Source organism: Humibacter sp. (assembly GCF_051954055.1).
GTDB lineage: Bacteria > Actinomycetota > Actinomycetes > Actinomycetales > Microbacteriaceae > Humibacter.
Map to the genome: position 1 here is coordinate 1 of NZ_JBQCIE010000098.1, position 56,565 is coordinate 56,565.

The window sequence follows — 56,565 nt, forward strand, 5'->3', positions numbered from 1 at the left end:
ATAGCGAGACGGACACGGGGATCAACGGGCTCGGAGTGCTTCACTCACCAATCTGACCCGCCGAAGTGTCACCACCAAGACCAGCCGAAGCGTCACCGATGTCCTGACACAGAACTGTCACCGATATTCTGCGACATAACAAGCCGAGACTACGGTAATTGACCGTAGTTCCGGCGGCCGAATCGTAGTCTCGACGCGCAGTCGAGGATTGAGGGCCGCAACGGCGCAACTGCTCTGGAATTCGCCGGAACGGGCATCCCGCTTTCTTCGGTAGACTGTGCGAGGTCATTTCGGCTTGCTGAACGCCTTGGCGCGTGCCCGGCCGGGTCACCTAGCGGGTCCACCACGATCCGGGGCGTAGCTCAGCTTGGCTAGAGCGCCCGCTTTGGGAGCGGGAGGCCGCAGGTTCGAATCCTGTCGCCCCGACAACGTCGACTCTGACCGAACCACTTTCGAACACAGGAGATCTCCCACGTGAAGACCACGGTCGAGAAGCTGAGCCCGACTCGCGCGAAGCTCACCATCGCAGTGACGCCGGAAGAACTGCAGCCCAGCATCAAGCACGCCTACGAGCACATCGCCGGGGAGGTGAGCATCCCTGGCTTCCGCAAGGGCAAGGTTCCGCCGCCGATCATCGACCAGCGCGTCGGCAAGGCAGCAGTTCTCGAGCACGCCGTCAACGAGGGGCTCGAGGGCTTCTACCGCAACGCTGTAGAGGAGAACGATGTCAAGCCGGTCGGTCGGCCCGAGGCCGACATCACGGAGTGGCCCAGCGACAAGGACTACTCGGGTGATCTGATCGTCGCCATCGAGGTCGACGTGCGTCCCGAGATCACGCTTCCGGAGTACGACGGCCTGGAGCTGACGGTCGACGCGGCGGAGGTCACCGACGAGGACGTCGAGGCCGAGCTCGAGCGACTGCGCAGCCGGTTCGGCACGCTCGTCACCGTCGACCGCCCCGCGAAGAAGGGCGACTTCGCCCAGCTCGACCTGGTGGCGACGATCGGCGACGAGCAGGTCGACACCGCGAGCAACGTCTCCTACGAAGTGGGCTCCGGCGAGCTCGTCGAGGGCATCGACGAGGCACTCGACGCACTCTCCGCCGGCGAGACCACCACGTTCACGTCCAAGCTGCTCGGCGGCGACCACGAGGGCGAGGATGCCGAGATCACGGTCACGCTGAACGCCGTCAAGGAGCGCGAGCTCCCGGATGCCGACGACGACTTCGCACAGATCTCCAGCGAGTTCGACACCATCGACGAGCTGCGCGAGAGCCTTCGCGGCGAAGCCGCACGCGGCAAGACGTTCGGACAGGGCAACGAGGCACGCAACCTTCTCGTCGACCGTCTGCTCGAGCTCACCGAGATCCCGGTGCCCGAGGGCCTGGTCGAAGACGAGGTGCACCGCCACCTCGAGGCGGAGAACCGGCTCGAAGACGACGAGCACCGTGCCGAGGTGAAGGAGGCCAGCGAGAAGGCCTTCCGCACCCAGGTGCTGCTCGACGAGATCGCGCAGAAGGAGAACATCCAGGTCGGCCAGGACGAGCTGAGCAACTACCTGGTTCAGGCGGCCGCCCAGTACGGCATGGACCCGAACGAGTTCGTGCAGCTGCTCGGCGAGAACGGCCAGCTTCCGCAGATGTTCGGCGAGGTCGCCCGCAACAAGACGATCGCCGTGCTTCTCGGCCGCGCCGTCGTGAAGGACTCGAACGGACAGCCGGTGGACCTCTCTGAGTTCGCCGCGGTGAATGAGCCGGCCGAGGACGCGGAGACGTCCGACGACGCAGACGCTTCCGGCGCCGAGTCTTCCGAGGACGCCACGGAGGCCGCCGACGAGGCAGCTCCCGAGGCGGAGGAGAAGCCGAAGAAGAAGTCCGGCAAGGCGGCCAAGGCGTAATAGCCGATAGGGTCTTGCCCGGGGGTGGATGCGACGCATCCACCCCCTTCTTCTTGTTCGTCCCTTCTTCTGCGCGGAGGATGCCATGACCGACTGGGACAAGCAGTTCGACGCCGTGTGGGCCGACGAGGAGTTGAGCGACGTCGAACGCATCGAGCGCATCGACCGGTTGGCAGCGGTGTGGGGCGACAATGCCGTCGCGCTCTTCCATCGGGCCGGAGCGCGGGATTCCGCCGGGCGCGAGGAAGAGGCAGAACCGCTCTACCGACGCGCGCTGCAGCTCGGGCTCGACGACGACCACCGGGTGCGTGCGGTCATCCAGCTCGCCAGCACCCTGCGCAATCTCGGGCGCGTGCACGAGGCGGTCTGGATGCTCGGCGACGAGCACGCGAATCACCTCGCATCTCCCTACCGGGATGCTGTCGCGGCGTTCTACGCGCTGGCCCTCGTGAGCAGCGGAGAGGCGAGACGGGCGACATCCATCGCGCTCGGTGCCCTCGCGCCGCACCTGCCGCTCTACACGCGGTCCGTCACCGCGTACGCGAGAGAACTCGCCATCTGAAAGCTCTCGCCTTCACCGTCGGCTCTGCCAACAGCAAGCTGCGCTTGCGGCGACCTCTGCTTAGTAGGTCGCCGTCGGCTCTGCCGACGGCGAACAGGGCCGTGCCCTAGCGACCGCTTCGATAGATTCGAGAGCACGTACGAAAAAGGGAGCACGTTCATGGCCGAACCGACACTGCAACCCAGTGTTTTTGACCGACTGCTGAAGGATCGCATCATCTGGCTCGGCTCGGAGGTGCGCGACGACAATGCCAACGAGATCGCGGCGAAGCTGCTGCTCCTGGCTGCCGAGGACCCCAAGCGCGACATCTACCTGTACATCAACTCGCCCGGTGGCTCGATCACCGCTGGCATGGCCATCTACGACACCATGCAGTTCGTTCCCAACGACATCGTGACGGTCGGAATCGGTATGGCCGCATCCATGGGGCAACTGCTGCTCACCGCAGGCACGAAAGGCAAGCGGTACATCACGCCCAACGCGCGCGTTCTGCTGCACCAACCGCACGGCGGCTTCGGCGGAACGGCCAGCGACATCCAGACGCAGGCGCAGCTCATTCTCGACATGAAGAAGCGCCTCGCGGAGATCACCGCGGCACAGACCGGCAAGACCGTCGAGCAGATCAATGCGGACGGCGACCGCGACCGCTGGTTCACCGCCCAGGAGGCGCTCGACTACGGCTTCGTCGACCACATCCGCGAATCGGCGACCGACGTGGTCGGCGGCGGCGGAACCCAGGAGTAGGCGCAGTACGCGCACGAGACGAAGGACACCACACGTAATGGAAACCCCGAACTTCTCCGGTCTGGTCGGCGGCTCGCGCATCGCCATGCCGAGCTCCCGCTACATCCTGCCCAGCTTCGAGGAGCGCACGGCCTACGGCTACAAGCGTCAGGACCCGTACGCGAAGCTCTTCGAGGACCGCATCATCTTCCTCGGTGTGCAGGTCGACGACGCATCGGCCGACGACATCATGGCGCAGCTCTTGGTTCTGGAGAGCCAGGACCCGGACCGTGACATCGTGATGTACATCAACTCGCCCGGTGGCTCGTTCACGGCCATGACCGCGATCTACGACACGATGCAGTACATCCGCCCGCAGATCCAGACCGTGGTGCTCGGCCAGGCCGCATCCGCCGCCGCCGTGCTCACCGCCGCGGGCACACCTGGCAAGCGTCTCGCGCTGCCGAACGCACGCATCCTGATCCACCAGCCCGCCGTCGGCGAGGCAGGACAGGGGCAGGCATCCGACATCGAGATCCAGGCGAACGAGATCATGCGCATGCGCACGTGGCTCGAGGAGACGCTCGCGCAGCACACCGGCAAGGATGTCGCGCAGGTGAACAAGGACATCGACCGTGACAAGATCCTCTCGGCCGAGGAAGCCCGCGAATACGGGCTGATCGACCAGGTGCTGAGCAGCCGGAAGAGCCTGCCCGCCCTGACGGCGAAGTAGGCCGAGAAGCACGAGAAGCGGCGGAGGGACTGACGAGTCCTCCGCCGCTTTTCGCACTCGGCAGGAGATTGCCACACCCGACAGATGCCTACCCGTCATTGTCTGCACCACAGGTTAGGCTCGTACGAAGCGGCCCAATCGGGAGGTTCCATGGCTCGCATCGGAGAAAGCGCCGACCTGCTCAAGTGCTCGTTCTGTGGAAAGAGCCAGAAGCAGGTCCAGCAGCTCATCGCGGGCCCCGGCGTCTACATCTGCGACGAGTGCGTCGAGCTGTGCAACGAGATCATCGAAGAGCGCATGGCGGAATCCGGTGAAGAGAACACCGGGCAATTCGACCTTCCGAAGCCGAAAGAGATCTTCGCCTTCCTCGAGGAGTACGTCATCGGCCAGGATGCGGCGAAGAAGGCGCTCTCGGTCGCGGTCTACAACCACTACAAGCGGGTGCGCGCCCGCACCACTCTCGGTCCGGCTGAGTCCATGGGTGACGACATCGAGATCTCGAAGTCGAACATCCTGCTCATCGGTCCTACCGGGTGCGGAAAGACCTATCTCGCGCAGACGCTGGCGAAGCGGCTGAACGTGCCGTTCGCGTTCGCCGACGCGACGGCGCTGACCGAGGCGGGCTACGTCGGTGAGGATGTCGAGAACATCCTGCTCAAGCTCATCCAGGCCGCGGACTACGACGTCAAGCGCGCCGAGACCGGCATCATCTACATCGACGAGGTCGACAAGATCGCTCGCAAGGCCGAGAACCCGTCGATCACCCGAGACGTGTCGGGGGAGGGCGTGCAGCAGGCCCTGCTGAAGATCCTGGAGGGCACCGTCGCGTCGGTCCCTCCGCAGGGCGGCCGCAAGCATCCGCACCAGGAGTTCATCCAGATCGACACGACGAACGTGCTGTTCATCGTCGCGGGCGCCTTCGCCGGTCTGGAAGACATCATCTCGTCTCGTGCAGGCAAGAAGGGCATTGGCTTCGGTGCCCCGCTGCACAGCAAGGGCGACGACATCAACCTCTTCAGCGAGGTGCTGCCGGAAGACCTGCATAAGTTCGGACTGATCCCCGAGTTCATCGGCCGCCTGCCCGTGGTAACGACTGTCACGCAGCTGGACCGCGAGGCGCTGATCCAGATTCTCACCGAGCCGAAGAATGCCCTCGTCAAGCAGTACCAGCGCATGTTCGAACTGGATGGCGTGGAGCTCGAGTTCGACTCCGCCGCGCTCGACGCCATCGCCGACCTCGCCGTGCTGCGCCAGACCGGAGCCCGTGGGCTCCGGGCGATCATGGAGGAGGTGCTCGGACCGATCATGTTCGAGGTGCCCTCCAGCGACGAGGTCGCCCGGGTCGTCGTTACCCGTGAGGCAGTGCTCGACAATGCCGCGCCGACCATCGTTCCGCACCGCCGCACGCGTCGCGAAGAGAAGTCGGCCTGACCTCGACGAAGTCGTAGCAGTCCGGCCCACCCGCGCGTAGCATCGCAACCGTCACGATCACGTTACGGGGGCTCCGATGGACACGAAGATGACGGCCGAGATGATGCAGAGCATGTCGATGGATGCGATCGGCATGCCGGCGATGGACACGATGACCATGCAGGAGTGTATGGAGGCGTGTTCGGCGTGTGAGCAGGCCTGCACCATGTGTGCTGACAACGCCATGGCCGACGGCATGATCAAGTGCGCCTCCATGTGCATGGATTGCGCGGATGTCTGCAACACGATGATGCGCATGATGATGCGCCCGAGCGGGTTCGACATGGCCGCTATGCAGGCGATGCTGCAGGCCTGCATGGCGATGTGCTCGGCGTGCTCCGACGAGTGCGGCAATCACGCCGAGATGAGCGAGACGTGCCGCATGTGCGCCATGGCGTGCGACGCCTGCATGAAGGCGTGCCAGGCCATGCTCGACATGATGCGGCAAGCCGAAGCGGTCTGAACGGTCTCAGGCCGCTTCTTCTGCGAATACGTTGAAGCGTCGAGCGCCGGCCCACAGCACGTTGTAGACGGCGTGCAGGGCGACGGGCTCTCCCGCGGTCACCACATCGGCGAGGTCGCCGTGGTTCCACAGCGAGATCCGCCCGCCGTCCAACGTGATGGCGTCGACCCATCCGTCGTCGCGAACATCGACCACGAGGGCGTCCTGCCACTGGGACGGCGTTGCGGCTGCCAGTCGCAGTTGCACGGCGTGCAGTCCGTGGCCCGGCCGGTTGTCCGCGCACATGCCGTCCCGCTCCCACGCGCACGAGGCGGTGGTGTGCTCGTCGGCTCGGACGGACATGGTTCGGCTCCCTGTGCTCATGGATCGGACTGGAGAATCTCGCGATTCGGTCCGTTCAGAGTACGCAGCGCACGCATCCGAGCGCACCCGCAGCCGTCACACTGCGAAATACGGCCCGGCCGTGGTTCTGCATCGGGCTGACCACAGGTGTCGTCGGCACCCTCGTGGTGGTCGTCACCGTCGTCTCACTGAGGCGCTGACGGTTCTCCCGCCGCCGCTAACTCATCCGGCTGCGTCGAGTCCGCGACGCCGCAGCAGCGGCTCGATCTCGGCATCCCGCCCACGGAAGTCGCGGTAGGCCTCGAGCGGATCCTTCGAACCGCCCACGCCGAGCAGTCGGCGACGGAACCGTTCGCCCGCCTCACGGGAGAGCCCGCCGTTCTCCTTGAACCACTCGACGGTGTCGGCGTCGAGCACCTCGCTCCAGATGTAGGAGTAATACCCGGCGTCGTAGCCCCCCGAGAACGTGTGCGCGAAATACGTGCTCGCGTACCGCGGAGGAACCGCCGGCTCGTCCAGACCGGCGTCCTTCAGAGCAGCCGCCTCGAACTCCTCGACGGATTCCACGTGCGTGTCGGCGTCGATGCGGTGCCAGGCCTGGTCGAGCATCGCCGCGGCCAGGTACTCGCTCGTGGCGAAGCCCTGGTTGAATGCTTCGGACGCACGAATGCGCTCCACGAGCGCCGCAGGCATCCGGTCGCCCGTCTCATAATGGCGGGCATAGTTGTCGAGCACGTCGGGCCACAGCAGCCACATCTCGTTGACCTGGCTGGGGAACTCCACGAAGTCACGGAACACGCTCGTTCCGGCGAACTTCGGATAGTTCGTCACCGCGAACAGGCCGTGCAGCGCGTGTCCGAACTCGTGGAACAGCGTTCCCACCTCGTCGTAGGTCAGGAGCGTCGGCTCGCCGGCGGCGGGCTTCGGAACGTTGAGGTTGTTGACGACGATGGTGGACCCGCCGAGCAGGTGCGTGCGCTCGCCCAGTTCGTTCATCCAGGCGCCGCCGCGCTTCGAGTCTCTCGTGTAGAGGTCGTTGATGTAGAGGCCGATGGCGCTGCCGTCCTCGTCGAAGACCTCGAACACGCGGGCATCCGGGTGGTACGCGGTCAGATCGGGGCGCTCCTCGAAACGGATGCCGTACAGCCGGTTCGCCGCATAGAAGACACCGTCGCGCAGCACGCGCTCCGCCTCGAAGTACGGGCGCATCGCCGCGGTGTCCACGTCGTACTTGGCAGCGCGAACCCTCTCGGAGTAGTACGCCCAGTCCCACGGCTCGATGTCATGACCGGCGGATGCTCGCAGGTCCGCCTTCTCCGCGGCGGCGTTCCGCGCTGCCGCGGGAGCGAGCCGGTCCAGCATGCCCGCGACGGCCTCCGGGGTGCGAGCGGTCTGCGACGCCGTGACGTACGCCGCGTGGTTCTCGAACCCGAGGAGACGCGCACGCTCCGCCCGTAGCGCGGTGATGCGCAGCACGAGGTCGCGTGTGTCGTGATCGCCGCCATGGATGCCGCGGGAACGGGATGCGCGCATCACCCGCTCGCGCGCGTCGCGGTCGGTCAGCCGAGCGAGGTAGGGGTGCCCGGTGGGCAGCACCAATGTGATGAGGTATCCATCGAGTTCGCGCTCGTGCGCCGCCTGCTCCGCCGCCGAGATCTCCGCAGGGGAGAGGCCGTCGAGCTGCGACACGTCCTCCACGTGGACCGCGAGTTCGTTCGTGTCGGCGAGGAGGTTCTTCTCGAATCGGGTGGAGAGCGTGGACAGCTCCGCGTTCAACCGCTTGAGGTGTTCCTTCTCGGCATCTCCGAGCCCGGCACCGGCGAGGGTGAACTCCTCGTGGTAGCGCTCGACGAGATAGCGGGACTCGGCATCCAGGTCGAGCTCGTCGAGGCGTGCGTGCACGGCGCTGATGCGCGCGTACAGCTCGGGATCGAGTCGGATCGCGTCTTCGTGCGCGGCGAGTTCGGGCGCAAGCCTCTCCTCGATGGCGCTGATCTCGTCGTTCGAGTCGGCCGAGCTCTTGTTGAAGAACACCTCGGAAACGCGGCGCAGGAGCTGTCCGGAGCGCTCGAGAGGCACGAAGGTGTTCTCGAAGGTGGGCTCTGCGGGGTCGGCGACGATCGTGGCCACCTCGGCGCGGTGGTCGGCCATGGCCTTTTCGAACGCCGGGAGATAGTGCTCGTCGCGGATCTCGGCGAACGGGGGAAGGCCGTGCGGAAGCGTGCTGTCGCTGAGGAGCGGGTTCGTCATGCACCCAGCCTAGGGCGGTGCTTCCGGTGGATCCAAAGGACACGTTGCAAACAAATCAATGCAAAGATTATGTTGCAAAGAGAACTTTGCAAGCGTACGCTGATGACATGAACGACGAACAGTCGACCGGGGAAGCACGGAAGTCGCTCGCGGGCGAAGCACCAGCGAGCGGTGAGCATCAGCTGCGCCCGACGGATCGACACATCGACCTCGCGGCGCTGAAGGTGATGGCCCACCCGCTGCGGGTGCGCATCCTCGACGAGCTGTCGAAGTTCGGTCCGCTGACGGCAAGCGGTCTGGGGGCGCGGCTGGGTGAGTCCAGCGGAGCGACCAGCTACCACCTGAGGCAGCTGGCCAAGCACGACTTCGTTCTCGAGGTGGAGGGGAAGGGAAATGCCAGGGAGCGCTGGTGGCGGCGCGCGCCCGTCGGACTCTCCATGGATCCGACCGAACTCGGCGACACCGCTGCCGGCCGTGAGGCGTACGACCTCGTCAACCGGGAGTTCCGCCGCAACCAGGAGAACGCGCTGAACGACTTCATGGCGCGAGCGGCCGACACGTTCTCGGAGACCTGGCTGAGGGCCAGCACGATCTCGACCTCGAACTTGCGGATGACGGTCGACGAGCTCGCGGAGCTCTCGGCCAAGGTCTACGAGGTTCTCGATGAAGCGATCGTCGCCTTCCGTGAGCGCGAGGTCCCACCGGGTGCGAGGCCCGTGCAGGTGCAATTCAACGCGTTCCCGATCATCGGGGGAGTGGAGAAGGAATCATGAGCGCGATCGGAGCGGTTCCCACCCGCGGATTCGGGCGAGAGCGTGCCGCGATCCGAATCGGCAGGGCGTTGGTCTCCTGGGGCGAGCGGCGCGAGCGGCTCGAGGCGGAGCGCCAGGCGCTCTACCGTCGTCAGGCTGCCGCCGAGGAGCAGACCACGGTGCGGGTGGCTGCGGTACGGGGACAGCTGCTCCCGTGAGCCGCGGCCGGGTCAGTCAGTCGGCGTCGTCGTCCGGCTGAGAAACCGTGGCGGTGTCCTCGTCCGGGTGATACCGGATGACCGTTCCGTCGTCCAGCTCAACCACGGGCTTGCCTTCGAGCCAGGTCAGCGTCCAGCGCCACGTGGAGGCGTCGACGTCGAGCGCCTCGAGCTCGTCCTCGACGGCTCGCACTGCAGACACGACGACGGAGGGCAACCGCTCGGGTGCTGTTCCGCCGACGGGCCAACGGGTGCCGAGCTGCATGGTCAGGCGTCCTGGGGACGCAGTCGGTAGACGACCACCTCTGAGGCGTCTGCGATCTCGTCGTAGAAGCCGCGGGCATCCGAGTCCTCGGGCTTCGCGAGCCACTGCACGACGCGGATGCCCGAGCCGGCACCCAGATCGGCCACGGCTTCGATGAGCGTGCGTCCGTAGCCCTGCTCCCTGTGCTCCTCGAGCACGAACAGGTCGTCGATGTGCAGCGCGCGGTCTCCCTCGAGCGGACGCGGCACATCGTGGAAGTGCACGAGGCCGACCAGGGCGCCTTCGTCGTCGACGGCGACCAGTCCGCGCTCGCTGTGGGCGGCATCCGTCAGCCAGCTCCACACCAGAAGGGCACCCTGGTCGGTGAGCTGGCGTCCGTAGAACGCGGCGTAATCCTCGTAAAGGGCGAGCCAGGAGAAGAAGTCTCCTTCTCCTGGTTCGCGGATCGTGATTCCCATTCAGTCCCCCTCTGGGCGCGCCGTCGCGGTAGGCGCGAGACGTGTCTACAACCTATTGTCAGGAGGAACGGCGCGCATCAACCATTTCTACGCGGCCGACTCGTCCGCGAGCTCGACGTCGACCGTCAACTCGGCGCCCGGGACGAACTCGAGTTCGGCGATCCGTCCGACGGCGCGGATGTCTGCACCGGCCTGCTCGATGGCCCTCAGCTCCTCGTCGGGAGCCGTGATGACCGCGCGGGCGACCGGTGCCTTCTGCGAAGCCTTCGCAGCGGTCTTGGCCCCGCGGATGCCGGTCAGCACGCCCGACGTCGCCTTGAGCACGTGCGGTGTCGCCTCGCTCGCCGCGGCCCGCACCTCGTCGGAGGACGGCCACTGCGCGGCGTGCACCGAGCCGGCCTGGAACCAGGACCAGGCCTCCTCCGTGGCGAACGGGATGAACGGGGCGAACAGCCGAAGCATCGTGGACAGCGCGAGGCGCAGGGCGGCCACGGCCGAACCGGCGCCCGGCCCTTCGCTGTACGCGCGCTCCTTGACGAGCTCCAGGTAGTCGTCGCAGAACGCCCAGAAGAACGACTCGGTCACCTCGAGCGCCTTCGCGTGGTCGTAGTCGTCGAGCGCCTTGGTGGCCTCGGCGACGACGTCGGCGAGCCCGGCGAGCATGCTGCGATCGAGGGACTCCGTCACGGTCGAGTCGCCCTCAGGGAAGCCGAGGATGAACTTCGCCGCGTTCAGCACCTTGATGGCCAGGCGCCTGCCGATCTTGATCTGCGTCGGGTTCTGCGGATCGAAGGCAGAGTCGGTCCCGAGCCGGCTCGACGCGGCCCAGTAGCGCACGGAGTCGGAGCCGTGCTGCTCGAGAATGTCCGCGGGCGTCACCACGTTGCCCTTCGATTTCGACATCTTCTTGCGGTCGGGGTCGACGATGAAGCCGGAGAGAGCGGCGTGCTTCCACGGCGCGACACCCTCCTCCAGCTGCGCGCGCAGCAGGGTGGAGAACAGCCAGGTGCGGATGATGTCCTGGCCCTGAGGACGAAGGTCGTAGGGGAAAACGGACTCGAACAGCTCGGGGTCGCGTTCCCAGCCGCCCACGATCTGGGGCGTGAGCGACGACGTCGCCCACGTGTCGAGGATGTCCACCTCGCCGACGAAGCCGCCGGGCGCGCCGCGCTGCGACTCCTCGAATCCCGGCGCGGTGTCGATCGTCGGGTCGACGGGAAGCTGGTCGCGTGCAGGCAGGATCGGATGGTCGAAGTCGGTCTCGCCATCCTCGTTCACCGGGTACCAGACCGGGATCGGCACGCCGAAGAACCGCTGGCGCGAGACGAGCCAGTCGCCGGAGAGCCCGCCGATCCAGTTCTCGTAGCGCACGCGCATGAAGTCCGGGTGCCAGTCGATCTCGCGCCCGAGTTCGATGAGCCGCTCGGAGAGCCTCTTATCGCGGGCCCCGTTCGTGAGGTACCACTGGCGCGTCGAAACGATCTCGAGCGGCCGGTCGCCCTTCTCGTAGAACTTGACGGAATGCGTGATCGGCTTCGGATCCTCCAGCAGGTCGCCGGATGCCTTGAGCAGTTCGACCATCGCCTGCTTCGCCGAGAAGACGGTCTTGCCCGCCAGCTGGGCATAGGCATCCTTCGCCTGCTGGCTGGAGATCGCCTCCGGCGGGTCGGGGAGCACGCGGCCGTCGAAGCCGATGATCGGGCGCGTCGGCAGGTCGAGTTCACGCCACCACGTGACGTCCGTGATGTCGCCGAAGGTGCAGACCATCGCGATGCCGGTTCCCTTGTCGGGCTCGGCGAGATGGTGGGCGAGCACCGGGACCTCGACGCCGAACACCGGCGTGCGCACCGTCTTGCCGAAGAGCGGCTTGTAGCGCTCGTCGCTCGGATGCGCGACCAGGGCGACGCACGCGGCGATGAGTTCGGGACGCGTGGTCGCGATCACCACGGGGCCGTCGTCGCCGTGGAACGAGATGGTGTGAAACGCGCCGGGCTGGTCGCGGTCCTCGAGCTCTGCCTGGGCGACGGCGCTGCGGAAGGTGATGTCCCAGAGCGTCGGCGCCATCGCCTGGTACGCCTCGCCGCGCTCGACGTTGCGCAGGAAGGCGAGCTGCGAGACGAACATCGACTCGTCGCCGATCGTGCGGTACGTCTGGTTCCAGTCGACGGAGAGACCCAGCTTGCGCCAGACGGCCTCGAAGTGCTTCTCGTCTTCGACGGTGAGCTTCGCGCACAGTTCGATGAAGTTGCGGCGCGAGATCGGCTTCTGGTCGGCTGCCCGCGAACTCTTGTTGTCTCCACCCTCGTACGGCGGCACGAAGTCCGGGTCGTAGGGCAGCGACGGGTCGCAGCGCACCCCGTAGTAGTTCTGCACCCGGCGCTCGGTGGGCAGCCCATTGTCGTCCCAGCCCATCGGGTAGAAGACGTGCTTGCCGAGCATGCGCTGGTACCGAGCAGCGATGTCCGTGTGCGTGTAGCTGAAGACGTGCCCGATGTGCAGCGAGCCGGACGCGGTCGGCGGCGGCGTGTCGACGGAGTAGATCCCGGACCGGCCTGCGGCCAGGGCGGCATCCCGGTCGAAGTGATACGTGCGTGAGGCGCGCCAGCGTTCGTCCCACACCTGCTCGAGGCCCTCGAGCGCCGGCTTGTCGGGGATCCTGCCGAAGGCGGTCGTGGCGGATGCGTCGTGCGCGGCGTCGGTCATGGCGGATCTCCGTGGTCGTTATGTGCGGCACCGTGTCAACTGGTGCCTGAGTGTGGGATTCCCGCCATTCTACTTGTCGGCGCGGTCGACTCCTGAAAGGAGCTAGTGCGCCGCCGGCACCGCGTCCCGTTCGGACTCCAGCACGTCCTCCGCGTCGGCGAGTCCCTCCCGGCGGCGCCGAGCGATGGATGCCGCTGCCACCGCCGCCACTAGGGTGATCGCCGACAGCACGCCGAGCACGATGCCCGGATGCCACCACGCGTTGTGCGTCGCGGCACCCAGTGCCTCGGTCAGGATCGGGATCAGGCCGGAGAGCGCGGCGGCCACGGCGTATGCGATCGACAGCGCGCTGTACCGGATGGACTGGCCGAAGATGTCGGCCATCAGCCCACCGAGCCCTGCCCAGCTCAGCGTCGGGAAGATACCGCCGACGATCATCGTGCCGACCAGGATCGGGAAGGTCGCGAACTGCAGCAGGAAGTACATCGGGAACGCGATGAGGAGCGTGGTGAGCGCGCCGATCCACACCACGCGCGCCGAGCCGATGCGGGTGGCGAGAACGCCGAAGAGCGGGATCGTCACGAGCTGCAGCAGGCTGCCGATCGTGGTGGCGATGAACAACTGGGTGTAATCGAAGTGCAGCGCGGTGACGCCGTAGCTGATGGTGTACGTGTTCATCAGCGAGTACGACCCGATGCCGAGCAGGGCGGCGCCGATGGCGACCACCAGAGCCACGGGCTGGCGCCGGAACACGTCGAGCACGGGCATCCGGGTGCGTCGCTTCTCCTGCACGAGGTGCGAGAAGACCGGGGTCTCGTCGATGGAGAGCCTGAGGTACAGCGAGACCGCCAGCAGCGGGAGCGCGAGCAGGAACGGGATGCGCCAGCCCCAGGCGCCGAGCGCCCCAGGGGACATGTTGAAACTCAGCACGAGGAACAGCACGGCCGTGACGATGGTGCCGATCGGCGAGCCCAGCTGCGGAAGAGCGGCGTAGAAGCCCCGACGTCGCTCGGTGGAATGCTCGACGCCGACCAGGATGGAACCGCCCCACTCGCCGCCGAGCGAGATGCCCTGGATGACCCGCAGCACGACGAGCAGGATCGGTGCCGCGATTCCGATGGTCGCGTAGCCGGGTAGCACGCCGATCAGCGCAGTGGACACGCCCATGATGCCGATCGTCCAGATCAGCGTTGCCCGGCGGCCGAGGCGGTCGCCGAGGTGACCGAAGACGATCGCCCCGATGGGACGGACGAAGTATGAGGTGGCGAGGGTGAGGAACGCCAGCAGGGTTCCGGCGACCTTGTTCTCGGCCGGGAAGAAGACGGCAGCGCTGAACAGAGCACTGAAGTAGCTGAAGACGTAGAAGTCGTACGACTCGAGCGAGGTGCCGACGAGCGAGGCGAGGGTCACCCGCCAGGCGTTGCGGTCGGCGTTGCGTGCTGCGATGGCTGTGGAATCGGTCACGAGCATCCAGCATCCCACGTAGAATGCTTCAACAGGCGTCGATCCGGACATCACCGGGGAGCTCTCGGAAGAACGGCGAAAGCCCACGTGGCTTCGAACCAAGTAGAACCGAGCGGGGCAGGCCCGTCACAGCCGCCGTGAGAGTGGAGCTGGCGCAGCAATGCGCCCGTTCAAGCGGGGTGGTACCGCGGTCCGTGAGGGTCGTCCCGGCGCCGATGATCCTCTCTACCCTGCGAGCATCCATGACCTATCCCCGCGAAACCGCATTCGGCCCCGCTGCCGTCGTCCCTAGCCCTCGCTTTCCGCAGATCGAGGAAGACGTGCTCGCGTTCTGGAAGCGCGACGACACATTCGAGGCATCCATCGACCAGCGCGAGGGCGCACCGGAGTGGGTGTTCTACGACGGACCGCCGTTCGCGAACGGGCTCCCACACTACGGCCACCTGCTCACCGGCTACGCCAAGGATGTCTTCCCGAGGTTCCAGACGATGCGCGGCAAGCAGGTGCACCGCCGGTTCGGCTGGGACACGCATGGCCTGCCGGCCGAGCTGGAAGCCGAACGTCAGCTCGGCATCACCGACAAGAGCCAGATCGAGGAGATGGGCATCGCGGCGTTCAACGCGGCGGCGCGGGCATCCGTTCTGAAGTACACGCGCGAGTGGCGCGAGTACGTCACGCGTCAGGCGCGCTGGGTGGACTTCGACAACGACTACAAGACGCTCGACATCACGTTCATGGAGTCGGTGCTGTGGGCGTTCAAGCAGCTGTACGAGAAAGGGCTCGCCTACGAGGGCTACCGGGTGCTGCCGTACTGCTGGCGCGATCAGACGCCGCTGTCGAACCACGAGCTGCGCATGGACGACGACGTCTACAAGATGCGCCAGGACCAGACCGTCACCGTCACGTTCCCCTTGGTAGGGGAGAAGGCGGAGGCGCTCGGCCTCACCGCCGTGCGAGCCCTCGCGTGGACGACGACGCCGTGGACGCTTCCCACGAACGAGGCGCTCGCGGTGGGGCCGAAGATCGAATACGCGGTCCTTCCCGCCGGACCGAACGGCACACCGGACGCCGAGGTCGAGCGCGAGGGCTCGGCCCAGCGCGGAGACGTCACCGTGCTCGGGGCGGAGTACCTGCTGGCGTTCGACCTGATCGGCTCGTATGCGAAGGACCTCGGCTACGAGAGCGCAGAGGATGCCCGTGCCGCCGTGACGCGCACCGTCACCGGTTCGGAGCTCGCCGGCGTGCAGTACGACCGGCTCTGGGACTACTACGCGGATGCCGAGAAGTACGGCACGCAGAACGCTTGGCAGATCCTCGTCGACGACTACGTCACGACCGAGGAGGGCACCGGCATCGTCCACCAGGCGCCGGCGTACGGCGAGGACGACCAGCGTGTGTGCGCGGCCGCGGGCATCCCCGTCGTCGTCTCCGTCGATGAGGGCGGACGGTTCCTTCCCGAGGTGACCGACGTCGCGGGCCTGCAGGTCTTCGATGCGAACAAGCCGCTCACGCAGGCGCTGAAGGCGATGGGGAGGCTGCTGAGGCAGGCATCCTACGAGCACAGCTACCCGCACTGCTGGCGGTGCCGCAACCCGCTGATCTACAAGGCGGTGTCGAGCTGGTTCGTGCGGGTTCCGGACTTCCGGGATCGCATGGTGGAGCTCAACCAGCAGATCGAGTGGGTCCCGGAGAACGTCAAAGACGGCCAGTTCGGCAAGTGGCTCTCCGGAGCACGAGACTGGTCGGTGAGTCGCAACAGGTACTTCGGTTCGCCCATCCCGGTGTGGAAGAGCGATGACCCCGCGTATCCGCGGATCGACGTCTACGGATCGCTCGCGGACCTGGAGCGCGACTTCGGACGGCTGCCACTGAACGCGGACGGAGAGCCGGACCTTCACCGCCCGTACATCGACGAACTGACCCGACCGAACCCGGACGACCCGACGGGGCGCTCGAGGATGCGCCGCATCCCCGACGTGTTCGACGTGTGGTTCGACTCCGGCTCGATGCCGTACGCGCAGGTGCACTATCCGTTCGAGAACCAGGACTGGTTCCAGGCGCACAACCCTGCGGACTTCATCGTCGAGTACATCGGGCAGACCCGCGGCTGGTTCTACCTGATGCACGTTCTCAGCACTGCGCTGTTCGATCGCCCGGCGTTCAAGCAGGTCGGAAGCCACGGCATCGTGCTCGGCAGCGACGGGCAGAAGATGTCGAAGTCGCTGCGCAACTACCCCGACGTCGCCGAGGTCTTCGACCGCGACGGGTCGGACGCGATGCGCTGGTTCCTCATGTCATCGTCCGTGCTGCGCGGCGGCAATCTCGTCGTGACGGAGGAGGGCATCAGGCAGGGCGTGCGCGAGGCGCTTCTGCCGCTGTGGAGCACCTGGTACTTCTTCTCGCTGTACGCCAACGCCTGTGGCTATGAGGCGAGCTGGCGCACCGACTCGTCCGACGTGCTCGACCGATACCTGCTCGCCAAGACGCGGGAGCTGGTGGATGCCGTCACCCGCGACCTCGAGAACTTCGACTCGACGCTCGCGGCGGCCAAGATCCGCGACTTCGCCGACGTGCTCACGAACTGGTACGTGCGCCGCTCCCGCGACAGGTTCTGGGAGGGTGTGACGCCGGACGGCGGCAACGCCGAGGCGTTCGACACGTTGTACACGGTGCTCGAGGCGCTGACCCGAGTCGCAGCTCCGCTGCTGCCGCTCGTCACCGAGCGGATCTGGAAGGGTCTCACCGGCGGCCGGAGCGTGCACCTCACCGACTGGCCGGAGGCCTCCGCGTTCCCCGCGGATGAGGCACTTGTGACCGCGATGGACCGGGTGCGGCAGGTGAGCTCCGTCGCGCTGTCGCTGCGCAAAGCCGCGGGTCTGCGCGTTCGACTTCCCCTGGCCGAGCTGACCGTCGTGACGGATGCTGCCGGAACGCTCGAGCCGTTCGATGCCATCTTGCGTGATGAGCTCAACGTGAAGCGCGTGCGGCTCGTCGAGCTCACCGAGCACAGCCCTGCGGAGTACGGCGTGAGCAAGCGCCTCACGGTGAACGCGCGTGCGGCGGGCCCGCGGCTCGGCAAGAGTGTGCAGACGGCGATCCGGGCCGCACGGGAGGGCGACTGGACCGAGGACGGCGGTGTCGTCACGGCCGGTGGAATCCCGCTGCAGGACGGCGAGTACGAGCTCGTGCTCGAGACGACGGATGCCGTCGACACGGGCCGCGCTCTCGCGCTGCTTCCCGGCGCGGGGTTCGTGCTGCTCGACACGACGACCGACGAGGCGCTCGAGGCCGAGGGGCTGGCCAGGGATGCCGTGCGCGTCGTCCAGGAGAGCCGCAAGCAGGCGGGTCTCGACGTGAGCGACCGGATCCGGCTGCGGCTCGTGCTCGACGCCGCTGGAGCGGACGCCGTGCGCACGCACGCCGAACTGGTGAGCGCCGAGACGCTCGCACTCGAGCTGGACGTCGACGTGGACGACGCGGTGGCCGAGGCGCCGGGGTCGACCCCGGTCGGCGCGGGGTCCGCGTTGCTGGTGAGCTTGGAGAAGGTTCAGTGACAGATCTCACGGACGACGAGTACCGGGAGGCGGCCGACGCGGTCTACGAGACGCTTCTCAGCCGGCTGGGCGAGGGAAGCCCTCGCCCGCGGCTCGCGCCGACGAGGCGGGCCGTTGAGCTGCTGGGGGATCCGCAGCGTGCCTACCCGATCATCCACATCACGGGAACCAACGGCAAGACGTCGACGAGCCGCATCATCGAGAGCATCCTTCGGGCTTACGGCCTGCGGGTCGGGCTGTTCACCAGCCCGCACCTGCTGCGCTTCAACGAACGGTTCATGATCGACGGCGAGCCGATCAGCGACGAGGCGCTTGCACGCAACTGGGACGACGTCGCGCCGTACGTGCAGATGGCGGACGCCGAGCTGGTCGAACAGGGCGAGCAGCGCCTCACCTTCTTCGAGGTGATCACCGTGCTCGCGTTCGCCTGCTTCGCCGACGCTCCGGTCGACGTCGCGGTGATCGAGGTCGGGATGGGCGGCGAGTGGGACTCGACGAACGTCGGCGACGGTCAGGTGGCAGTGTTCACGCCGATTTCGCTGGACCACACCGACCGGCTCGGTTCGACGATCGCGGAGATCGCCCGCACGAAGAGCGGAATCATCAAGCCGTCGGCGACCGTGGTGAGCGCCGCTCAGGTGGAGGATGCCACGCGCGAGCTGGTGCGTGCCGCCGAGTTGCGCGAGGCATCCATCGCCTTCCAACCGGTCGACTTCGACGTGCAGGACGACGCGGTCGCCGTTGGCGGCCAGCTGGTCACGATCAGGGGTCGCGCCGGCACATACCCCGACCTGTTCCTACCGCTGTACGGCGCGCACCAGGCACAGAATGCAGCGGTGGCGGTGGCCGCGGTCGAGACGTTCCTCGGCGACGGCGGCGAACCTTTGCGCGGCCCGCTGCTCGAGGAGGCGTTCGCCACCGTCACCTCGCCGGGCAGGCTGCAGCTGATCGGCACTGAGCCCACCGTGCTGGTGGATGCCGCCCACAATCCGGCGGGCGCGCTCACCCTGGCGAGAGCGCTGCCGGAGTTCTTCGACTTCGACGAGATCGCGTTCGTGCTGGGCATCCTGCGCGACAAGGATGCTCACGGCATCGTCGACGCGCTCGCCCCGCTCGCCGCGCGGATCTTCGTGACGCAGTCGCACTCGGAGCGCTCCACCTCGTCGTCCGAGCTCGCCGACCATGTCGAGGAGTGGACGCACGAGCACGCCGAGGCGCACCACGACCTCGGCGACGCGATCGAGGCGGCCAGGCAGTGGGCGGCATCCGATCCGCGCCGCGCGGTCGTGGTCACCGGCTCCATCGCCCTGATCGGCGAGGCCCTGGGATTGGCCCAGGAGCGCGACTGGAAGGCCGCATCCGAATGAGCGGCGTCCACGTTCCGCCCACGACGGAGGACAGGCGATGACCGGGAGCACGCCGGCACGCACACGTCGCCCGCGGCGGGAGCGCTCGGCCCAGGAGAGCCTCGGCTCGATCGTGCTCGGCTTCGAGCTGGTCGTGGTCTTTCTCGGCGCGCTCGTCGTCTTCGGCCTGCACGCCCTGCCTCCCGTGCAGGCGCTCGGCGGGGGAGCAGTCTTCATCGTGCTCATGCTCGTGGCGATCCTGCTGCTGAGGTTCCGTGTCGGCTACTGGCTCGGCTGGCTCATCCAGCTCGGGGTCATCGCCTCCGGATTCCTCGTCGGCATGCTCTTCATCGTCGGCGTCATCTTCACCGCCATCTGGGCGTACGCCATGATCGCTGGCGCACGCCTCGATCGGCGCAGCGCGGCGTTCCGCGCATCCCAGTCAGAACAGACCGAACCCACCGAACAGGAGAACGAATGACCACCATCGAAGAGACCCTCGTGCTCGTCAAGCCCGACGGCGTCGCCCGTGGACTGACCGGCGAGATCCTGAGAAGGATCGAAGCGAAGGGTTACGCGCTCGTCGACATCAAACTGGTGGAAGCGGACCGCGAGCTGCTGGCGCAGCACTACGCGGAGCACCACGGCAAGCCGTTCTACGAGCCGCTGGTGGAGTTCATGGAGTCCGGACCGATCGTCGCCATCCGTGTCGCGGGCAACCGGGTGATCGAGGGATTCCGTTCGCTGGCGGGAGCGACCGACCCCACGAGCGCCGCGCCGGGAACGATCCGGGGCGACCTGGCTCGCGACTGGGGCCTCCCGGTGCAGCAGAACCTCGTGCATGGCTCGGATTCCCCGGAGAGCAGCGCTCGCGAGCTCGCTCTTTGGTTCTGAGATCCGAGCCACCGGGAGTACGGAGCCGCAAGACAACTCAGCGGAAGGCGTTCGGGATCCACTGCACCTGGATCTGCGCGAACACCGCGACGATCACGTAGCTGATGAACGTGATGAGCGGAATCCAGGTGTAGGCGGCGGCGAAGAAGTCGCGTACCCGCGCGTTGGTCGGGATGTTCCCCTCTTTGAGGTTGTAGAACGTCACGGCCCAGAACGTAGGGATGGTCACAGTCCACGTGATCATGCAGTACGGGCACAGCACGTACAGGTCGTACAAGCTCGAGTAGATCAGGAAGATCACGAGCACGATCGCACCGAGCACGCCGAGGTTGAAGAGCATCCAGAACCAGCGGCGAAAACGAGCTCCGGCGAGGATGGCGACCCCGACCGCGATCGGTGCCGCCCAGCACGCGACGCCGATGATCGGGTTCGGGAAACCGAGCACAGAACCCTGCCACGAGTCGAGGTTCTTGCCGCACCCGACAAGCGGGTTGATGTTGCAGGTCAGCTGAGCGCTCGGATGTTCCAGCAGCGTGAACTTGTCCAGCGTGAGCGCGAAGGCGGCGAACCACCCGATGACGCCGGCGACGATGAGAAAGATCGCAAGCCCGATGGGCCGCTTGGTTTCGGTGGGGGAGTCGAGCGACACCATCGCATTATGGCAGAGCGACACGCGAGCCCTTCCCGGCCCTGAACGGGGCTCCACGGTCGCCGTGCGATAATGGCAGGCAGCCGTCCGGACGCCGTCCGGGCGGAGATGAAGAAGCTTTTCCGAGCACCGCTGAAAGGTCGGATGCCCGGGGGTCCGGCCGCGCGCGACCGGACGAGAAGACAGTGCAGACCACGTGAGAGACAGGGACGGGCGAACGAAGACGAGTGCAGCGGACAGCGCGCCACGAAGCGCAGCATCCATCGCGCACCCCTTCGCACGCCGAACCGAGGATTGGCGGACGAGCGCCCTAGGTGTCGCCCGCATGAGTACAGCCGTACCCGGCGCGCGCGTGCGCCGTGCGGTCGAGGAGTGCACCAGCGATGGTGGAGAACGATCAGAATGCATGGGATGAGTCGGGAGCACGGAACGCGGAAGGCGGTCAGCAGCGCAGGCGCAGCCGCTTCTTCGGCGGTCGTCGCGTAGGCCGCAAGGCCGAGCAGCCGGCTCCCACGGCCGATTCGGCCGCTCCGGTTCCGACGCCGCCCGACGCGCCTCCGGTGCCCGCGGCCGAGCAGCGGGCGCCTCAGCAGGAGGCGGAGCGGACCGCCGAACAGCAGACCACAGAGGTCGACGAGCAGACGGCGGCGGCACCCGCTTCCGGGGACACGGCGCAGGATGCTCGCGCATCCGAAGCCACCGCGCACGCGGCCCAGGCGCCCGGGCTGCCGAGCACCGCGCTCCTGTTCCAGGCGCCGCCGGTGCTTCCGCCGCTGCCGGCCGCCGAGCAGGACGAGGAGCAGGAGCGCGAGGAGGTCTCGACCTCACGGCGTCGCACCCGCCGCCGCGGAGCATCCGGTGAGGGTGCCGAGGAGGGTGGCAAGCGGCAGCGCGAGCCCGAGCTGATCACCGAGCCGCAGAAGGTGAAGGGATCGACCCGCCTCGAGGCCAAGAAGCAGCGCCGCCGCGACGGCCGCGACGCCGGCCGCCGGCGCCCGGTCATCACCGAGGCCGAGTTCCTCGCGCGTCGGGAGGCCGTCGATCGCCAGATGGTCGTGCGGTCCAAGGGCGGCCGTATCCAGATCGGCGTGCTCGAAGACGGCGTGCTCGTCGAGCACTACGTCGCGCGCTCCCAGGAGGCGTCGCTGATCGGCAACGTCTATTTGGGTCGGGTGCAGAACGTGCTGCCCAGCATGGAGGCGGCGTTCGTCGATATCGGCCGCGGTCGCAACGCCGTGCTGTACTCCGGTGAGGTCGACTGGGACGCCGCAGAGACCGGCAACCAGCCGCGCCGCATCGAACTCGCGCTCAAGCCGGGCGACAAGGTGCTCGTGCAGGTCACGAAGGACCCGGTCGGACACAAGGGCGCCAGGCTGACGAGCCAGGTCAGCCTGCCCGGGCGCTACCTCGTGTACGTACCGAACGGCTCGATGAACGGCATCAGCCGAAAGCTGCCCGACACCGAGCGGGCCAGGCTCAAGAAGATCCTGAAGGAGGTGCTCCCGGAGAACACCGGCGTCATCGTGCGCACGGCCGCCGAGGGTGCCACGCAGGAGCAGCTCACCGTCGACGTCAATCGACTCACGTCGCAGTGGGCGGACATCTCGAAGCAGACCGAGACGGTCCAGGCGCCTGCTCTGCTGCACAGCGAGCCCGACCTGCTGATCAAGATCGTTCGGGATGTTTTCAACGAGGACTTCCAGAAGCTGATCATCGCGGGCGATGACGCGCGTCAGACGATCGAGAACTACCTGCGGCAGGTCGCCCCCGACCTGCTCGACCGCGTCCAGCCCTACGAGGGATCGCGCGACGCGTTCGACGAGTTCCGCATCACCGAGCAGATCGAGAAGGCCCTCGACCGCAAGGTCTGGCTGCCCTCCGGCGGTTCGCTCGTCATCGACCGCACAGAGGCGATGACCGTGATCGACGTTAACACCGGCAAGTTCGTGGGGTCGGGCGGCAACCTCGAAGAGACCGTCACGAAGAACAACCTCGAGGCGGCAGAGGAGATCGTGCGGCAGCTGCGGCTGCGCGACATCGGAGGCATCATCGTCGTCGACTTCATCGACATGGTGCTGGAGTCGAACCGCGACCTCGTGCTGCGCCGCCTCGTCGAATGCCTCAGCAGGGACCGCACGAAGCACCAGGTGGCCGAGGTCACCTCGCTCGGACTCGTGCAGATGACGCGCAAGAAGCTCGGCCTCGGCCTGCTCGAGACGTTCAGCGAACCCTGCGAGGTCTGCGCCGGACGGGGTGTGATCGTGCACCACGACCCGGTCACCAGGCACCGTGCCCCGCAGCCGCCGGAGCGTCGTCGCGGCGGCAAGAACGGTGGCTCGTCGTCGGCTCCGTCGAACGGCAACGGCGGCTCCAACACGCACGTGGGCACCCACGCCATCACCGACGACGCGAAGAACGCGCTCGCTCAGATCGCGGCAAGCACGCTCCACACGCATCAGGACGGATCGACGGATGCTCCGGCCACCGCCACCGAGTCCGCCGCCGTCGTGCTCGCTGCCGTGCAGACCCAGTCGGCCCCGAACCCCGCCGCGCAGGGCGAGGAGGAGCGAGACACCGACGGGCCGAAGCACGCGGCAATGTCGGAGGCATCCGAGTACGGCGACGTGCAGGGGGAGAAGCAGGATGCCCCGCGTGGGCGGCGCGGCAACCGCGGCCGCGGTTCCCGTCGCGGCTCCGACGGTGCAGCATCCGAAGCATCGGCGGAGACGACGCCAGAGGTGACCGCTGAAGCCGAGGCGGAAGGAGCCTTGTCGATCCTGGACATCCCGGTCGCGGCGCACACGGAGCAGAAGCCGCGAGTGGATCGTGTGCAGGCGCAGGAGATCCTGGGTTCCGTGCTCGACGCGCTCCCGGAGCCGAAGCAGCCGGGCCAGGGACGCTCTCGCCGTCGCGTGACGACCGCTGGACTGACCGGCGGCGCTGTGGCACCCAGGAACGACGACTCGCAGGCGAGCTGACCGGGAGGACGCCCGGAGGGAGCACGGTCGGCTCGATCCGGTCAGCGCCGGTGGTGATGCGATCGAGCGCCCCTCCGGCGCTCCGCCTGGGTGACGCGCAGACCGCTGGCTCTGAGGCGAACGACGAGCTCCCGGTTCGATACACGTAACGCCCCGGCGCGCACCAGTTCGGCGTGACGCTCCGCAGGAACGTCGTAGTGATCCAGGTCGAACGCGCGCTCCGGCACGCCGTTCGTTCGGGCGAAGCCGTGCAGTTCGTCCAGCGAGGCGTCGCTGACGAGATGCGACCAGAGTGTGCCGTGATTCGGCCACATCGGAGTGTCGATCAGGATCGCCATGCCGGCGAGTCTACGGCGGCGTCCGGTTTGAGCGGCTTTCCGGCGTCTGGTAAGCTCGACCGTTGGTGCGTGTCGACTTATCGCGGCCAGCACCCTTTCGTTTTCTGGCTCGAACCCTTCTCCCACTTGGGGGCGTGACCAGCGAAAATCAACGTCAGTCTGGGGCTCTATCCGCCCCTCATCAGATAGGTACGAGTAGTGGTTTACGCAGTTGTGCGCGCCGGCGGTCGGCAGGAGAAGGTCGAGGTCGGCACCATCGTGACGATGGACCGCGTCAAGGCAGGCGAGAACGGCACGATCGAGTTGCCGGCAGTTCTCCTCGTCGATGGTGACACGATCACCAGCGATGCCGAGTCGCTGGCCAAGGTGAAGGTCACCGCCGAGGTCCTCGGCGACCTCCGCGGCCCGAAGATCGTGATTCAGAAGTTCAAGAACAAGACCGGTTACAAGAAGCGCCAGGGCCACCGCCAGGAGCTCACGCGCGTCAAGGTCACCGGCATCAAGTAAGCGCGAGGAGAGACACTCATGGCACACAAAAAGGGAGCGAGCTCCACTCGCAACGGCCGCGACTCGAACGCGCAGCGCCTCGGCGTCAAGCGCTTCGGCGGTCAGGTCGTGAACGCGGGCGAGATCATCGTCCGTCAGCGCGGCACGCACTTCCACCCCGGCGCTAACGTCGGCCGCGGAGGGGACGACACGCTCTTCGCCCTCGAGCCGGGCGCTGTCGAGTTCGGCAGCAAGGGTGGCCGCAAGGTCGTCAACGTGGTGGCGGTCGACTGACGACTGAGGTGAGAGCAGAGCGCGCTTGCGAGCTTTGCCGAACCGATGGAGTCAGTTGGAGCGCGAAGCGCGAACACTGACGACGCACCTTCCTGTGACGAACACAGCCGATGGGCGGGCCTCGTGCCCGCCCATCCGTGTTTGCACGGCCCTCCCGTTCGGCGACGAACGGACATCCCACCCCACGAAGGCCCGCATGCGGGCGAGAGGAGCATCATGGCGACGTTCGTCGACACCGTGACGCTGCACTTGCGAGCGGGCCACGGCGGCAACGGCTGCGTCTCGGTGCGCCGGGAGAAGTTCAAGCCGCTCGCCGGCCCCGACGGGGGCAACGGCGGCCACGGCGGCGACATCGCCCTTGTCACCGACCCCGGCGTCACCACGCTGCTCGCGTACCACAGGCATCCTCACCGCTCGTCCGAGAACGGCGGCTTCGGCATGGGGGACAACCGCAGCGGGGCATCCGGCGCCGACCTCGAACTCCCCGTGCCGGTGGGCACCGTGGTCAAGGATGCCTCAGGCGAGCTTCTCGTCGACCTCGACCAGCCGGGCATGCGTTACGTCGTCGCGCCCGGCGGGCTCGGTGGGCTGGGCAACGCCGCCCTCGCCTCGCCCAAGCGCAAGGCACCCGGATTCGCTCTGCTCGGCACTCCCGGGTGGGAGGGCGACGTCGTCCTCGAACTGAAGACGGTCGCAGACGTCGCGCTCGTCGGCTTCCCGTCAGCGGGCAAGTCGAGCCTCGTCGCAGCGCTGTCGGCTGCCAAGCCGAAGATCGCGGACTACCCGTTCACCACATTGCACCCGAACCTCGGTGTCGTGCAGGCGGGCGACGTGCGCTACACGATCGCCGACGTGCCCGGCCTCATCGAGGGCGCGAGCGAAGGCAAGGGCCTCGGTTTGGAGTTCCTGCGGCACGTCGAGCGCTGCAGCGCGCTGCTGCACGTGCTCGACTGCGCCACGCTGGAGCCCGGCCGTGACCCGATCAGCGACCTCGACATCATCCTCAGTGAGCTTGCTGCGTATCCCGTTCCGGACGGGCAGGTTCCACTGCTCGAGCGGCCGCAGCTCATCGCGCTCAACAAGATCGACGTTCCGGATGCCGCCGAGCTCGCCGAGTTCGTGCGTGGCGACCTCGAGGCACGTGGCTATCGCGTGTTCGCGATCTCCACGGTGAGCCACCAGGGCCTGCGGGCGTTGTCGTTCGCCCTCGCGGAGGTGGTCGAGGACGCCAGGAAAGACGCGGCCGCGATCGCCGAGGTCAAGCCGCGCATCGTCATGCGCCCACGCGCCGTCGACGAGGCGGGATTCACGGTGCGCGTCGAGGGCGGTTCGGAGGGACCGGTGTACCGCATCATCGGCGCCAAGCCGGAACGCTGGGTGGCCCAGACCGACTTCGCCAACGATGAGGCCGTCGGATTCCTTGCGGATCGGCTGGCCAAGCTCGGCGTCGAAGACGAGCTCGTGAAGGCAGGAGCGGTCGCGGGCGCCACCGTAGTGATCGGGGCACACAACGGGGTGGTGTTCGACTGGGAGCCCACGCTCACCTCGACCGCCGAGCTGGTGACTTCCCCACGCGGAACGGATGCCCGCCTCGACCCGAACCACCGCCCCACCCGCGGTCAGCGCCGCGAGGAGTACCACGAGCGCATGGATGCGAAGGCCGAGGCCCGCGCGGAGCTGCTGCGCGAACGGGAGGCCGGGCTCTGGCGCGACGACGAGGAGGACGCGTAACCCGATGGTGATCACGGATCGATCGCTGGTGCCCGCCGCGAGGCGCATCGTGGTGAAGGTGGGATCCTCGTCGATCAGCGGCGAGAACGCGCACCAGATCGGTCCGCTCGTCGACGCTCTCGCCGCAGCACATGGTCGAGGAGTCCAGGTCGTGCTGGTGTCGTCCGGCGCGATCGCCACCGGCATCCCGTACCTGGCGCTGAACGGGCGACCGAACGATCTCGCCACGCAACAGGCCGCTGCGGCCGTCGGCCAGAACGTGCTGATCTACCGGTACCAGGACAGCCTGGACCGCTACGACATCGTCGCCGGCCAGGTGCTGCTCACCGCGGGTGATCTGGAGAACCCGACCCACCGCTCGAACGCACGACGCGCGATGGAGCGGCTGCTCGATCTGCGCATTCTGCCCATCGTGAACGAGAACGACACGGTGGCGACGCACGAGATCCGGTTCGGCGACAACGACCGGTTGGCCGCTCTGGTCGCGACCCTGATCGGTGCCGACCTGCTCGTGCTGCTCTCCGACGTCGACGCGCTCTACACGAGGCCCCCGCACGAGCCGGGTGCCGAGCCCATCGGCCACGTGGCGGCCGGAGACGAACTTCAGGGCGTCGAGATCGGGGCGACCGGGCTCGCCGGCGTCGGCACCGGGGGAGCGATCACGAAGGTCTCCGCGGCCCGCCACGCCGCCGAGGCGGGAAGCGCCGTGCTGCTGACGTCGACAAGGCTGGTCTCCGCAGCCCTCTCGGGCGAGCCGGTGGGCACCTGGTTCGCGCCGCATGAGCGCGCCGAGCGGATGTCCGCGGCCGACGCGATCCCGGACTGACGACTGAGCCGAGAGCAAAGCGAGCTCGCTCGCTTTGCCGAGGCGATGGAGTCAGTTGAGCGGCGCAGCCGCGAACACTGACGACCACCGCTGCGCTCCCGTCGGCACCGGCCGCTCAGCGGGTAGCCGCCGGATAAACTTGTGCGATGGCCCCCAGCACACTCGAGTCCGTTCCCGTGTCGACGGATGCGCCCTCCTTCACGCGAAAGCTCGAGGACGCGAAAGCGGCGTCGGTGCCGCTCGCGACGGCCACTACGGCGCAGAAGAACGATGCCCTCGAGCGCATCGCGCGGTCGTTGACCGACAACGAGGCGCGGATCATCGAGGCGAACGCAGAAGACCTCGCGCGAGGTCGCGAGAACGGACTCTCGGATGGCCTCCTCGACCGGTTGAAGCTCGACGAGCGGCGCATCGCCGCCCTTGCCGCCGCGGTGCGTGACGTCGTCGCACTGCCCGATCCCGTCGGCACGTCGGTGCGCGGCAGCCGACTGCCGAACGGGGTCTCCATCCAGCAGGTGCGGGTGCCGTTCGGCGTCGTCGGCGCGATCTACGAGGCACGCCCCAATGTCACGGTCGACATCGCCGCTCTCGCTCTGAAGAGCGGCAACGCGGTGGTTCTGCGTGGCGGGCGTGCGGCCGAGTCCAGCAACCGCGTTCTCGTCGAGCTGATCCAAGAGGCGATCGCCGGCGCAGGCATGCCTTCGCACGCGGTGCAGACCGTCGACGAGTTCGGTCGCGATGGTGGCACCCGGCTGATGCAGGCCAGGGGGCTCGTCGACGTGCTCATCCCGCGCGGCAGTGCAGAGCTGATCCGCACGGTCGTCGAGTCGTCCACGGTGCCCGTCATCGAAACCGGCGCAGGCGTCGTGCACATCGTGCTGGACGAGAGCGCGAACGAGAGCTGGGCTGTCGACATCGTGCGCAACGCGAAGGTGCAGCGACCGAGCGTGTGCAACGCGGTGGAGACCGTACTCGTGCACAGCGGTGCGGCATCCCGTCTGCTCCCTCCTGTTCTTCAAGCGTTGCGCGAGGAGGGTGTGACGGTGCACGCGGATGCCCGTGCCCGCGCCATCTTCCCGGACTCGGTGCCGGTGACCGACGAGGATTGGGCGACCGAGCACATGAGCCTCGACGTCTCGGTCGGCGTCGTGGACTCGCTCGACGAAGCGATCGAGCACATCCGCCGCTACTCCACCCAGCACACGGAGTCGATCATCACCGACGACCTGGCGAACGCCGAGCGGTTCCTCGCCGAGGTGGACTCCGCGGTCGTGATGGTGAACGCATCGACCCGGTTCACCGACGGCGGCGAGTTCGGGTTCGGCGCCGAGGTCGGGATCTCCACCCAGAAGCTGCACGCCCGGGGACCCATGGGCCTGCCAGAGCTGACGAGCACGAAGTGGGTCGTGCGCGGCACCGGCCAGGTGCGCGAGTAAGCAGCGGTGCGAGAGCTAAACTGGGGTTCCGGCATTCGCCACGAGAGGAATGAGTCGCATGTCGTTCGCAGCAGCAGTCGTAGCCGAGGCCAGCAAGCCGCCCGTGTTCGGGATGGAGCCGTGGGTGCTCGGCGTCGTCGTGCTGTGCGTGTTCGCGGCTCTGGCCTTCGTGACCTGGACGTACCGTGACGTCGCCAACCGCCACAGCCACAAGGCCGAAGCGGATGCCGCGCAGCACGCGGGCGCACCCGGTGCGTACCACCATGGGGCCGGGCATCCGTCGTCGCAGGACCACTGACCCGCACATCCATGCGGCCGTCAGCCACCACAACACCGACGGGGGAGCGCCGCCGGCGTGTCGGTGTCATGGGCGGCACGTTCGACCCCATCCACCACGGTCACCTAGTCGCGGCGAGCGAGGTGGCGCAGTCCTTCGATCTCGACGAGGTCGTCTTCGTACCCACCGGTGAGCCATGGCAGAAGGGCCATGTGACCGAGGCGGAGCACCGGTATCTGATGACCGTCATCGCTACGGCGTCCAATCCGCGCTTCACCGTGAGCCGGGTGGACATCGATCGAGGCGGCCCGACCTACACCATCGACACGCTCCGCGACCTGCAGGAGTCCCGGCCGGACAGCGACCTCTACTTCATCACCGGGGCCGATGCGATCGCCCAGATCCTCAGCTGGCGGGACGTCGAAGAGCTGTGGAAACTGGCCCATTTCGTCGCTGTGAGTCGACCGGGACATCTGCTGGAAGTGACGGGTTTACCCAACGGAGACGTAAGCTTGTTGGAGGTTCCGGCATTGGCGATCTCGTCGACCGATTGTAGGGACCGTGTCAGCAGGGGGTTCCCTGTCTGGTACCTCGTACCCGATGGAGTTGTTCAGTACATCTCCAAGCATCACCTTTATCGGAGTGTGGCATGACGTCGTGGCCAGACCAGCCGCCACAGACGCGGCGACAGGCTAGAGAGAGTCAGCGCGCCGCGGAGCGCGAACTCGGTTCGGCTTCACCGGAGCAGCAACCGGTACCCGTCTCTCGTCGCGCCGCCACCGTCACGCCAACGACCGCCGGCGAGGTTCCCGACGTCGCCACGCCGTACTCATTCGCATCCGCGCAGCGCGACTCTTCGTCGCAGCAGAACAGCGGGCCGACGGATGCCCCGCCGCTGCGCCCACGCACCCCGCGTTACGAAGACCTCTCGTTCGACACGCTCCTCGCCGCTTCCCATGCTGGAGGTCCGACGGGCGCTGCGTCGGCGGAGGACCAGGCACCGGCAACGGTCGCGTTCGCCACCGACCCAGCGGGCGCGCCGAACCAGGCGTCCGCAGCTCCATTCTCGGCGCAGCCGGCACCGTTGTCGTACGTCCCGTCGCCTCCGGCCTCTTCGACGGGTGCCGCCGGCGCGTCCGATTCGCAGGAGTCGGCGACGCAGACCGCGTCGTCGTTGCCGACGGTATCGCCCGTCGACGGGCACCCGCTCACGCGTCGCGAACTGCGCGCCATGCTGCAGGCGCAGGCCGCGAACCAGGCCGTGCAGTCCGAGACGGCCGCACAGACCGGGTCGCAAGAGTCCGAGTCGGTTCCCCGGGCCGTGCCATCGATGCCCGCGGCGGAGCCGGCAGACGAGACGACGCACCGCGTGATTCCGCCCGCAGTGCCGCTGCGGCCGGACGACGCCGACCCCCGCACACCGATCAGCGCTGTGTCGACACCTGCCGCCGGCCGAGGCACGTCGCCCGTCTCACCGATCGTGATCCCGGACGCATTCGGCGGACAGCCACCTGCGCAGACCGCCGGCGCTCCGGCATCCTCCGGCGCAGCCATTATCGCAACGGAGCCCGCCACGCAGTCGAGCGGTCCTGCGACGGATCCGCAGCTGCGTGCCCGCGGCGCAGGCCACTGGTCGACCATGGACGACGAGAACGCGACCGGTGGCACGCCGCGTTCTGCCGTGTCGACGGGAAGCGTCACCACGGCGAACGCCCTGATCCTGCCGTCGATCCCGTCCGCAGGGCTCTCGACGTCGCCGCTGACGAGCACCGGCGAGGTGATCGTGACCGGCTCGATCGACCTTCCGAAGTCGCTGGGCGCGACGGGACAGCACCCCGACCACTTCGACTCGTCCGACATCGACAGGCTGTTCGAGGAGTCGGATGCCGCGCCGGCGACATCCGGCGTCGCCCCGGTGCGTGCGAGCAAGGCGGTGGCGACGCACACGTCGACCCGCGGCATGATCACTCCGCCGAAGGCACGCGGGAACAAGCTCCCGGTCGTGCTGGCGGTGACGGCGGCCTTCCTCGCGATCGGCGTCGCGGCTCTCCTCGTCGCCGGCTTCGTCTTCCATGCCTTCTGATCCGAGCACGCTCCATTCGCACGCGCCGGATCCGGCCACGTCTGTACAGTTCTCTGCAGGTCGCCTGATCGGCGATCCGCGCTTCCGATTCCACGAGGTGATATCCGTATGACCGCGTCCGCGCTCTCGCGCGAACTGCTCCAACTGGCGGTGGATGCCGCCGACTCCAAGGCGGCGACCGATCTGGTCGCCCTCGACGTATCGGGTCCGCTGCCCCTCGTCGACGTGTTCCTGCTCGCTTCGGGCAACTCCGAGCGCAACGTTATCGCGATCGCCGCAGAGATCGAGGACCGGCTGAACGAGGCCGGAACGAAGACGCTGCGGCGCGAGGGGCGCTCCGAAGGGCGATGGATCCTGCTCGACTTCGGCGACCTCGTCGTGCACGTCTTCCACCAGGAGGACAGGAGCTTCTACTCCCTCGAACGACTGTGGAAGGACTGCCCGACAGTGCCGTTCCAGCTGCCGGTCGCGCGGGAGGCGTGACGCCATCCGATTCGTTCCCGCCGTCTGCGATGTAGTACTCTAATGAGGTTGCTCCGCACGCCGGAGCGGCGAATCACGGGTCTGTGGCGCAGCTGGTAGCGCACCTGCATGGCATGCAGGGGGTCAGGGGTTCGAGTCCCCTCAGATCCACCGTCATTTCGTCTCGATCGGTTGCTCCGGAAGCACCGTGTAGTGCACCGACTGGAAGACGATCTTCCCGTCGACCACGTGGTAAGAGTCCGCGCCGTTCGTGATGACATTGTGCCCGTCGTCCCCGGTCCATTCCAGGAACCCGTAGTCGCCTTCGATGACGGCACGGTTATACGCGTACGCGCCGCCTTGGATGCCCTCCGCGAGCACCGCGGCGGACTGACGGATGCCGCCGTGCCCGCGGTACGTGCCGAAACCTGACAGTAGAACGACGTCTTCGGAGAAGTTGGCCTTGATATCGCCTTCGAGATCACCGGCGAGTCGTCGTTCGAGGTGGTCGTAGATGACCTCGGTCACGGTGCGCATGTCGTCCTCTCCTTGTCGCGCTCGTGTGTGCAGACATGACTCTGCGACCGATCGCGGGCGGATGCGAGGGGTTGCGTCGTAGCCGCTGCGGCGCCGATCGGCTGACTGCGGAAGCCGCGACAACAGCGCGCAACTAACCGTCGCAGCGCTGTTGCCGCGGTACGAGTCTCATCCCTGACGCACCGGCTGCACGAGATCCGTCACCCACTCCGACTGCGGACGGTCGCCGGGAGTCCAATAGACCTCGCGGCAGATGCCGTCCAGCTCGTAGCCGTGATCGCGGGCCCACTCCATGAGCGCGTTCCACGACTCGCCGATGCCGCTGACCTCGCCGCGGTGCACCGTCACCGCTGCCTGCGCGATGCCGGGCAGCGTGACCACGTCGAGGCCGTCGATCGACTCGGTGTCCTCTGGCACCACGAAGCCGGCGGTCACGAGCGCGCCGGTGCCGTCGCCTGACTCGTCGGCCTCGTAGAGAGCGATCGCCGGCCCGAACTCCTGAATTCCGGCGGACTGGATGAGGTCGGCCGACTCAGGGAACATCGGGCCGATGACGGGCGAGACGTTGGCTGGACCGAACCCTGGCGCCTTGCGGGTGAGAGTGGCGACTCGCTGTGCTCCGATGGATCGCACCTCCGCGGTGATCGTTTGTGAACTGGGCATGACTGTTTCTCCTCTTAGTCGCTTGAGGCTCGCGTCGATGCGCCGCAACCGCGTTTCGGCATCCGCGACCGTGGACCGCAGTTCGGTTCGAGCGGATTCCAGCATCCGCTCGACCTCGCTGTCGTCCACGTCGCCCCAGACCACGTGCGAGACCTGCTCGAGCGTGAGTCCGAGGCCCTTCAGCTCCACGATGCGGCTGAGCAGTGTCAGCTGCGTGGCCGCGTACGCGCGGTAACCCGTGATCGCATCGACCCGTGCGGGACGCAGCAGGCCGATCTGGTCGTAGTGGCGCAGCATCCGCACGGACACCCTGCCGATCGACGCGAACTCCCCAATGGTCAACATGACGCCTCCAACGTTGGAGTCTGACACCGTGTGAGGGTCAACGACAGCGTCGAGGACTCTCAGAATCGGTGCAGGCGAGAGCGACGATGAAGGGGACGATCAGCCGAGCGCAGGCCTGATGTCGCGCACGATCGACTCGAGCACGCGCGCGTTGAAGTCGACGCCAAGCTGATTGGGCACCGTCACGAGGATCGTGTCGGCCTCCTGCACGGCGGCATCCTGTGCCAGCTCCTCGGCGATGACGTCCGGCTCCCCGATGTAGCTGCGGCCGAACCGGGCGAGCTCGTCTCCGATGTAGCCGACCTGGTCGTGAGCATCCGCCTGTGCGCGCAGTCCGAAGTAGCGCCGCGTCTCATCGTCGATGATCGGCAGGATGCTCCGCGATACCGAGACCCGCGGGTCACGTTCGTGTCCGGCCCGCCTCCACGTGTCGCGGAAGAGTCTCACCTGCTCGGCCTGCAGCTCGGACAGCGGAACGCCGGTGTCTTCGGTGAGCAGCGTCGAGCTCATCAGATTCATGCCCTGTTCCGCTGTCCATACGGCCGTGGCGCGGCTGCCGGCGCCCCACCAGATGCGCTCGGGCAACGTCTCCGAGCGTGGCTCGATCGCAAGCGGTACTCGCTGGCCGGTCATCTGCGGATTCGAGTAGACCAATCCAGCTCCGGCGATGGCCGCGCGGAAGAGCTCGGTGTGCGAGCGGGCCATGTCGGCATCCGACTGCTCGTCGCCTGGCACGAAACCGAACGACTCGTAGCCCTTGTCGGCGGTCTCGGGGGAGCCTCGGCTGATACCGAGCTGCAGTCTGCCGCCCGAGATGAGATCGGCCGCCGCCGCGGACTCGGCCGCGTACAGCGGATTCTCGTATCGCATGTCGATCACGGCCGTGCCGAGTTCGATGCGCGAGGTGCGCGCTCCCATGGCCGCGAGAAGCGGAAAGGGCGACGCCAGCTGCGGCGCGAAGTGGTGAACGCGCACGAACGCGCCGTCCGCACCGACCTCCTCGGCGGCCACCGCGAGCTCGATGGTCTGCAACAGCGCGTCCGAAGCGCTGCGCACCACTGATCCTTGGGTCGGCGACCAGTGTCCGAAGGAGAGAAAGCCTATGCGTTTCACTGCATCTTCAGCCGACTGCAGGACCCTGCTATTCCCTGGATCAGTACCAGTGCGGGTTCTGGGACATCTCGTGATCGTAGGCGGCACAGGGTGTGCCGTAGCGGCCCGAGATGTACGAGAGGCCCCACCTGATCTGCGTGTTCCCGTTCGTCATCCAGTCGCCGCCCGATGACGACATCTTGCTGGCCGGAAGCGACTGAGGGATGCCGTACGCACCGCTGGAGGAGTTGTAGGCATTCCACCGCCAACCGGACTCCATGTTCCAGAGACTGGTCAGGCATCCCATCTGGTCCTGACCCCAACCGTAGCTTCCGAGGATGCTGCTGGCGTACGACTGCGCGGCGCCGGGCGAGCACCCGCCTGTGCAGGATGCCGAAAGATCGACGTTGCTGTCGCTCCCACCTCCGGTCGATGCGTTCTGGTTCTGTTGATCGCGCTGGATTCCTGCAGCCCGCTGTTGCGCGAGTGCCGCGGCTTGTGCGTTCAAGGTCGCTGCCTGCGCCTGCAGAACCGCTCCCTGCTGTTCCTGGGCGGCCAGCACCGCATCAGCTGCCGCCTTCGCTGCCTGGGCCGCCTTGTACTTCGCATCGGCGTCCTGCTCAAGGCTCGTGCGGATGTCTTCCGCCTGCTTCGCTTGAGTCTGGAGCGAAGTCACCACGTTCTGCTTCTGCTTCGCGTAATTCTGCAACTGCGACATGTGGTCCGTCAGCTGACTCATCGCACCAAGCTGGTCGAGGAGGTTGTCGTTCCCGTCGGTCGGCTTGCCGACGCCGTTTCCGAGCAGCAGCTTCGCGGTGAGACTTCCCCCGCCCGAGATGTAGAGCTGGGACGCGAGCTTGCCGTACTGCGTCTTCGCCTGCGTCGCGGTCTGCTGCGCGGCGGTCGCCTGTTGATTGATGGAGTCGAGCTTCGCGGTCTGAGTGTCGAGGGCGGTCTTGGCCACGGTGTACTCGAACTCTTTCTTGAGTTCGTCAGCGGCAGCAGCCTGAGCCTGCTGTTGAAGCTGGACGATCAGTCCGGCGATCTTGTTGTACTCCGCCTGTGCAGCGGCGGCGTTGGCCTGCGCGGCCTGCACCTCTGCCCAGCTCGGGTAATCGTCCGCGTGGGCGGGCAGGGCGGTCACGAGCGGGATCGCGACCGCGACCGCGGCACCGAGCGCGGCCAAGCGCACTCGCGCCCCGACACGGCGGCGATCGGTCTCTGTCCGGATTGTGCGCACAGCCACGCGTTCCACCATAGGCAGAGGTTGTGCCGATCCCTAGCTATCCCGCGGCATGCCGCAAGCCCGTTCGAGCGGGTTTTCACTCGCTCGAACGGCGCTCCGGGGTTGGAATGACGGGCATTTCACGCGATCGGCGACGCGCATGACGGGGGTGAGTGCTTGACTGACCCGGGTGAGCTCCTTGCAACGTGCGGTGCTGACCGTGGCGATCCTGGCATCCCTCGTCGCGTTCCTCGACGGATCGGTCGTCAACGTCGCCCTGCCGGCGATCGAACGCGAACTGGGCGGCGGACTCGTGCTGCAGCAATGGGTGGTGGACGCCTACCTCATCACGCTCGGTGCGCTGATCCTGCTCGCCGGTTCGCTCTCCGATGCGTTCGGGCGCAAACGCATCCTGATGATCGGATTGTTCGGCTTCGGCGTCGCCTCCATCGCCTGTGCCCTTGCGCCCGACGGCGTCTCGCTCGTCGTGTTCCGCGCGCTGCAGGGCATCGCGGGGGCCCTCCTCGTCCCCAGCTCGCTCGCGATCATCATCCAGGTGTTCAGCGAAGACGACCAGCCGAAGGCGATCGGCCGCTGGACGGCGTGGACGTCGGCCGCCATGCTCGCGGGCCCGCTGCTCGGCGGGCTCTTCGTCGACACGCTGTCGTGGCGCCTCGTGTTCTGGATCAACCCGGTGCCGATCGCCGTGACCGTGATCATCCTGTGGCGGGTGCAGCTCGATCATGAGCACGCTCACGGCCACGTCGACTACCTCGGCGCCGTTCTCGGCGCGCTCGGGCTGGGGGGAGTGGTCTTCGCCCTCATCGAGCAGGGGCAAGTGGGGTGGTCAAACCTTCTGGTGTGGGGGATCGGCGCCATCGGATGCCTGTCACTCGCCGCGTTCACGATCGTGGAGTTGCACTCCCGGCAGCCGATGCTCCCGTTCGTCCTCTTCCGCATCCGCAACTTCGGCGTCGGCAATCTCGCCACGCTCGTCGTCTACGCCGCCCTGTCGCTGGGCACGCTGATCATCGGCATCTATCTGCAGGAGGTCGCCGGGTACAAGGCGACGCTCGCCGGGCTCGCGCTCATCCCCTCCACCGTCGTGATGCTCCTGCTCTCCGGTCGCTTCGGGGCGCTGTCGGGCAAGGTCGGACCCCGGCTGTTCATGGCGATCGGTCCCGTCATCGCGGCCGGCGGGTATGCGCTCATGCTGACCATGGGAACGCACGTGAACTACTGGCTGGAACTGCTTCCCGGCATCCTGGTCTTCGGCCTCGGGCTGTCCATCACCGTTGCACCGCTCACCGCGGCGATTCTCGGCGCCGTGCCACCCGAGCACGCGGGCATCGGCTCAGCCATCAACAACGCTGTCGCCCGCATAGCGGGCCTGATCGCCGTCGCGTGCGCCGGCTTCATCGTCGCCGGGCCGCTCGCAGAGGGAGGACTCCAGCGCGTTCTGCTCGTCTGCGTCGCCCTGCTGCTGATCGGCGGTGTCGTCTCGGCGATCGGCATCCAGAACAAGCATCGCTCGGCCGACATCGCAGTAGACCCGGCGAAAGCACCGCCCAGCGTCGGTCCAAGCGCGTCGGGAACGACGTCGACACCGCAATCGGGCTCCGTGTCGACCTGAGTCACGCCGACAGCACGGGGCCCGCGGCCACCAGGGCGATGACGTCGACGATCGCCGCGGCCATGATGAGTCGCATCAACCAACGCGAGCGCTCTCCACGCAGAGTGAGCAGCACGCCCGCGGCCGCGATCAGGACGGTGATGGTGCAGCCCACAAGCACCAGAACGCCCGCAGCCCCGCTCAGGTCTCCGATCCCGACCGCGCCGACTGCGACGACAACGCCGACCAGAGCGAGAACACCGAACGCGACCAGCCCGCCCACGCGGGCACCGAGCACGTGCGCGAAGCCGCGAACGCCCGTGAGGCGATCCTGCTCCAGGTCGGGGAGCACGTTCGTGACGTGCGCAGCCACGCCCAGCAGGCATCCGGCCGTCACGACCCACCACGCCGGAAGCGCGTGCTCCGTCGAACCGAGGGTGACGATGGCCGGCAGAAGCCCGAAGCTCACGAGATAGGGAACCACCGAGAACACGGTGCGCTTCAGCCAGGCGTTGTAGCTCCATGCGCTGGCGACCGCGATCGCGTGGGTCACGAGCGCCGGCGCACCGAGCGGCACCGTGAGTGCGAGGGTACTGGCGAGAGCGATCCACGCGGCCGTGCCGACCGTTCGACGAGAGACGAGCCCGACCGCGATGGGTTTGTCGGTGCGACTCACCGACCGATCGCGTTCCGCGTCGATCCAGTCGTTCGACCAGCCCACGGAGAGCTGGTCGGCGAGCATCGCCGCGGCAAGGAGCGCAATCCGTGCAGGGGGATACCCGACGGATGCGCCGAGAACTCCCGCGACCACCGTGACCACCAGTGCAGGCCCCGGGTGACAGGCCAGCGCGAGACCGCGGGCGGCTTTCAGCATGGGGACATGGTATGAGGCGTGGCCGCGGCGTAAGAGCTCGGGCAAAGTCGTACTCTTGCGATGGACTGCAAGCTTTTGCGACAATTGCAAGCATGGCTAAAAGACTGGCCGAGGTCGCTCGCAAGGTGGGTGTCAGCGAGGCGACCGTGAGTCGCGTGCTGAACGAGAAGCCCGGGGTGAGCGAGGCCACGCGACAGGCCGTGCTGACGGCCCTCGACGTTCTCGGCTACGAACGACCGACCAAGCTGCGCGGGGAGCGGGCCCGCCTTGTCGGCCTGGTGCTGCCCGAGCTGTCCAACCCGATCTTCCCCGCCTTCGCCGAGGTTGTGGGTGGCGCTCTCGCCCAGAACGGATACACGCCGGTGCTCTGCACGCAGACGGCTGGCGGCATCTCCGAGGCCGACTATGTCGACCTGCTTTTGGAGCAGCACGTCTCCGGAGTCGTGTTCGCCGGCGGCCTGTACACGCAAGAGCTCGGCGCGCACGATCACTACGAGAAGCTGCGAGAGGTGAAGCTGCCCACGGTCCTCGTGAGCGCTCCGGTCGACGGAATCGGTTTTCCCACCGTCTCGTGCGACGACGGCGTCGCCACACAGCTCGCCGTCCGGCACCTGCACCAGCTCGGTCACACCCGCATCGGCTACGTGCTCGGACCGCAGGACCACGTGCCCTCCAAGCGCAAGTACGAGTCCGCAAAGACGGAGACCGCGCGCACAGGGGCCGACCTCGACGACCGCCTCGTCGTGCGCTCGTTGTACTCGCTCGAGGCCGGCCAGGCGGCGGCCGCCAGGCTGCTCGGAACCGGGGTGACCGCTATCGTCTGTGCGAGCGACCCTCTCGCACTCGGCGTGATCCGCGCTGTACGCAGGGCGGGACTCCGCGTGCCCGAAGATGTCTCCGTCGTCGGATACGACGACTCTGCCCTGATGGGATGCGTGGAGCCGCCGCTGACCACGGTGCGCCAGCCGATCGAGCCGATGGGACGCATGGTCATGGAGCTGCTCACGGCACAGATCAGTGGCGTGCGCCCTTCTGTCGATGAGTTCCTCTTCGAGCCGGAACTCGTGGTACGCGCCTCCACCGGTCCGGCTCCGCGTCCTGCCGGTTGAGTAGGCCGCGCAACGGGCGTATCGCACCGTGGGGCTGTAACGCGGTTTGGTTTCGATACGCGACCTACGGTCGCTGCTCAACCAGCGAGATGGCGGTCGCCCCGTGCAATCACGCGCAATCCGATGCAAGTGAATTACTCGATGTTTAGTTCTTGCGTCATTTTGTCGAGATAGCTACTTTGAGGTCTCAAGCCGGCCGAGGATGCGTCCCGTTCGGTGAAGCAACCCGCTCTCGTGCTCCGGCGGTGCCGCCTTTCCGCGGCGAACGCCGCCTACGAAAGGCCCTTCCTTGAACCTGCCCTCCCTCGCCGATGAGGCGCCCGCCGAGCCCACCGGCACGCCCTCGCCGTCGGACGACGATCCGCTTTGGTGGCGCAGCGCGACGATCTATCAGATCTATCCGCGCAGCTTCGCCGACGGAAGCGGCGACGGCATCGGCGACCTGGCCGGCGTTCGGCGTCGGTTGGGGTATCTGAAGGACCTCGGCGTGGATGCCATCTGGTTCACTCCCTGGTACGCGTCACCACTGGCCGATGGCGGTTACGACGTCGCGGACTACACCTCGATCGACCCGCGCTTCGGAACGCTGGAGGAGGCCGAGGCGCTGATCCGCGACGCGCTGGCCGTGGGCATCCGGACGATCGTCGACATCGTCCCGAACCACATCTCGGACCAGCACCCGTGGTTCCAGGCCGCGTTGGCGGCAGGCCCGGGCTCGCCGGAACGCGGCCGGTTCTGGTTCCATCCCGGCAAGGGCCGGGACGGTGCCGGGATGCCCACACGCTGGGAGTCGAACTTCTCGGGCGAGACCTGGACTCGCACTACGAACGCCGACGGCACGCCAGGGGAGTGGTACCTGCACCTCTTCACGCCGCGGCAACCGGACCTGAATTGGAACCATCCCGACGTTCGCCGCATGCACGAAGACGTGCTGCGGTTCTGGTTCGACAGGGGTGTCGGCGGGGTTCGCATCGACTCTGCCGCGCTCCTGGTGAAAGATGATGCGCTGCCGGAGGTGCCGGAGCAGCCGGGCCCGGGCGAGCATCCTACCCAGGACCGTGACGAGCTGCACGACATCTACCGCGACTGGCGGGCCATCGCGGATTCGTACCCGGGCGCCAGGGTGCTTGTCGGCGAGCTCTGGCTGCCCGACATCGACCGCTTCGCGAAGTACCTGCGCAAGGACGAACTGCACACCGCGTTCAACTTCGACTTTCTCGCGCGTCCCTGGGATGCCGGCCAGTTGCGCCAATCGATCGACGCCACTCTGCGCGCGCACGCCCCGGTCGACGCCCCGTCCACCTGGGTGCTCTCCAACCACGACGTCACCCGACCGGTGACCAGGTACGGGCGGGAGGACAGCTCGTTCGCGTTCGCCAAGAAGCGTGCCGGCACGCCGACAGACCTCGCCGTCGGAACCCGGCGGGCTCGCGCGGCGGCACTGCTCACGGCTGCGCTCCCAGGAGCCCTGTACATCTACCAGGGCGACGAGCTGGGTCTGCCCGAAGTGGAGGACCTCCCCGAGGAACTGCTGGAGGATCCCATGCACTTCCGCTCGGGCGGCGTCGATCCCGGTCGGGACGGATGCCGTGTGCCGCTTCCGTGGAGCGGCGTGCGGCCGCCGTTCGGGTTCAGTCCGGCAGAGGCCGGATCGGAGCCGTGGCTGCCGCAGCCGGCCGACTGGGCTCGTCTTACCGTCCAGGCGCAGCAGGCGGACCCTTCGTCGATGCTGTGGCTCTACAAGCAGGCACTGCGCATTCGCAAGACGCTGAACCGCGCATCCGCCACCGCGTTCTCCTGGCGCGAGTCGGCACCGGACGTTCTCGCGTTCGACCGCGGCGCGCACTTCGTTTCGGTGACCAACCTCTCACCCCACAGCATCGAACTGCCCGACAGCGCGGGCATCCTCCTGGCCAGCAGCCCGCTGGAGAACGGGAAGCTGCCGTCCGACTCCACGGCATGGCTGACCGACACGGCAACGATCTGACGAACCCTGCATTCACCTCCCAACGAAAGGACACGACAATGAAGTCACCAGGAAAGCTCGCGGTGCTCGCCGCGGCAGCACTGGTCGGCGTTGGCATCCTCAGCGGATGCTCGTCGAGCAGCGGAGGAGGCGACGACGGCAAGGTCAACCTCGTCGTCGCCCCCGTTCTGCCCGGCGCGACGGCCGACGCTCTGAAGGCTCTGCATGACCGCGTGCAGCAGTTCGAGAAGAAGTACCCGAACATCAGCGTCAAGGCGATCGAGTACCAGTGGACGGGAACGACGTTCGCGGCCGAGCTCGCCGGCGGAACCCTGCCGGATGTCTTCAATGTGCCGTTCACGGACTCGAAGACGCTCGCGAACAACGGTCAGCTTGCCGACATCACCAAGTACTTCAAGCAGACCTCGACAGCCGACAAGTGGAACAAGAACGTGCTGGATGTCGCGACCGGCAAGGACGGCAAGGTGTACGGCATCCCCTGGGGACCGTATGCTATGGCGCTGTCGTACAACCGCGACATCTTCACCAAGGCCGGGCTCGATCCCGACAAGCCACCGACAACTGTCGATGAGATCGAGCAGGACGCGAAGATCATCTCCCAGAAGGTGCCGGGCGTCGCCGGCTACATGCAGATGACGAAGGACAACACCGGCGGCTGGGAGCTGGCTACCCTGACCCAGTCCCTCGGCGGGAAGCTGGAGAAGGTCGGTTCCGACGGCAAGGTCACTGTCACCGCCGACAACCCGCAGACCAAGCAGGCGCTGGCCTGGCTGAAAAAGCTGCGCTGGGACGACGACTCGATGGGCAGCAACTTCCTATTCGACTGGAGCGGCATCAACCAGGCGTTCGCGTCAGGTCAGGTGGCCATGTACATGAGCGGATCGGATGTCATCGGCTCGCTCATGCAGGCCAACGGCTTCGACCAGAAGAAGTACGGGGTGACCACCTTTCCGCTCTCTTCGAGCCCGAACGCGGGCATCCTCTCCGGCGGCAACGTCGACGTCGTCAATGTGAAGGACAGCCAGGAACAGATCGCGGCAGCGGTGAAGTGGATCGACTTCTACCGAACGCAGCCGACCGTGGACAAGACAGCGGCCGTGAACAACGCGAAGACGCTCGCCAAGGGCGATCAGGCGGTCAACGCGCCGACCCTGCCGGTGTTCGACAAGGCGACCTGGCAAGAGAACCAGGAGTGGATCAAGCCGTACGACAACATCCCGGTCGAGAACCTGAAGCCGTTCAACGACAACATCTTCAACCAGAAGATCTCGCCGGAACCGCCGTCGCACTCCCAGGACCTGTACGGTGCGCTCGACTCCGTGGTGCAGGCCGTACTGACCGACCAGAACGCCGACGTCGACACCATGCTGAGAGGCGTCGACACCAAGGTGCAAGCGCTGGTCGATGCCGACAGCAAGTAGACAGCCGACATGAGTGTCGATGCCTCAACGCCGGTGCGGGTGGCTCGGGCCGCCCGCACGCGGCGTCGCCGCAATCCGGTGACGTGGGTGCAGCGCGGCGGGCTCACAACGCTCGTGTTCCTGCTCCCGCTCCTGATCATTTTCGGCGTCTTCTCCTGGACCCCGATCGTCGAAGCCGTGATCATGAGCTTCCAGAAGACCAACCTCGTCACCGCGCCCGTCTTCGTGGGCTGGGACAACTTCGTCGCGGTCTTCCACGATCCGGTGTTCTGGATCGCCGTGCGCAACACCGGCTTCTTCGCTCTGCTCGCGCTGCTGTTCGGTTACCCGATCCCGCTCGTCGCGGCAGTACTTATGAGCGAGGTGAAGCACATGAAGGGCTTCTACAGCGTGCTGGCGTACCTGCCGGTGGTGATCCCGCCCGTGGTGTCCGTTCTGCTCTGGAAGATCTTCTATGACGCGAGCCCGAACGGTGTGTTCAACACGATCCTCGGCTGGGTCGGCATCCCTCCGCAGCCGTGGATTCAGGATGCCGTCACCGCGATGCCGTCGCTCGTGCTCGAGGCGACGTGGGCCGGCGCCGGCGGAACCATCATCATCTACCTGGCGGCGCTCACCTCGGTGTCGCCGGACCTTTACGACGCGGCAGAGGTGGACGGCGCATCCATCTGGGGCAAGATCTGGCACGTGACGCTGCCGCAGCTGCGGGGCATCCTCTTCATCACGCTGATCCTGCAGATCATCGCCACCGCGCAGGTGTTCTTGCAGCCATTCCTGTTCACCGGCGGCGGCCCGGTGAACTCGACGACGACCATCCTGCTGCTCATCTACCAGTACGCGTTCACCCAGTCTCTCGGCGGTGCCTACGGCCAGGCCACGGCACTGAGCCTGATGCTGGCCGCCTTCCTGGCGATCCTGTCGATCGTGTACTTCCGGCTCACCGCGAGATGGAGCGACAATTGACCACCACCATTCACGCGGACGCCCCGGTGCAGGAGGCCGAGCCTGCAGAGTCTGAACCGGTCCAGCGGGTCGCGCAGAAGCGCAGACGGGTCGTGCAGGAGGCCGCCGACCGGGGCGTCCTCTCCGCGGCGGACCGCAGAAGACCGCACGTGCGCGCGATCGGCGCCGTGCTGAACGTGCTGCTCGGCGTGTGCCTCGTCGTCGTCGGGCTGCTGCCGCTGCTCTGGCTGCTCAAGTCGGCCATCACGCCGACGCAGGACACTCTGGCGCATCCGCTCGCCCTGTTCCCGGGCGGCGCCGACTGGTCCAACCTCGCGAAAGCGTGGAACGACGTGCAGATCGGCGACTTCTTCTTCAACACCATCTGGATGGCCGCCGGCGAGTGGGCCGTGCAGCTTCTGGTGGCCACGACCGGCGGCTTCGCGCTCTCGGTGCTGCGTCCGAAGTACGGAAAGCTGATCAGCGGGCTCGTGCTCGCGACGCTGTTCGTGCCTGCCGTTGTGCTGCTCGTTCCGCTTTATCTGACCGTGCTGCATCCGCCGCTCATCGGACACTCGCTCATCAACACGTTCTGGGCGGTGTGGTTGCCGGCGGGCGCGAGCGCGTTCAACGTGCTGCTCGTCATGCGCTTCTTCGACAGTCTTCCGAAGGAGGTCTTCGAGGCGGCGAAGACCGACGGTGCCGGCACATTCCGGTTGTTCTGGTCGATCGTGCTGCCGATGTCGAAGCCGATCCTCGGAGTGGTCTCGGTCTTCGCGATCAACGCGGCGTGGGCGGACTTCCTGTGGCCGAACCTTGTGTTGAAGGACATCGGCATCCAGCCGTTGTCGGTGCGGCTGCCGCAGATCCAGTCGTCGACCGACCTCGGCGTGTATCTGGCGGCGCTCACGATCGCGACGCTCATCCCCGTGGTGATCTTCCTGATCTTCCAGCGCACGTTCCTGCGCGGCGGCGGGCTGGGAGGAGCCGTCAAGGGATGACGGTCAGTCGCGGGCGCGTCGCTCGGCCCGCGTGCGGCGACCCGGCTCCTTCTTCGCCTCGCGGCGGTCCGCGACGTCGACCACGTTGTTCAGCAGGAAGAGCAGGAAGGCGTACGAGCCGATCCAGATCGACGCGACCGCGACGACCGCCGACATGATCCCGGCGACGAGGGCGTTGCGTCGCGAGAGGCCTCGATAGCGGTCGGAGAGGTGCGGGGCGAGGTCCCGCGTCGGCGATGAGGCGTACCACCACTGCCAGAGCCCGATGGTGACGACATAGAAGAAGTTGAGCGGCAGGAGGAACCGGCCCGGGACCGTGTTGCTGAACTCGTCTGTGAGCGTGGTCGTGAACGGCACGAGCACCACGCCGAGCAGGCGGAACGTGTTGAGCGTGAGCACGACCTGGTCGACCCGCTCCACGAACTCGAATTGGCGCACGTGGATGCCCCAGAGAACGCCGAGGATCAGGAAGCTGACGACGAAACTGATCAGGTTGGGCAGACTGTCGCCCAGCGCATTCCATACCTGAGCGGACGACGGGTTCTTCAGGTGGAACGAGTCCACGCTCAGGTTGAGCACCAGAAGCGTCGCCGCGATCGCGAAGACGCCGTCGGAGTAGGCCTCGAGGCGCCGGGACGACAGACTCTTCGGCATGTCGTCGTCGACAGTCGAGTCCTTCATCGCGTCGTCGGGCATACGCCCAAGTTATCCCGCTGATACTCCGTCGAGCCCGAGGAACCGGGCGAGCCGAGCCGCTGACGTGTCGAATCCGCGTTTCTCCGCGGCGGTCAGCCGGGTGAACGGCCGGGCCTCCGCGACCAGGTGCGATCCCTTGGTACCCTGCCGCCACGTCCCGACGATGCGTCCGGCCGAGACGATCGTCGGAAGGAAGACGCCGTTGCCCGTCGCAGAGACCCGCGGCGCGAACTCCGGGTCGAGCACCGGGCTGCGGTCGCCGTAGCCGAGCACGTACTCGTCCCATCCCGGTATCGCCTGCACAGCTGACTGAGGCGAGCGCAAAGCGAGCTTGCTCGCTTTGCCGAGCCGAGGGAAGCTGTTGAGCGGCGCAGCCGCGAGCACCGGAGAGGGTGCCGATGCCGCAGCATCGCCCGGTGTGCGCCCCGGTTCGATCAGCCATTCCTCCTCGCCGACCGTCTCGATCGCCGAGCCCGCAGCGTCGCGCGCTCGTCGAGCATCGGTGAGCGTGAGGCCGGACCACCAGGCGAAATCGCGCACGGTAGCGGGCGCGTGTCCGGCGACGTATCGCACCAGATACCTCGCCAGCAGCTCGTCGCGATCGTGCTGGCCGGCGGGCCGCACGAGCACGAGTTGCGGTTGTTTGCCGCGCATCGGTCCCCACGCCACGCGTCCGCGCAGAGCGGCGTCCCTGATGAATCGGTACCCGCGCTCGTCGCCGATGGCGATCCCCGCGCGCTCGAGCGTGCTCAACGCTTCTGCCCTGGTGCGTGGCCCGTTCCGCTCCACGTCCTCGGCGATCAGCTCGGACGCTCGCTGGAGCTCATCCTCGGCCATGCCGCGCAACCTCGCCTCGCGCGCGACAGCGGCGCGTTGCCTCGACGACGTGAGTGCGAGCATCCAGTCCAGGTCGTCTGCGGCGACGATGTGCAATGTGCCCCGCATGGTCCAGGAGCGCACCAGGTCTCCTGACTCGAAGAGTCGCTCGATGTCGGCCTGAACGCTTCCCGGAGAGCGCACACCGATCGCCCAGCGGGCGGCCGACCCGTTCTGCGCCTGAACGGCGCCGAGCGCACGAACGACCTCCAGCGGAGTCGCTGAGCGGCCGTCCAGGTGTTGGGAACGGAGGCGCTCGGCACGCAACCATGCTTGTTGAGGGGAGGCGGTCATCCGCTCATGATGGCAGGAACCTGCGACATCCCGGACGGGTCAGACCTGGATGCCGAGTTCCTTCAGCTGGGCCAGCAGCTCGGCGCCGTCCGCACCGTACACCCAGGGGACTCCGCTCGTCTGTGCGTGCTTCTCGGCCGTCGATCGGCCGCCGGCGAGCACGGATTCCGCGTTGGAGAGCTGCCGGATCGCCACCGCGGCGACATTGTCGGGGTGTTCCTTCGCGAACTGGGCGTAGATCGCCTCGTCGTGCTGGCCGTCGTCGCCGACGAGCAGCCACTTGACGGTCGGGAACTCGCGAACGAGTCGCTGCAGGCTCTGCTCCTTGTGCTCGCGGCCGCTGCGGAACCATCGGTCGTGCGTGGGCCCCCAGTCGGTCAGCAGCAGCGCACCTGCCGGGAAGAGATTGCGCGAGAGGAATCGGGTCACCGCGGGTGCCACATTCCAGGCCCCGGTCGAGAGGTAGAGCACCGGCGCGTTCGGATGGGTCGCGGCGAGCCGCTCCAGCAGTACCGCCATGCCGGGCGTCGGCACCCGCGCGTGCTCATCGAGCACGAACGTGTTCCACGCCGCCAGCAGCGGCCGGGGGAGTGCTGTCACCATGACGGTGTCGTCGACATCGGAGATCAGGCCGAAGGATGCCTGGTCAGCCGCCACCAGGACGGGCGACGTCGCGGCGTGGTCGCTGGTGCCCGCACGCAGCGTGACCGTGTGCGTACCCGGCTCCAGCTGCACCGCTATCACCTCGTCGATGACCCCGCCGCGGTCGGGTCGCACCGCGTGACTGGTGCCGTCCACCTCGACGACGACGTCGACCTCGCTGTACGGCACGCTGACGAAGCTGCGCCAGCCCCGAACGCTCTCCTCGCGTTTGCGGTTCTTGCGCTCGGCGCGCGACCCCGGCCGCGGATCCTTCGCGAGCACGACCCGGCCGAGCACTCGGATCCACTCGGTGGTTCCGTACCCCGTGTACGACAGGACGGTCGGCAGGTAGCCGCGCTTCAGCGCCCGTCGAGCGCGAAACCCGTGGAAGGCGTCCTCGATCCGAGCGGCGCGGTGCATCCTCGTCACGGAGAGGGGACGTCGGGCCATCGGTACAGTCTTTCACGGGCCGCGACCTCGAGGAGAAGGGGCGGGAACCCTGTCAACCTGAAGAAGATTCGGGTACCGTCGCATCGGACGTATTCGGCAGCACGCGGGCGCACCCGTGCGCACGGAGGAAGGGAGTCGGGCAGAAGATGATCGAGGAGATCCTCGTCGGAACGCACGAGACGGTGAACGCGGGAGCGCTGCGTGTCGAACCGGCTCAGGAGCGGAGCCTGGCGCGGATCGACGCCCTTCTCGACGCGGCAGCGACCGTGGTCGACGAGGTCGGCTTCGACCGGCTGACCACGGCGCAGGTGGCCGAGCTGAGCGGGGCATCCATCGGCACGGTCTACCGCTACTTCCCCGATCGGATCGCACTGCTCGTCGCGTTGCGCGACCGTGCCGTGCGACGGTACCGTCTCGCCGTCTCGGAAGAGATCGAACGACAGCAGCCCGCCACCTGGCGGGAGGCCATCGCACTCCTCGTCGAGCGTTTCGCCGCCATGTTCCGCACCGAGCCCGGCTTCCGCATCATGCGGTTCGAGGAGGTACGCGGCGTCGATGAGAGCGCCGTGGCCGTGGACCACCTGCACGAATTCGCCGAGCGGCTCGCCGGGATACTCGTCGCCAACTACGGCTTCGACTACAACGAAGAGCTCGTGTTCCGGCTCGACATCGCCTGCCAGATGGCGCAGTCGTTGATCGAGCGCAGCTATCTGCGCGAGTCGAAGGGCGACGAGCGTGTGCTCGCCGAGGCGGGCATCGTCGCGATCGCCTACCTGGAGAAGTACTACTCGTAAGCCGTTTCGTGTCATCCGCGCGTCTGAGGGCGTGGACAACGGCGGCCGATTACGGCGTATTTCCTGAGCATCGGCGCGAATGTCGGTGGGGTACGACATAGTGGTCCGGTGATCGAATTCCGATCGGTGACCAAGCAGTTCGCTGACGGCACCGTCGCGGTGCGGGACTTCAGTCTCGTCATCCCCTCGCGCAAGACCACCGTTCTCGTCGGCTCCTCAGGGAGCGGCAAGACCACGATCCTGCGCATGATCAACCGCATGGTCGACCCAACGAGCGGCACGATCGAGATCGACGGCGACGACATCGCCACACTTGAACCGGTCGGATTGCGGCGCAGCATCGGCTACGTCATGCAGAATTCCGGCCTGCTTCCGCATCGCAAGGTGGCGGACAACATCGCCACCGTGCCGCTTCTGAAGGGCGTGAACCGCAGGGATGCCCGTGCTCGCGCGCTCGAACTCATGGACACGGTCGGTCTCGACCGCTCGCTCGCCGACAGGTATCCGAGTCAGCTGTCCGGCGGTCAGCAACAGCGCGTCGGCGTGGCTCGCGGGCTGGCGGTCGATCCCAACATCCTGCTGATGGACGAGCCGTTCGGTGCCGTCGACCCGCTTGTGCGCGCCGAGTTGCAGCACGAGCTCGTGCGGCTGCAGCACGAGCTCGACAAGACGGTCGTGTTCGTCACGCACGACATCGACGAGGCCCTCCTGCTGGGCGACCAGATCGTGATCTTCAAGCCGGGCGGCATCGTGGCCCAGGTGGGAACGCCTGAGCAGATCCTCGCCGATCCGGCCGACGACTTCGTGACTCGATTCGTCGGTGCAGACCGCGGCAAGCGCGTGCTGCACCTGAGATCGGAGTCCGGGCGCGAGGTCGTCGTCGACGGTGACGGCCGTCCCGCCGGCGTGCTCGTGCAGGATGCCGCATCCGGCGGAGAAAGCAGGGTCATCGATGAGGCCGGAGCGGCCGCAGCCGCTTCGGGTGCTTCGGCGCAGGGTGATCAGCGGCCGTGAGCTGGCTGATCGAGAACGCGGGTCAGATCTGGCAACTGACCCTGGTTCATGCGAGCCTCTCCGCCGTGCCGATCGTGGTCGGGTTCGTCCTGGCCATCCCGGTCGGATGGCTCACCAACCGCTACCGGGCGAGCCGCGGCACCGTGCTCGCCATCGTCGGACTCCTGTACGCGATTCCTTCGCTGCCGCTCTTCATCGTGCTTCCGGGAATCCTGGGCACGCGCATCCTCGATCCGTTGAACATCGTCGTCGCGCTCAGCCTGTACGCGCTCGCGATCATGGTGCGCACGGCATCGGATGCGTTCGCCTCCGTCGACATCGACGTCAAGCTCTCGGCGACCGCGGTCGGGTTCTCCACCTGGCGGCGGTTCTGGTCGGTGGAGCTGCCACTGGCAGGGCCGGTGCTGCTCTCGGGCATCCGGGTGGTCTCGGTCAGCACGATCAGCCTGCTCAGCGTCGGCTCCGTCATCGGAGTCACGAGTCTCGGGTACCTGTTCCTCGACGGATTCCAGCGCAACTTCCCGCTCGAGATCATCGTCGGCATCGTCGGCACGATCGTGATCGCCGTGATCTTCGACCTGATCCTCGCCCTGCTCGGCCGGCTCCTGCTGCCATGGACGCGTCGCAACCGGCGTCAGCGCGCCGCAACAAGGGTCGACCCCGAACTCGAAGTGGTGGGCGCGGCATGAGCCTGTGGAACTCGACGTTCGCGTGGCTCGTCGATCCCGCGAACTGGGCCGGGCCCGGCGGCATCCCGGCGCGCCTCGGCGAACACGTCGTATATACGCTGATCACGCTCGTGATCGCCGCGGCGATCGCTGTGCCGGTGGGTGTCGCGGTGGGCCATACGGGCAAGGGCCGAGCGGTGGCCGTGCAACTCTCTGGCGCGTTGCGCGCCCTGCCGACGCTCGGCGTGCTTCTGTTGATCGCACTTTGGTTGGGGCTGGGAATCGGACCACCGCTCATCGTGATGGTCCTGCTCGCGCTGCCACCGCTGCTCGCCGGCGCCTACGCGGGAGTGGATGCCGTTGACCGGGCGACGATCGACGCGGCGAAGTCGATCGGCATGACAGGGTGGCAGGTGCTGGTCAAGGTCGAGTTGCCGCTGGCCATGCCGATCATTATCGGTGGTGTGCGCTCGGCGTGCCTTCAGGTGATCGCGACCTGGACGGTTGCCGCCTACCTGCCGCTCGGCGGTCTCGGGCGGTTCATCTACGACGGCTACGCCGTGCAGAACTACGCTGAGATGCTCGGCGCATCCGTGCTCGTCATCCTGCTCGCCCTGATCGCCGACGGCGTCTTCGTCGTCGTTCAGCGACTGGTCGTGCCGCGCGGCGTCGTGGTCGGACGCGCGTCCGACGTTCGCGTGCGGTCATCCAAGAGGCTCGCCACGACCTCGCAATCCACCACAGCAGGCTGATCCGCCTTCCCGGTTCAGCCCAACAGAAGAAAGCGAAAGCACCATGTCACTGAGAACACGCGCTATCGCCCTCGCAGCCGTCGCGGCGGTGAGTGCCCTCGCTCTTGCCGGCTGCTCGTCGGGCAACCCGCTCGACTCCTCGTCGACGCCCGCGTCGACGTCGGGCGGCGCCATCGTCGTCGGCTCGGCCAACTTCCCCGAGTCGGAGATCATCGCGCAGATCTACACCCAGGCATTGAAGGACAACGGTGTGGATGCGAGCATCAAGCCGAACATCGGCGCGCGCGAGGTGTACCTCAAGGCGCTGCAGGACGGTTCGATCGACCTCGTGCCCGAGTATTCGGGAAGCCTTCTGCAGTACTACAACGCGAAGAGCACCGCACAGTCCAGCGACGACGTGTACGCGGCTCTGAGCGACGCGCTGCCGAAGGGGTTCGAGGTGCTCGACCAGTCGAAGGCCGAGGACAAGGACTCGTACAACGTCACGAAGGAGTTCTCGCAGAAGTACGGGGTGACGAGCCTCTCCGACCTGAAGAAGGTCACGGTTCCGCTCACCGTCGGCGCGAACCCTGAGTTCGCAGACCGCCCGTACGGCATCAAGGGGTTGAAGTCCGCGTACGGGGTGACGGCGACGCTCGATCCGATCAGTGATGGCGGCGGACCCCTCACGGTCAAGGCGCTCCTGGACGGAACCGTGCAGCTGGCCGACATCTACACGACCAGTTCCGCGATCAAGGACAACAGCCTGGTCACGCTGAAGGATCCGAAGAACATCATCATCGCCGAGAACGTGGTGCCGATCATCAACCAGAGCAAGGTGACCGACACGGTGAAAAACGTGTTGAACAAGGTCTCCGCGACGCTGACCACCGACGATCTGGTGACGATGAATGACAAGAGCTCCGGCTCTGCCAAGGAGTCCGCGGCGCAGATCGCGAAGGAGTGGCTGGCCTCGAAGAACCTCTTCAAGTAGGTCGGGGCCGCGTGGATGACGGGGAGCCGATCCCGGCGATGGGCGCGCAGGCGCCGCTGCGCTGGGAACGGCTCCCCGTTCTTCTCGACGCCGAACTGGTCTTCGAGGCCGTGTTCGCAGGGGAGCGGCTCGCGTTCTGGCTGGATGCGGGCATCCGTGCTGATACCGGCTCCAGCTACCTCGGGGCTGCTTCGGTCGCGCGGCCGAGCTGGCTCCTCGAAGGGGAGACTCTCGTACGACTCGTCGGAGACGAGCGGATGCCGGTGGCCGGCACGTTCGGAGCCGCGTTGCGCTCCTGGTTGCACGAGCACCGTGTGGCGAGTGATCGGCCCGACGGGTCGCGCGGTTGCCCGCTGGGCTGGATCGGCTGGCTGGGGTACGAATACGGTGCGCGGAAGCTCGGCGTGCCCGCGGCGCTCTCACGGTATCCCGATGCCGCGATGCTGGCGGCTGATCGCGTGATCGAGATCGATCACGAGACGGGCCACGCTGTTCTGTGGTTCTTCGACGATGCCGACGGGCGCGCCTGGGCCACGGAGATGGCGGAGCGTCTCCGCTCGTTGGCCGAGTCGGCTGGGGCGGGTGACGGTGCAGGTGCCGATGCCCCTCCCACCCACGCGCGTCGGTCGTCCGCGGAGCTTCCCGAGATTCCACGGTCCTCGGAACCGTCGTGGCGGCACAGCGGGCACGACTATCTCGGCATGATCGCGGAGTGCCAGGCTTCGATTCGCGCCGGCGACGCGTACCAGCTGTGTCTCACCAACGAGGTGCAGGTATCCACGGCCGCCGACCCGTTGGCGGTGTACAAGCGGCTTCGGCGCATCTCCCGCGCAGTGCACGGCGCGTTGATCCGCGTCGACGACGTGTTCGTGCTCAGTGCGTCGCCCGAACTGTTCCTTCAGGTGTACGAAGGGGTCGCGGTGACCCGACCGGTCAAGGGCACGAGGCGCCGTGGTGCATCGCCCGACGAGGATGCCGCTTTGAAGCTCGAGCTCGGCGCGGATCCCAAGGAGCGCGCCGAGAACCTGATGATCGTCGACCTCATGCGGAACGATCTCGGCCGCGTGGCGCGCACCGGCGGCGTATCGGTGCCCGGGCTCCTCGAGGTGGAGACCCACACGCACGTGCACCAACTCGTCAGCACGGTACGAGCCGAACTTGCCCAGGGAGCGGACACGCTCGACGCGCTGCAGGCCTGCTTTCCCGCCGGCTCGATGACCGGTGCGCCGAAGCTCAGTGCGATGGGCATCCTTCACAGGCTCGAACGCGGACCCCGCGGCGTGTACAGCGGATGCCTCGGCCGCCTCGGGCTGGACGGATCGGCCGAACTCGCCATGGTCATCCGCACGATCGTCATGGCAGGGGGATCGGCCTCGATCGGCACGGGTGGAGGCATCACCGCCCTCTCGGTGCCCGAGAACGAACTGGCCGAGGCGCGGCTGAAGGCGGCAGCGCTGCTGAAAGCGCTCGGCCACCCCTGAACGGGTAATCTTTTCCAAGCCCCCTTTTTCCGTGCGGACGCCGGGGTCCGCACACCCTTCCCCGCACAGAGATTGAGAGCGACGTGTCACAACACGACGAGCGAGAGGCGCCCGAGAACCGGTACGACTTCGCCGCCATCCAGGCGAAGTGGCTGCCGGTGTGGGAGGAGCTGCGTCCGTTCCGCACGGATGTCGCCGGTGACAACCGCCCGCGCAAGTACGTGCTCGACATGTTCCCGTACCCCTCCGGCGACCTGCACATGGGTCACGCGGAGGCGTTCGCCTTCGGCGACATCGTTGCGCGGTACTGGCGGCAGCAGGGCTTCAACGTGCTGCACCCGATCGGCTGGGATTCGTTCGGACTGCCCGCCGAGAACGCGGCGATCAAGCGTGGCATCGACCCGCGCGGCTGGACGTACGACAACATCGCTCAGCAGAAGCGCAGCTTCCGCCTGTACGCGCCGTCATTCGACTGGAGCCGCGAGCTGCACACGAGCGACCCCGAGTACTACAAGTGGAATCAGTGGCTGTTCCTCAAGCTGTACGAAGAGGGGCTGGCGTACCGCAAGGACGGCTCGGTCAACTGGTGCCCCAACGATCAGACCGTGCTCGCGAACGAGCAGGTCATCGACGGGCACTGCGAGCGCTGCGGGTTCCTGGTCGAGAAGAAGAAGCTGACGCAGTGGTACTTCCGGGTCACCGACTACGCGGACCGGCTGCTCGACGATCTCAACCAGCTCGAGGGCGCGTGGCCTCCTCGCGTTCTGACGATGCAGCGCAACTGGATCGGCCGGTCCATCGGCGCCGACGTGAACTTCAAGATCGAGGGTCGCGACGAGCCCGTCACCGTCTACACCACCCGGCCCGACACGCTCTACGGCGTGACGTTCATGGTCGTGGCGCCGGAGTCGGATCTGGCGGCAGAGCTGGTGCAGGACGCCTCGTCCGAGGTCCGCGAGCGCTTCGAGGAGTATCTGCGCGAGACGCAGTCGATCACCGACATCGACCGACTGAGCACGGACCGCGCCAAGACGGGCGTATTCCTCGAGCGGTATGCGACGAATCCGCTGAGCGGTGAGCGCATCCCGATCTGGGCTGCGGACTACGTGCTGGCGGAGTACGGTCATGGCGCGATCATGGCCGTTCCCGCTCACGATCAGCGCGACCTGGACTTCGCACGCGAGTTCGGGCTGCCCGTGCGAGTCGTCGTCGACACGAACGCACCGGTGACCGGCGCCATCCCCGTCATCCCCACCGACCCGGAGACGGGCGAGGCGCTGCTGCCGGAAGACCTGCCGCCGCTCGATCCCGCGTCGACAGGAGTCGCTCTGACCGGAGACGGCCGGCTGATCAACTCTGGCCCGTTCAACGGGCTGAGCAAGAACAACGCGATCCACCGCGTCACCGAGGCGCTGGATGCCGCGTCGATCGGGCACGCGTCACGCAACTTCAGGCTGCGCGACTGGCTCATCTCGCGTCAGCGGTACTGGGGCACGCCGATTCCGATCATCCATTGCCCGGAATGCGGCGAGGTGCCGGTTCCGGAGGATGAGCTGCCGGTGCTGCTGCCCGACGCCGAGGGTCTGGATCTCAAGCCGAAGGGCACCAGTCCGCTCGGCGCCGCGACCGAATGGTCGACAGTGGCGTGCCCGAAGTGCGGGGGCACCGCCACCCGCGACAGCGACACCATGGACACCTTCGTCGACAGCTCGTGGTACTACTTGCGCTACCTGTCTGCGAACGACGACACCCAGGCGTTCGATCCCGCCGAGGTGGAGAAGTGGGCGCCGGTCGACCAGTACGTGGGCGGGGTCGAGCACGCCATTCTGCACCTGCTGTACTCGCGCTTCATGACGAAGGTTCTGTTCGACCTCGGCTACGTGTCGTTCACGGAGCCGTTCACCTCGCTACTCAACCAGGGTCAGGTCATCCTCGACGGCGCGGCGATGAGCAAGTCGAAGGGCAACCTCGTCGAATTCGCCGACGAGCTGCGTCAGCACGGTGCGGACGCCCTGCGGGTCACGCTCGCCTTCGCGGGTCCTCCGGAGGACGACATCGACTGGGCGGACGTCTCTGCCGCCGGCAGCGCCAAGTTCCTCGCGCGCGCCTGGCGTCTCGCCCGCGACGTCGACAGTGCTCCCGAGGTCGACTGGCGCACGGGCGACGTCGCGCTGCGGCGCATCACGCACCGGTTCCTGGCCGACGCGCCGACGCTCACCGAGTCGTTCAAGTTCAATGTGGTGGTCGCGCGGCTCATGGAGCTCGTGAACGCGACGCGCAAGGCGATCGATTCTGGACCGGGTCCGAAGGATGCCGCGGTGCGCGAGGCCGCCGAGACCGTCGCGCTCACCCTGAACCTCTTCGCGCCGTACACCGCAGAGGACATGTGGGCGACACTCGGGTACGAGCCGACCGTCGCGGCGCAGACGTGGCGGAAGGCCGATCCCAGCCTGCTTGTGGAGGAGTCCGTCACGGCGGTCGTTCAGGTGGACGGCAAGGTGAGGGACCGGCTCGAGGTGGCACCGCGTATCGGTGCAGAGGAGCTGGAGGCGCTGGCACGGGCATCCGAGGCCGTGCAGCGCGCGCTGGGCGACCGGGAGGTGGCAGCGGTCATCGCGCGCCCGCCGCGCGTCGTCAACATCGCCACGAAGCGCTAGCACCCGTCGGTAGTCGGTCGACCGGGCGGCAGTCGTCGTCCACAAGCGAACCGATGATGGGGTCATCCCCTTCTCCGCTGATCGCCCCGCGGAGGGCCGCCGCGGCGTCATAACGTCGCGGGAGTGGATGCCGACGACCCCTTCGACCAGCTCGCGCCGCGTTCGCGTGCCGCGCCGCGGTCCGTCAAGGTGCGGGTCGGTGTCGGCGCCGCCGCGGTGCTGCTGATCGCCGCGTTCGCGACGGCCGTGCTGGTGGGGATGCTCTCTCCGCGCGGGGACTCGGGGCGCGTCCCGGCGGTGAGCGTGACGGCGGCCGACTCCGGAACGGGCACCCGGACACCGACGGCGGCAGCCATGTTGTATGTGCACGTGCTCGGCGCCGTGGCGCGGCCGGGGCTCTACACGCTGCCCGGGGGATCCCGCGTGGTCGATGCGGTCGGCGCGGCGGGCGGGATGACGGCGGACGCGGAACAGGCCGGAGTGAACCTGGCCCGCCCGCTCGCCGACGGAGAGCAGCTCATGGTTCCGCACGTCGGCGACCCGGTTCAGGCTCCTTCGGGCGGCGTTGCACCAGGCGGTGCGTCTGCGGGGGCGGCGCCCGGTGGCAAGGTCAACCTGAACACGGCGACCGAGGAACAACTGGAGTCGCTGCCTCGGGTGGGGCCGGCGATGGCCGCGAAGATCGTGGCCTGGCGCACGCAGAACGGTCGCTTCACCTCGATCGACGACCTGATGAACGTCAGCGGGATCGGACAGAAGACGTTCGACGGGCTGAAAGACCTGGTGACCGTCTGATGGACGGGGTCA

At 67.2% G+C, this 56,565-nt stretch carries 52 protein-coding genes and 2 tRNA genes; 38 read left to right on the forward strand and 16 right to left on the reverse strand.

All coding sequences use genetic code 11. The features are described 5' to 3' along the window. The first annotated feature begins 351 nt into the window (after positions 1 to 351). The 7 genes from ACTHNC_RS11610 (at position 352) to ACTHNC_RS11640 (ending at position 5,847) form a co-directional block, all read left to right on the forward strand. Positions 352 to 426 (forward strand) — tRNA-Pro (locus tag ACTHNC_RS11610). Positions 427 to 474: 48 nt separating this feature from the next. Then, a complete protein-coding gene (gene tig / locus ACTHNC_RS11615; RefSeq protein WP_440294762.1) occupies positions 475 to 1,896 on the forward strand; it encodes a trigger factor in 1,422 nt (473 codons plus the stop codon). Positions 1,897 to 1,981: 85 nt separating this feature from the next. After that, positions 1,982 to 2,458: a tetratricopeptide repeat protein gene (locus ACTHNC_RS11620; RefSeq protein ID WP_440294763.1), complete on the forward strand. Its 477-nt coding sequence runs from the start codon at positions 1,982 to 1,984 to the stop codon at positions 2,456 to 2,458. Between the two features lie 159 nt (positions 2,459 to 2,617). Beyond that, positions 2,618 to 3,202 carry an ATP-dependent Clp protease proteolytic subunit gene (locus tag ACTHNC_RS11625; RefSeq protein ID WP_440294764.1) on the forward strand — a complete coding sequence of 195 codons (585 nt, stop codon included), beginning with the start codon at positions 2,618 to 2,620 and terminating at the stop codon, positions 3,200 to 3,202. 37 nt (positions 3,203 to 3,239) lie between these two features. After that, positions 3,240 to 3,914, forward strand: coding sequence for an ATP-dependent Clp protease proteolytic subunit (locus ACTHNC_RS11630; RefSeq protein ID WP_440294765.1), 675 nt, complete (start codon positions 3,240 to 3,242; stop codon positions 3,912 to 3,914). Between the two features lie 150 nt (positions 3,915 to 4,064). Then, positions 4,065 to 5,345: an ATP-dependent Clp protease ATP-binding subunit ClpX gene (clpX, locus tag ACTHNC_RS11635; RefSeq protein WP_440294766.1), complete on the forward strand. Its 1,281-nt coding sequence runs from the start codon at positions 4,065 to 4,067 to the stop codon at positions 5,343 to 5,345. Positions 5,346 to 5,421: 76 nt separating this feature from the next. Next, a complete protein-coding gene (locus tag ACTHNC_RS11640) occupies positions 5,422 to 5,847 on the forward strand; it encodes a four-helix bundle copper-binding protein (RefSeq protein WP_440294767.1) in 426 nt (141 codons plus the stop codon). A gap of 6 nt (positions 5,848 to 5,853) precedes the next feature. Here the strand turns inward: ACTHNC_RS11640 and ACTHNC_RS11645 are convergent, their stop codons facing one another. Together ACTHNC_RS11645 and ACTHNC_RS11650 are read right to left on the reverse strand one after the other, a co-directional pair. Continuing rightward, positions 5,854 to 6,189 (reverse strand): hypothetical protein, encoded by a 336-nt coding sequence (locus ACTHNC_RS11645; RefSeq protein ID WP_440294768.1) that lies wholly within the window; start codon positions 6,187 to 6,189, stop codon positions 5,854 to 5,856. A 222-nt stretch (positions 6,190 to 6,411) separates the two neighbouring features. Continuing rightward, positions 6,412 to 8,439 (reverse strand): M3 family metallopeptidase, encoded by a 2,028-nt coding sequence (locus ACTHNC_RS11650; protein WP_440294769.1) that lies wholly within the window; start codon positions 8,437 to 8,439, stop codon positions 6,412 to 6,414. A gap of 107 nt (positions 8,440 to 8,546) precedes the next feature. Between ACTHNC_RS11650 and ACTHNC_RS11655 the strand changes: the two genes are divergently transcribed. Together ACTHNC_RS11655 and ACTHNC_RS11660 are read left to right on the forward strand one after the other, a co-directional pair. Continuing rightward, entirely contained in the window at positions 8,547 to 9,212 is a 666-nt protein-coding gene (locus tag ACTHNC_RS11655; RefSeq protein ID WP_440294770.1) for an ArsR/SmtB family transcription factor, read from the forward strand. Continuing rightward, entirely contained in the window at positions 9,209 to 9,409 is a 201-nt protein-coding gene (locus ACTHNC_RS11660) for a hypothetical protein (protein WP_440294771.1), read from the forward strand. The genes ACTHNC_RS11655 and ACTHNC_RS11660 overlap by 4 nt, the downstream gene beginning before the upstream one ends. A gap of 16 nt (positions 9,410 to 9,425) precedes the next feature. Here the strand turns inward: ACTHNC_RS11660 and ACTHNC_RS11665 are convergent, their stop codons facing one another. From ACTHNC_RS11665 to ACTHNC_RS11680, 4 genes are all read right to left on the reverse strand, one after another. Then, positions 9,426 to 9,674 carry a hypothetical protein gene (locus ACTHNC_RS11665; protein ID WP_440294772.1) on the reverse strand — a complete coding sequence of 83 codons (249 nt, stop codon included), beginning with the start codon at positions 9,672 to 9,674 and terminating at the stop codon, positions 9,426 to 9,428. Positions 9,675 to 9,676: 2 nt separating this feature from the next. Then, positions 9,677 to 10,132: an N-acetyltransferase family protein gene (locus ACTHNC_RS11670; RefSeq protein WP_440294773.1), complete on the reverse strand. Its 456-nt coding sequence runs from the start codon at positions 10,130 to 10,132 to the stop codon at positions 9,677 to 9,679. A gap of 87 nt (positions 10,133 to 10,219) precedes the next feature. After that, a complete protein-coding gene (valS, locus tag ACTHNC_RS11675; RefSeq protein ID WP_440294774.1) occupies positions 10,220 to 12,835 on the reverse strand; it encodes a valine--tRNA ligase in 2,616 nt (871 codons plus the stop codon). 102 nt (positions 12,836 to 12,937) lie between these two features. Further along, a complete protein-coding gene (locus ACTHNC_RS11680; protein WP_440294775.1) occupies positions 12,938 to 14,305 on the reverse strand; it encodes an MFS transporter in 1,368 nt (455 codons plus the stop codon). 236 nt (positions 14,306 to 14,541) lie between these two features. On the opposite strand from ACTHNC_RS11680, the gene ileS reads away from it, so the two are divergent. The 4 genes from ileS to ndk are packed head-to-tail and all read left to right on the forward strand — an operon-like array spanning position 14,542 to position 20,093. After that, positions 14,542 to 17,853, forward strand: a complete 3,312-nt coding sequence (ileS, locus tag ACTHNC_RS11685) for an isoleucine--tRNA ligase (protein WP_440294776.1) — start codon at positions 14,542 to 14,544, stop codon at positions 17,851 to 17,853. After that, positions 17,850 to 19,220, forward strand: coding sequence for a bifunctional folylpolyglutamate synthase/dihydrofolate synthase (locus tag ACTHNC_RS11690; protein WP_440294777.1), 1,371 nt, complete (start codon positions 17,850 to 17,852; stop codon positions 19,218 to 19,220). The genes ileS and ACTHNC_RS11690 overlap by 4 nt, the downstream gene beginning before the upstream one ends. A gap of 37 nt (positions 19,221 to 19,257) precedes the next feature. Beyond that, positions 19,258 to 19,680: a DUF4233 domain-containing protein gene (locus ACTHNC_RS11695; protein WP_440294778.1), complete on the forward strand. Its 423-nt coding sequence runs from the start codon at positions 19,258 to 19,260 to the stop codon at positions 19,678 to 19,680. Next, positions 19,677 to 20,093: a nucleoside-diphosphate kinase gene (ndk, locus tag ACTHNC_RS11700; RefSeq protein WP_440294779.1), complete on the forward strand. Its 417-nt coding sequence runs from the start codon at positions 19,677 to 19,679 to the stop codon at positions 20,091 to 20,093. Before ACTHNC_RS11695 ends, ndk begins: the two co-directional genes overlap by 4 nt. 37 nt (positions 20,094 to 20,130) lie before the next feature. On the opposite strand, the gene ACTHNC_RS11705 is transcribed toward ndk, so the two are convergent. After that, a complete protein-coding gene (locus ACTHNC_RS11705; protein ID WP_440294780.1) occupies positions 20,131 to 20,742 on the reverse strand; it encodes a vitamin K epoxide reductase family protein in 612 nt (203 codons plus the stop codon). Between the two features lie 383 nt (positions 20,743 to 21,125). Between ACTHNC_RS11705 and ACTHNC_RS11710 the strand changes: the two genes are divergently transcribed. Further along, positions 21,126 to 23,720: an Rne/Rng family ribonuclease gene (locus ACTHNC_RS11710; RefSeq protein WP_440294781.1), complete on the forward strand. Its 2,595-nt coding sequence runs from the start codon at positions 21,126 to 21,128 to the stop codon at positions 23,718 to 23,720. Between the two features lie 41 nt (positions 23,721 to 23,761). Here the strand turns inward: ACTHNC_RS11710 and ACTHNC_RS11715 are convergent, their stop codons facing one another. Then, complete coding sequence (locus ACTHNC_RS11715; RefSeq protein ID WP_440294782.1) at positions 23,762 to 24,058, reverse strand: DUF4031 domain-containing protein; 297 nt, start codon at positions 24,056 to 24,058, stop codon at positions 23,762 to 23,764. A 198-nt stretch (positions 24,059 to 24,256) separates the two neighbouring features. Between ACTHNC_RS11715 and rplU the strand changes: the two genes are divergently transcribed. The 10 genes from rplU (at position 24,257) to ACTHNC_RS11765 (ending at position 31,824) form a co-directional block, all read left to right on the forward strand. Next, positions 24,257 to 24,565, forward strand: coding sequence for a 50S ribosomal protein L21 (gene rplU, locus ACTHNC_RS11720; protein WP_440294783.1), 309 nt, complete (start codon positions 24,257 to 24,259; stop codon positions 24,563 to 24,565). An 18-nt stretch (positions 24,566 to 24,583) separates the two neighbouring features. Further along, complete coding sequence (gene rpmA, locus ACTHNC_RS11725; protein WP_440294784.1) at positions 24,584 to 24,838, forward strand: 50S ribosomal protein L27; 255 nt, start codon at positions 24,584 to 24,586, stop codon at positions 24,836 to 24,838. 216 nt (positions 24,839 to 25,054) lie between these two features. After that, positions 25,055 to 26,569, forward strand: coding sequence for a GTPase ObgE (obgE, locus tag ACTHNC_RS11730; protein ID WP_440294785.1), 1,515 nt, complete (start codon positions 25,055 to 25,057; stop codon positions 26,567 to 26,569). Between the two features lie 4 nt (positions 26,570 to 26,573). Next, positions 26,574 to 27,395: a glutamate 5-kinase gene (gene proB, locus ACTHNC_RS11735; RefSeq protein WP_440294786.1), complete on the forward strand. Its 822-nt coding sequence runs from the start codon at positions 26,574 to 26,576 to the stop codon at positions 27,393 to 27,395. A gap of 146 nt (positions 27,396 to 27,541) precedes the next feature. Then, entirely contained in the window at positions 27,542 to 28,831 is a 1,290-nt protein-coding gene (locus ACTHNC_RS11740; protein WP_440294787.1) for a glutamate-5-semialdehyde dehydrogenase, read from the forward strand. Between the two features lie 58 nt (positions 28,832 to 28,889). Then, positions 28,890 to 29,129, forward strand: a complete 240-nt coding sequence (locus tag ACTHNC_RS11745) for a hypothetical protein (RefSeq protein ID WP_440294788.1) — start codon at positions 28,890 to 28,892, stop codon at positions 29,127 to 29,129. An 11-nt stretch (positions 29,130 to 29,140) separates the two neighbouring features. Beyond that, on the forward strand, positions 29,141 to 29,761 hold the full coding sequence (gene nadD / locus ACTHNC_RS11750; RefSeq protein WP_440294789.1) for a nicotinate-nucleotide adenylyltransferase: 621 nt from the start codon (positions 29,141 to 29,143) through the stop codon (positions 29,759 to 29,761). After that, positions 29,758 to 31,191, forward strand: coding sequence for a hypothetical protein (locus ACTHNC_RS11755; RefSeq protein ID WP_440294790.1), 1,434 nt, complete (start codon positions 29,758 to 29,760; stop codon positions 31,189 to 31,191). The genes nadD and ACTHNC_RS11755 overlap by 4 nt, the downstream gene beginning before the upstream one ends. A gap of 108 nt (positions 31,192 to 31,299) precedes the next feature. Beyond that, positions 31,300 to 31,674, forward strand: a complete 375-nt coding sequence (gene rsfS / locus ACTHNC_RS11760; RefSeq protein ID WP_440294791.1) for a ribosome silencing factor — start codon at positions 31,300 to 31,302, stop codon at positions 31,672 to 31,674. Positions 31,675 to 31,751: 77 nt separating this feature from the next. Beyond that, positions 31,752 to 31,824 (forward strand) — tRNA-Ala (locus ACTHNC_RS11765). 3 nt (positions 31,825 to 31,827) lie between these two features. On the opposite strand, the gene ACTHNC_RS11770 is transcribed toward ACTHNC_RS11765, so the two are convergent. The 4 genes from ACTHNC_RS11770 to ACTHNC_RS11785 all read right to left on the reverse strand — a co-directional run bounded on the left by ACTHNC_RS11770 (position 31,828) and on the right by ACTHNC_RS11785 (position 35,536). Then, a complete protein-coding gene (locus ACTHNC_RS11770) occupies positions 31,828 to 32,190 on the reverse strand; it encodes a nuclear transport factor 2 family protein (RefSeq protein ID WP_440294792.1) in 363 nt (120 codons plus the stop codon). A 168-nt stretch (positions 32,191 to 32,358) separates the two neighbouring features. Beyond that, on the reverse strand, positions 32,359 to 33,198 hold the full coding sequence (locus ACTHNC_RS11775) for a MerR family transcriptional regulator (RefSeq protein ID WP_440294793.1): 840 nt from the start codon (positions 33,196 to 33,198) through the stop codon (positions 32,359 to 32,361). 99 nt (positions 33,199 to 33,297) lie between these two features. Beyond that, complete coding sequence (locus ACTHNC_RS11780; protein ID WP_440294794.1) at positions 33,298 to 34,311, reverse strand: LLM class flavin-dependent oxidoreductase; 1,014 nt, start codon at positions 34,309 to 34,311, stop codon at positions 33,298 to 33,300. A gap of 40 nt (positions 34,312 to 34,351) precedes the next feature. Further along, positions 34,352 to 35,536, reverse strand: a complete 1,185-nt coding sequence (locus ACTHNC_RS11785; RefSeq protein ID WP_440294795.1) for a hypothetical protein — start codon at positions 35,534 to 35,536, stop codon at positions 34,352 to 34,354. Between the two features lie 169 nt (positions 35,537 to 35,705). Between ACTHNC_RS11785 and ACTHNC_RS11790 the strand changes: the two genes are divergently transcribed. Beyond that, a complete protein-coding gene (locus ACTHNC_RS11790; protein ID WP_440294796.1) occupies positions 35,706 to 37,148 on the forward strand; it encodes an MFS transporter in 1,443 nt (480 codons plus the stop codon). A 1-nt stretch (position 37,149) separates the two neighbouring features. Here ACTHNC_RS11790 and ACTHNC_RS11795 read toward each other — a convergent pair whose 3' ends face one another. Beyond that, on the reverse strand, positions 37,150 to 38,001 hold the full coding sequence (locus ACTHNC_RS11795) for a UbiA family prenyltransferase (RefSeq protein ID WP_440294797.1): 852 nt from the start codon (positions 37,999 to 38,001) through the stop codon (positions 37,150 to 37,152). Positions 38,002 to 38,093: 92 nt separating this feature from the next. Here ACTHNC_RS11795 and ACTHNC_RS11800 point away from each other — a divergent pair, with 92 nt between their 5' ends. From ACTHNC_RS11800 to ACTHNC_RS11820, 5 genes are all read left to right on the forward strand, one after another. Beyond that, positions 38,094 to 39,110 carry a LacI family DNA-binding transcriptional regulator gene (locus tag ACTHNC_RS11800; RefSeq protein WP_440294798.1) on the forward strand — a complete coding sequence of 339 codons (1,017 nt, stop codon included), beginning with the start codon at positions 38,094 to 38,096 and terminating at the stop codon, positions 39,108 to 39,110. Positions 39,111 to 39,399: 289 nt separating this feature from the next. Beyond that, positions 39,400 to 41,097, forward strand: coding sequence for a glycoside hydrolase family 13 protein (locus ACTHNC_RS11805; RefSeq protein ID WP_440294799.1), 1,698 nt, complete (start codon positions 39,400 to 39,402; stop codon positions 41,095 to 41,097). A gap of 38 nt (positions 41,098 to 41,135) precedes the next feature. After that, positions 41,136 to 42,518, forward strand: coding sequence for an extracellular solute-binding protein (locus ACTHNC_RS11810; RefSeq protein WP_440294800.1), 1,383 nt, complete (start codon positions 41,136 to 41,138; stop codon positions 42,516 to 42,518). A gap of 9 nt (positions 42,519 to 42,527) precedes the next feature. Further along, entirely contained in the window at positions 42,528 to 43,481 is a 954-nt protein-coding gene (locus ACTHNC_RS11815; RefSeq protein WP_440294801.1) for a carbohydrate ABC transporter permease, read from the forward strand. After that, positions 43,478 to 44,461, forward strand: a complete 984-nt coding sequence (locus tag ACTHNC_RS11820) for a carbohydrate ABC transporter permease (RefSeq protein WP_440294802.1) — start codon at positions 43,478 to 43,480, stop codon at positions 44,459 to 44,461. The genes ACTHNC_RS11815 and ACTHNC_RS11820 overlap by 4 nt, the downstream gene beginning before the upstream one ends. Positions 44,462 to 44,464: 3 nt before the next feature. On the opposite strand, the gene ACTHNC_RS11825 is transcribed toward ACTHNC_RS11820, so the two are convergent. Genes ACTHNC_RS11825 through ACTHNC_RS11835 form a run of 3 tightly spaced genes read right to left on the reverse strand, consistent with a single transcriptional unit; the run spans position 44,465 to position 47,419 of the window. Then, entirely contained in the window at positions 44,465 to 45,157 is a 693-nt protein-coding gene (locus ACTHNC_RS11825) for a TMEM175 family protein (protein ID WP_440294803.1), read from the reverse strand. Between the two features lie 9 nt (positions 45,158 to 45,166). Next, positions 45,167 to 46,327, reverse strand: coding sequence for a winged helix DNA-binding domain-containing protein (locus tag ACTHNC_RS11830; protein WP_440294804.1), 1,161 nt, complete (start codon positions 46,325 to 46,327; stop codon positions 45,167 to 45,169). Positions 46,328 to 46,366: 39 nt separating this feature from the next. Then, a complete protein-coding gene (locus ACTHNC_RS11835) occupies positions 46,367 to 47,419 on the reverse strand; it encodes an App1 family protein (protein ID WP_440294805.1) in 1,053 nt (350 codons plus the stop codon). Between the two features lie 146 nt (positions 47,420 to 47,565). Here ACTHNC_RS11835 and ACTHNC_RS11840 point away from each other — a divergent pair, with 146 nt between their 5' ends. The 8 genes from ACTHNC_RS11840 (at position 47,566) to ACTHNC_RS11875 (ending at position 56,553) form a co-directional block, all read left to right on the forward strand. Next, on the forward strand, positions 47,566 to 48,213 hold the full coding sequence (locus tag ACTHNC_RS11840) for a TetR/AcrR family transcriptional regulator (protein ID WP_440294806.1): 648 nt from the start codon (positions 47,566 to 47,568) through the stop codon (positions 48,211 to 48,213). A gap of 108 nt (positions 48,214 to 48,321) precedes the next feature. Further along, on the forward strand, positions 48,322 to 49,227 hold the full coding sequence (locus ACTHNC_RS11845) for an ABC transporter ATP-binding protein (protein WP_440294807.1): 906 nt from the start codon (positions 48,322 to 48,324) through the stop codon (positions 49,225 to 49,227). After that, a complete protein-coding gene (locus ACTHNC_RS11850; protein WP_440294808.1) occupies positions 49,224 to 49,916 on the forward strand; it encodes an ABC transporter permease in 693 nt (230 codons plus the stop codon). The genes ACTHNC_RS11845 and ACTHNC_RS11850 overlap by 4 nt, the downstream gene beginning before the upstream one ends. Further along, complete coding sequence (locus tag ACTHNC_RS11855; protein WP_440294809.1) at positions 49,913 to 50,647, forward strand: ABC transporter permease; 735 nt, start codon at positions 49,913 to 49,915, stop codon at positions 50,645 to 50,647. The genes ACTHNC_RS11850 and ACTHNC_RS11855 overlap by 4 nt, the downstream gene beginning before the upstream one ends. A 43-nt stretch (positions 50,648 to 50,690) precedes the next feature. After that, positions 50,691 to 51,620, forward strand: coding sequence for an ABC transporter substrate-binding protein (locus tag ACTHNC_RS11860; RefSeq protein ID WP_440294810.1), 930 nt, complete (start codon positions 50,691 to 50,693; stop codon positions 51,618 to 51,620). Between the two features lie 11 nt (positions 51,621 to 51,631). Then, entirely contained in the window at positions 51,632 to 53,101 is a 1,470-nt protein-coding gene (locus tag ACTHNC_RS11865; protein ID WP_440294811.1) for an anthranilate synthase component I family protein, read from the forward strand. 83 nt (positions 53,102 to 53,184) lie between these two features. Then, entirely contained in the window at positions 53,185 to 55,758 is a 2,574-nt protein-coding gene (leuS, locus tag ACTHNC_RS11870; protein ID WP_440294812.1) for a leucine--tRNA ligase, read from the forward strand. 123 nt (positions 55,759 to 55,881) lie between these two features. Beyond that, positions 55,882 to 56,553: a helix-hairpin-helix domain-containing protein gene (locus ACTHNC_RS11875; RefSeq protein WP_440294813.1), complete on the forward strand. Its 672-nt coding sequence runs from the start codon at positions 55,882 to 55,884 to the stop codon at positions 56,551 to 56,553. The last annotated feature ends 12 nt before the right edge of the window (positions 56,554 to 56,565 follow it).

What these genes read in the sequence shown, in the direction of transcription:
- ACTHNC_RS11620 (WP_440294763.1), top strand. Translation starts at nt 1,982, where the DNA reads ATGACCGACTGGGACAAGCAGTTCGACGCCGTGTGGGCCGACGAGGAG.
- ACTHNC_RS11625 (WP_440294764.1), top strand. Translation starts at nt 2,618, where the DNA reads ATGGCCGAACCGACACTGCAACCCAGTGTTTTTGACCGACTGCTGAAG.
- ACTHNC_RS11630 (WP_440294765.1), top strand. Translation starts at nt 3,240, where the DNA reads ATGGAAACCCCGAACTTCTCCGGTCTGGTCGGCGGCTCGCGCATCGCC.
- clpX (WP_440294766.1), top strand. Translation starts at nt 4,065, where the DNA reads ATGGCTCGCATCGGAGAAAGCGCCGACCTGCTCAAGTGCTCGTTCTGT.
- ACTHNC_RS11640 (WP_440294767.1), top strand. Translation starts at nt 5,422, where the DNA reads ATGGACACGAAGATGACGGCCGAGATGATGCAGAGCATGTCGATGGAT.
- ACTHNC_RS11645 (WP_440294768.1), bottom strand. Translation starts at nt 6,189, where the DNA reads ATGTCCGTCCGAGCCGACGAGCACACCACCGCCTCGTGCGCGTGGGAG.
- ACTHNC_RS11650 (WP_440294769.1), bottom strand. Translation starts at nt 8,439, where the DNA reads ATGACGAACCCGCTCCTCAGCGACAGCACGCTTCCGCACGGCCTTCCC.
- ACTHNC_RS11655 (WP_440294770.1), top strand. Translation starts at nt 8,547, where the DNA reads ATGAACGACGAACAGTCGACCGGGGAAGCACGGAAGTCGCTCGCGGGC.
- ACTHNC_RS11660 (WP_440294771.1), top strand. Translation starts at nt 9,209, where the DNA reads ATGAGCGCGATCGGAGCGGTTCCCACCCGCGGATTCGGGCGAGAGCGT.
- ACTHNC_RS11665 (WP_440294772.1), bottom strand. Translation starts at nt 9,674, where the DNA reads ATGCAGCTCGGCACCCGTTGGCCCGTCGGCGGAACAGCACCCGAGCGG.
- ACTHNC_RS11670 (WP_440294773.1), bottom strand. Translation starts at nt 10,132, where the DNA reads ATGGGAATCACGATCCGCGAACCAGGAGAAGGAGACTTCTTCTCCTGG.
- valS (WP_440294774.1), bottom strand. Translation starts at nt 12,835, where the DNA reads ATGACCGACGCCGCGCACGACGCATCCGCCACGACCGCCTTCGGCAGG.
- ACTHNC_RS11680 (WP_440294775.1), bottom strand. Translation starts at nt 14,305, where the DNA reads ATGCTCGTGACCGATTCCACAGCCATCGCAGCACGCAACGCCGACCGC.
- ileS (WP_440294776.1), top strand. Translation starts at nt 14,542, where the DNA reads ATGACCTATCCCCGCGAAACCGCATTCGGCCCCGCTGCCGTCGTCCCT.
- ACTHNC_RS11695 (WP_440294778.1), top strand. Translation starts at nt 19,258, where the DNA reads ATGACCGGGAGCACGCCGGCACGCACACGTCGCCCGCGGCGGGAGCGC.
- ndk (WP_440294779.1), top strand. Translation starts at nt 19,677, where the DNA reads ATGACCACCATCGAAGAGACCCTCGTGCTCGTCAAGCCCGACGGCGTC.
- ACTHNC_RS11710 (WP_440294781.1), top strand. Translation starts at nt 21,126, where the DNA reads ATGGTGGAGAACGATCAGAATGCATGGGATGAGTCGGGAGCACGGAAC.
- ACTHNC_RS11715 (WP_440294782.1), bottom strand. Translation starts at nt 24,058, where the DNA reads ATGGCGATCCTGATCGACACTCCGATGTGGCCGAATCACGGCACACTC.
- rpmA (WP_440294784.1), top strand. Translation starts at nt 24,584, where the DNA reads ATGGCACACAAAAAGGGAGCGAGCTCCACTCGCAACGGCCGCGACTCG.
- obgE (WP_440294785.1), top strand. Translation starts at nt 25,055, where the DNA reads ATGGCGACGTTCGTCGACACCGTGACGCTGCACTTGCGAGCGGGCCAC.
- proB (WP_440294786.1), top strand. Translation starts at nt 26,574, where the DNA reads ATGGTGATCACGGATCGATCGCTGGTGCCCGCCGCGAGGCGCATCGTG.
- ACTHNC_RS11740 (WP_440294787.1), top strand. Translation starts at nt 27,542, where the DNA reads ATGGCCCCCAGCACACTCGAGTCCGTTCCCGTGTCGACGGATGCGCCC.
- ACTHNC_RS11745 (WP_440294788.1), top strand. Translation starts at nt 28,890, where the DNA reads ATGTCGTTCGCAGCAGCAGTCGTAGCCGAGGCCAGCAAGCCGCCCGTG.
- nadD (WP_440294789.1), top strand. Translation starts at nt 29,141, where the DNA reads ATGCGGCCGTCAGCCACCACAACACCGACGGGGGAGCGCCGCCGGCGT.
- ACTHNC_RS11755 (WP_440294790.1), top strand. Translation starts at nt 29,758, where the DNA reads ATGACGTCGTGGCCAGACCAGCCGCCACAGACGCGGCGACAGGCTAGA.
- rsfS (WP_440294791.1), top strand. Translation starts at nt 31,300, where the DNA reads ATGACCGCGTCCGCGCTCTCGCGCGAACTGCTCCAACTGGCGGTGGAT.
- ACTHNC_RS11770 (WP_440294792.1), bottom strand. Translation starts at nt 32,190, where the DNA reads ATGCGCACCGTGACCGAGGTCATCTACGACCACCTCGAACGACGACTC.
- ACTHNC_RS11775 (WP_440294793.1), bottom strand. Translation starts at nt 33,198, where the DNA reads ATGTTGACCATTGGGGAGTTCGCGTCGATCGGCAGGGTGTCCGTGCGG.
- ACTHNC_RS11795 (WP_440294797.1), bottom strand. Translation starts at nt 38,001, where the DNA reads ATGCTGAAAGCCGCCCGCGGTCTCGCGCTGGCCTGTCACCCGGGGCCT.
- ACTHNC_RS11800 (WP_440294798.1), top strand. Translation starts at nt 38,094, where the DNA reads ATGGCTAAAAGACTGGCCGAGGTCGCTCGCAAGGTGGGTGTCAGCGAG.
- ACTHNC_RS11810 (WP_440294800.1), top strand. Translation starts at nt 41,136, where the DNA reads ATGAAGTCACCAGGAAAGCTCGCGGTGCTCGCCGCGGCAGCACTGGTC.
- ACTHNC_RS11815 (WP_440294801.1), top strand. Translation starts at nt 42,528, where the DNA reads ATGAGTGTCGATGCCTCAACGCCGGTGCGGGTGGCTCGGGCCGCCCGC.
- ACTHNC_RS11825 (WP_440294803.1), bottom strand. Translation starts at nt 45,157, where the DNA reads ATGCCCGACGACGCGATGAAGGACTCGACTGTCGACGACGACATGCCG.
- ACTHNC_RS11830 (WP_440294804.1), bottom strand. Translation starts at nt 46,327, where the DNA reads ATGACCGCCTCCCCTCAACAAGCATGGTTGCGTGCCGAGCGCCTCCGT.
- ACTHNC_RS11835 (WP_440294805.1), bottom strand. Translation starts at nt 47,419, where the DNA reads ATGGCCCGACGTCCCCTCTCCGTGACGAGGATGCACCGCGCCGCTCGG.
- ACTHNC_RS11840 (WP_440294806.1), top strand. Translation starts at nt 47,566, where the DNA reads ATGATCGAGGAGATCCTCGTCGGAACGCACGAGACGGTGAACGCGGGA.
- ACTHNC_RS11855 (WP_440294809.1), top strand. Translation starts at nt 49,913, where the DNA reads ATGAGCCTGTGGAACTCGACGTTCGCGTGGCTCGTCGATCCCGCGAAC.
- ACTHNC_RS11860 (WP_440294810.1), top strand. Translation starts at nt 50,691, where the DNA reads ATGTCACTGAGAACACGCGCTATCGCCCTCGCAGCCGTCGCGGCGGTG.